Here is a 41,505-nt window from a genome sequence, read left to right as displayed (position 1 = left end):
TATCGGACTTTCTGCGTTGCGTCCGTTGTCCAGGCAATATTTGTTTACCAGCTCATCATAGATAAAGGTAAAATCAATTAATTCGTTAATTTTCCTGAGAAGATTATCTTTGGGAACAACCAAGTCATATATATCGGAATACGCACTCAATTGAATCTTTTGCTGCTGTAATAACATATCCAAGTGTTTGTTAATCAGTAAAAAAGATACGAAAAAAGGAGTGAAAACACTACGGTTTACACTCCTTTTTATCTCTTTTTACCCCAATATTTTTAAGGGGACTTTTTCAGTGGCCTCGTTTACTTGAGCGTTTTTTTGTTTTAATGATTTTCAAAGCGAAGCTTTGCTGGAAGCGCGAGGCGAATCCAATACTACTATTATTATCCTCACACTTTTAAGCTTGCTTGAATTTAAAGGTTTGGATTTTTTGTTCTCAAAGCGGAGCTTTGGGGATGCGCGGAGTGAATCCAGCACCAAGTGAAAATATGTTCGCCTAACTTGTAGTTTAATTCAGAAATTTGACCGAATGCAGAAAAATGGATTCATTGGAATTGACTATTTGAGAAATAGTCCCGTTGCTTAAATTGTATGAGAATATTCCAGTTTTAGTGCAATAAAGAATTTCACTAGAGTCATATTTCCATGACACATCATAGGAATAAATATCATTGACTATTTTACTTGAATTATTCGAAATATCATAAATGGTTAAAAAATTCTGCCAATTGTTGCCATTATCGGAAAGGTCAGAACTAAAGTAACTCATTTTACTGCCATCAGTTGAAAACTTTGGATTGGTTGCTACCACTTCTTGAGAGGTTATCCTCTTTAATTGCCGATTTTCAATATCAAACGTAAATATGGCTTGGTATTGCCCATAAGCTATCAATTTGCTATCTGGAGACCATTCGGCATTGCCCGGAGACGCAAATTGGTCAAACATTTCGATATCTTGAAAACTTTGTTGAGATAAGGAGAATACTTTAAAGTTTCCTGTGCTCGTAGGAGCTTCATCGTTGGGTCCAACAATTGGAATGCCATTTCTCACCAGAAGGGAATTCCCGTCTGGGGACCATTTTGGAATTCTAAAATTACCTTCCAGATGTTCAGTAATGTTTTTCATAGTCCCACTGTTTAATTCCACTATGAAAATATCTTCATAGTTAGAGAACGCTAAGTTGTCCATATTAGGTGACACATGAAAACTGTGAATTAGAATGTTGGGTAAATTTGCTATGATCCTCGTTTTATTAGATTTAGGATTGAATTCAATAATATCCTGTCCATCCAAAAAAACAATCTTCGAATCAATGATTTGATATTGGATTCTCTTATTTAATATTTTAATTGGTCTGGTGTTATTACCATCACTGACCAGCAATTTAGAGTTGCCAGAATAATCTTGGAATGAAGCGGTCTCAATATAAACGAACGAATTATTATTATAATTTAGGTCCCCATCATCGTTGCTGCATGAAAATGTACTAATGGCCATTATAAGAATAGCTATAAAAGTTCTGAGTGTATTCATTTTTTGTTTTTTTGTTTTTTTTTGTTTGGATGGTTGTCATAAAACTTCAGTTAAAATGACTCGTAATTTACTGAAAACCCAAAAGATGGATTTATCGCTTTTTTTGAAAGAAGTGAATTCAAGAACCATGTTTTTAGTAGCATATAGTTTGACTTTTTAATTTTATGTGAACGTTTGATGTGTCTATTCAATTTATGTTATTGTACAGGGTATTTTGATATTCCAGGTTCACTATGTTCAAAAAGTCCAGATTCATAGAAAAAATTTGCCATTGCCAATCCATCGCCTTTGGAGTTTTTTGTAGCTCTTAACTCGAACCATCTTTCCATAAATTGATTTTGTCCGACGAGTTCGGTGTTGGTTTGGGCAATCATTTGGTTTAAATCTGTCAAATCATTTTCATTCAACACTTTTACATAAAAACTGCTTCCATAACTGTCAATACATAAATCGCCTATTGGTTCCCAAATGAGATTGGTACAGTTATTCGTTTTTAGTGTGAAATGCGCATAGGAGATGATAGGGTCTTGGTTTAAGTCTGAAATTATTTTGGATATTTCTTCGCAACTTTTGGAAGCCTTTAATTTTAAAGGTATTTCCTTAAACTTATAGTTTTCAGCTTTATGGATTAGGTAGTTGTAGTTTTGATCGAAAGTGTTTAGAGTTGAAATGAAATCTTCAATGTCATGATTCGGATAAATACTGTCAACTGCAATTAAAATATAATCGTTCGACATTTCTCCCAACAAATCCTGGCTTCCGTTATAGTATTTAAAATTTATAAAACCACAAGGATCTTGGTTATGTTCAGTGCCATCATTATTTGAACAGGCTATTAGTGTCATACCCATCAATATCAATGAAATATAGTTTTTTACGTTCATGTCTTATAAGTAGATGTGTTTTGTTGAAGAATGATCAAGATTATAAACTCTAAAAATTCCACTCTCAGTCATTTATATGAGCTGTAAGGTTAGGGCAATCTTTCTACGGTGAGACGCTTCTCATTCAATGTTTTAATTTCCCAATGGTTATCCATCTGACCAGCCATTCCATTATCAATGGTAATGGTAATGATGGAGTCATTTCTTTTCCATGTTCCTTGAAAATCAGCAAATATCAACGGCGGTGTGCCACACCAACCGGAGCTTCTTTCCAAACTTATGTTTTCTGTTAAAAAAGCCACGCCATACGCATCATTTTTGAATCTTTTGGCTCTTTCAAATGTCGTTCCTGAGTCGCTATAGACAGGGTTGATCCAATACCCAATCAACATGTCCGATTCATCAATCACTATGGACTCATTATCATTATCGCATCCAATATTGACCATAATAAAAAGAAATAAAAAAGCTTTAAATAGTGTTTTCATATCTCCTGTGTTTTAATTAATGGTTAGGTTGACTGTTATGAACTCCGTTGGACTTGATTTAAAATTCAATTCGTAATTGCCTACTTTATTGGTGATAAATTCATAATTGACCGTTATGATAGGTAGGTTATCTGTACAAATACAGCCTACATATTTTGCTTCAACTTCAATAGCACTCGTGTTTCCGTTTTTCTTTTCAATAAATTTTCCAAATCCGCCACAGCCGTTATTGACCTGAAAACTTACTTCAATATTAATAATCTTATTGGTTACTCCAGTCTTAGGAGCCTCTACAGAAGTGACAAATGCAGTTTGGGTCGAAATACAATCCTCGTTTTTATCATCATCACTACAACTTATGAGCAAACCGTTAGTCATCATGAAAAGTAGTAGGATAATTTTCTTTGGTCTCATAGTTAATTTGATTCTGGATGGTTTTTTATAAGATGCATAATTTGGCAATAGGTTGCGTAAAAAGTTCTATAAATAATTAATTACGAGGCTCTCAATAAAATAGTATCTCGCTGATTTTATTCGTGATATTTAGGTTTAATTTACTAGTGATCCTTTTAAGAAGGAGCTTAGATATATATCAATAGGTATATATCAATTGGGCGTCCCATTTTTCCAAATTCAACCAGATTTCCTTTTTTTGAATTCTTAGAGGGGTAAGGTCAAATGACATTGTTTTGCCAACTATGGCGTTACAGAGTTCTGTATTGTCTATAAACAACTTTAGATCTCTTTGTGGAATTGTTGTTTCGGAAACTCTCCCGGCATCAACCAAGTCCATTTTTATTGTACTTCCTGTACAACCACCTGATAGAATACCAATGACCAAACAATCGTCCGTGATTTCTGCCGAGGTGATCTCAAAGCCATTTCTTCCAGTGCCGTCATCGTCTGGACGATTTTTAAACATATAATTATTAATAATGACGAATTCGTCACATAAGGCTGAAGTTGCAGGATCATCCTTTTTATTGCACGACAATAGAAATGACGTAAGAATCAGGATTGGGAATATGAACTTTTTCATACAATTTATTTTTAACTAGGCAATTCAATTGGAGCAAATATGCTCCTAAGTTATTGAAATTACATCTAAACCCAATTTTGTTTGAGAAGAAAGCCTTATAAACTCTTTTAATCCTGCTTGGTTTTAAATTATCGCCATAATAATACTGTCTATTCCATACGGTTTTTAAACTTATGCCCGTTTCAATTTATTTGCGAAATTCTAATTCAAATCCTTTTCAAATACTGCGGTTTCTCAAATTTATTGGCGTGTTAAGGGATTGTAAGTTTAAGTCAGATGTGGATACGGTGCAGAAACGACTTAAAATAGGGTGAAAACTTGAAGAATGAAATGAGTTGATACTGGGATGGATAAAATGTGGAAATTGAGAAAAAGAAATATTCTCATTTGATAAAGGAGGAATTCATTGAGAATTGAATTAAAAAATGGTCAAAGAACCATCAAGAATGGATTGTTTAGCTAATAACTTGAGGCCATATAGCGAGGGTAAAAAAAGAAGGAACGCAGATTTATTTAATGGAAAAACTTGAAGCTGTTTTACAATGTTGTAAACAAAACCATTTTTTAACGAAAGTCAAGTGTGATTTTTACTTTTTAGGAGTTACATCGTTTTTTATCTCACAAGCTCCGGTAGAGCAACTTGCTCCTGCGCAAGCAAGTCCGAAAAGGCCCATAGTTGCAGGCCAAGTTCCAAGTACGATTCCAATCCATTCACCTTCCCATGCGCTTAGTACAATGACCCAAATTCCTATAATTAAGTGGGCTGCCCGTATCCAGGTCCAGCCAGTGAAAATCCTGTTAAGCATAGGGTAATTATATTTTGTTATTGAGAGAGGTCCAGCCTCCGCCGTTATACACTTGGGTGAATCCCTTTGACCTGAGTATACTTCTTGCTGAAGCGCTTCGCATACCGGTGGCACAACAGGTAATTACTGGCCTATCTTTGTTTTTCAATTTGTTCAGATTCACAGTTAATGTTTGTAAAGGAATGTTTTTAGAACCTTTAATGTGACCACCTGCGAATTCTGCGCTGCTTCTTACATCTATGATAACTCCACCTTCTTTTAATAGTTGAACGTAATCTGGAGCTGGTTTTATTCCTAAAAGTTCCTTAAGTTTTGAAATCATATTATACTTTTTGTGAGGTTAAATGGTTTACTTCCAGCCATGAGCCGCCATTGAGGCATTTCACACCTTGATGGTTTAAGAAAATCTCTGCCTGTCCACTTCTCATTCCAGAGGCACAGCATAAAATCAATGGGGCCTTCATTGCTTTTAGATCTTCTATTCTCCGTGGGATTTCGTTAAGAGGAATATTTACAGATCCAGAGACACTCCCTCCCATAAATTCCTGGGGAGTGCGCACATCAACAATAGTGCATTCACTGTATTTAATAACTTCTTCACTATTCATAATTGTATTTTTTTGTGAACTTCACTTGAAATCAGCATTAAAGTTCCTACCAATTTAAGATGGCAAAATTAAAACTAAAGCACGCTATCCACAGTAACATTGGTTACATAACAAAGTTCATATTAAACCGATATGTGGTTTTATACGAAATCTGTGAAATGGATAAATAACTAAAAAAAAGCCATAACGAATGTGTAAACTCCCCGGAAATGAAATTTGTTTTTGGGGAACCCAGAAATGTATTTCATGTTTTCTAACTACTCTGAAGCATATAATCTAAGAAAGCCTATCGATTACTGCCTTCATTTTTGATTGAACTTCTTGTGCAATAGCCTCTAATTCTTTATTCTCTACAGCGGTCATTGAAGCCGCCGGATCTACTGCAGTCACTTCGGTTTTGCCATCTTCTGTTTCCTGTACAATGACGTTACAGGGTAGCATCGTTCCAATCTTGTTTTCTGCCGAGATAGCCTGGTGTGCCAATTTTGGATTACAGGCCCCTAGAATCTTATATTTCCTGAAATCCACGTTCAGTTTGTTTTTGAACGTTTCCTTTACGTCTATCTCGGTAAGAATTCCAAAACCTTCTTCTTTCAATTCTTTCGTGATTTTATCTATGGCCTCTTCAAATGAATTGTCGAGGACTTTTGAAAAATAGTAGCTCATAATTTATGTTTTATTTAATTTAATCTTTTTTTAGTTGATCCACCAAAACCTGATCTATTGGTCTTATCTAAATTCCACAAGACTTCCTCTGCTCAGTTAATGGTTGACAACAATAAAATCGGCAGCCATCGTTGTGTAGAGTTGAGTAGTGAAAATCTTAGAAAGATCAATGTCTATGCCCTTAAATAAGCATTAGCAGCTCGATACAGCGTTTTGACCCAATCTTTTGCATATCAATACCGCTGGAATTATTTATTTGTATAAAGTTAGCAAATTGTAGAGAGAATGGAAGTAACATATGTTACATAGCCTGATCTTGAGTTTTAAAAAATGTACTAAAACAGTACGAAAGAGCACAAGGGACCTGGCTTTTATTCAAAAACAAATAGAGATGCAAATCCCATTCAAGTGACCTGCCTGCTTCTCATTCCACCGCGACACGGTTTTACCATGTTCTGAATTTTTATTTTCGAAAATAATACCCTAATTTCAATTTTTGAAATCAGGTTTAAATCAGGAATCTCTCGCGAATAAAGTGAATTGGATATATAAGAAGCTATGATTGGCACCTGCTGGTAACTTTTCGTTGTATTTATTTTTCCGTAAAGTTTATTGGGTAGAAACGATAATAAACCATTAGGGTCATTGCTCTTATCATGGGGATAGAAAGTTGGGGCGTCATATGACCATTATCCACTTGAATAATATATTTCTATTTGTAGAACGAGAGATTGCAAGTCTGCTAACGGAGCATGGTGGACTGGATTTCCGAAGAGAATGAAATAATAAATCATAATAAATTAGAACAGGAACATGGAAAAATCAAAACGCTATCAACGAGGCATGGAAGTCATAAAGAAATATGAAGACCCATCGGAAAAACCGGCGTACTCTATCACTTTTGACAGTTTAATGGATCTGGATTCAGAGTTGGAAAATTATATTGTTGAGTTTGCTTTTGGAGATATTTATTCGAGAGGCGGACTGTCCGATGAAAATAAAACGCTGATTACAATTTCTTCTCTAGTTACCCAGGGATTGGAACCACAATTAAGACTGCACGTCAATATTGGTCTCACCATTGGATTGACTCCAAAGGAAATAATAGGCGCCATCATTCACTTGCTGCCATATACAGGATTTCCGCGGGTGCTGAATGCCTTAAAAGTGGCAAAAGAAGTTTTTATTGAAAGAGATATTAAATAAACAATCAAGTTAATTAACTGTGGAGCTTATCAATTGCACTCCGAAATGGGACGCAATTGGTTTTAATAATCTATTAAAATTAAATCAAAATTCCTTAGGAATTAAAAAAGTAATTCGAGTTCTTTCACTATTGAAACTCAGCAGCCAATGGATAACCTAGTAACATTTTCAATTACAGTATTTACCGGTTTTTTTGCGATCACCAATCCAATCTCAAACATGACCGTTTTTTTATCCTTGACCCAAGGTGCTGATGAAAGAACAAAACGGGATATCAACAAGAGGGCAAATATTATTGCTTTTATCATTGTCGTCGTTTTTGTCCTGTTGGGGAAATATATTTTCGAATTGTTTAATATTAGTATTCCTGCATTTAAGATTACTGGAGGAATCCTAATATTTTACATTGGTTTTGAAATGCTGCAATCAAAAAAATCGAATGTAAAGAACATTAAGGATGTCCATATTGATGAGAATATTGCGGTCTCACCATTGGCCATTCCTATTTTGGCCGGGCCAGGAACAATTGTTACCGCTATGAACTTTGTTGCCAATGTGACACCATTCCAGGTGTTTTTAGTCATTGCCATTTTTGGATCGATGAGTTTATTGACTTATATAACTTTTAGACTTAGTAAGTATATTGTTAAAGTTGTTGGATATAATGTGATTTCAGTAATTGGAAAAATAATGGGATTGATCATTGCGATTATTGGAACTGGGATGATCATAGAAGGGGTTAAACTTTCATTTAATTTATTGTCATAACTCGTGCTATCGTTTGATTCAAAGAATATTGAATAAAAAGAGCTGTCATCAACAAAATGACAGCTCTTTCTGAATAAATCAAATTAAACTAAACTATTTAATTAATGGCAGAGTTGGAGTTAATCTCTGATAATGGTATTGGCAAATAAGCGTGAGATGCCGCACTAAAATTACTTCTACCGGCTGCCTGCATGGCTTGGTCTAACATATTCCATCGTCGTAAATCAAAAAACCGTACAGATTCTAAGGTCAATTCCATGGTTCGTTCATGGATAATTTGTTTTTTGACATCAGCCTGAGAAGTTACTGTTATTGGAGGCATATGGCCATGTACTGCCCTTACGTTATTTATAAAATCAATGGCCTGAGGTGTAGCACCGGTTTCGTTCAACGCCTCAGCATACATCAGTAACACATCAGCATATCGCATCAATACCACATTAACACCAACATAGCTATTGTTCCAAACATAATTAGGTAACCATTTTCTAAAATAAACGGCATTATCATTTGTGTTTTCATAAGTTTCCATCATTAGCTCGTCCCATGTACTTCCCTGCATTTGGTTGGTGTTAGGGTCATTATAGAACGGATCTCTAAAATAGAGCGAACCGTAAAGTCTATTGTCATACAGGCCGTTGCTGGCAATCATGCCTTCACTTTTCATTTCGTTAACAATGTCCATGGTGGCAGCAATACCACCCCAGCCACCTATCGACCAATCGCCTACAAAAGCATGTAGTCTTGTTGAGTTATTCGACGTGGCATCTGCGGTTTTAAACTGCAGTTCAAAGATGGATTCTTTATTATTTTCATTTTCGCCATTAAACAAGCTTGAAAAATCGGACTCTAAGGCATAGGAACCTGCTGCGCCTTCAACAATTGGCTTAAACGCCAGTGCTGCATTTTCAAAGTCGGAGGCTTCAGATGAAGAAGGATCACCAGCTTTATACATATAGGCTTTACCCAAATAGGCTAAGGCGGCTCCTTTTGTGGCTCTTCCAGGCTCGGTATTGTCCACTGTTTGTAACATCTCAGCAGCTTGTTTGAAGTCGTTGATAATCACTTCCCATGCCTCTGGACGAGTGGATAGCGGCTTGTCTAAGGTTTCGTTGGAGATTAACTCAGTCCTTAAGATAATTTGCTCATAAAGCGTCAATAATTTAAAGTGGTAATAGCCTCTTAAAAAAGTAGCTTCTCCAATTATTTGCTTTTTCTCCGCCTCCGATATCTTGTCAGAGGTCATTTCTCCAACTTTGGTAATCACTTGATTGGCAAAATTTAATCCTTTATAGTTTGTGGTCCATATCACATCTATAAAAGTATGGCCATTGGTGTAAGTGAAATTATAAATGGACATCCAATGTGCGTAGTTGCTTGCATCCGGTCCAGGTAGGGCATAATCAGATCTGAAATATTCAACCACTGGACGTCCTTCCTGCCATCCATCCCAGAAATTGCTTCTCGATTCCAATTCTGAATAGGCCGCTACTAAACCGGACTGCGCATCTTCGGCATTTCTCCAAAAACTGGCAGAGGTTAATTGGTCTACGGATGTTTGTTCTAAGAAATCATCGTCATTACATGATGTTGTAGTTGTTATTATTAAAGCAACTAGAACTATTTTATATACGTTTTTCATTTTATTATGTTTTGTAATTTTTAAAATGCTAATTGTACTCCAAAAATTATCGATTTATATTTCGGATATAAATTAATATCAATACCTCTTGACAATACGCTTCCTCCAACTTCAGGGTCTAGGCCACTATATTTGGTGAATGTAAATAAGTCCTGTCCGGTAAGGTAAACTCTCAATTTATCCAACTCTAAAGTTTCCAGAATATTGGTCGGTAATGAATACCCAATCTGAATGGTCTTGATTCTTAAATAATCGCCTTTTTCTAAAAATCTCGTTGAGGCCCTACTGTTTCTGTTAGGGTCGCCCAATACCGCTCTTGGAATGTTGGTGTTGGTGTTGGAAGGCGTCCATGCATTCTCCGCTTCAGCTCTAAAATTCCTTCCCGTATCCAAGCTTAACAATCTAAAATCGTTGCCATTGTATATTTTGTTGCCTCCAACACCTTGGAAGAATATATTGAAGTCAAATTTTTTGTAATCGGCTGAAAGACTCAAACTGTATTCGTATTTAGGAATTGCCGTGCCTTGATAGGTTTCGTCTTTTGAATCTATTACACCATCACCATTTTGATCTACAAACCTGATGTCTCCAGGAGAGGCATTTGGTTGCGCACCGTGAGCATCAATTTCGGCCTGTGATTGGAAGATCCCATCGGCTACAGGTAAAAAATAGGCTCCAGGCTCATAACCTACTTGGGTTTGGTTCACAAAATGATCCGATCCAAACAATAAACCAATCCCATATAATTTTTGATTGGCGTTACTGAGTTTTGTTACTTCGCTGTTAATGGTGGTAAAGGTTCCAAAAGCTGAGTAACCAAATTCACCATCTTTATTGACATAGCCCAGCTCTAATTCCAATCCTTTATTTTCAAATTCTCCAACGTTTACAATCGGATTGTTGACCCCGCTTGATGGGGAAACCTCTTTTGTAATGAGTAAATCTTGAGTAGTTGTGCTATAATAGTTGATGGCCCCTTTTAACTTATTGCCCAAGGAGGCAAAGTCGATTCCGAAGTTTGATGAGGTGTTGGTTTCCCATTGTAGGTCATCATTCTGCAAATCGCGCGCGATACTTCCTAAATATGAGGTTTGTGGATTTCCAAATACATAACCTCCATTACTTCGGTCTTTTCCTTGAGAGATAAGGGCGATATAATCGTAATATCCCAAAGCACTATCATTACCTGCTTGCCCCCAGCTGAAGCGTAATTTTAGGAAGTTGAAGATATTTTGATTCTTCATAAAATCTTCATCTGTTATCTTCCACCCGGCGGCCACAGAAGGGAAAACACCATATTGATTGTTCTTCCCAAATTTTGAGCTACCATCCCTTCGGACACTCGCTTGAAATAAGTAGCGATCATTGTAGGCGTAATTAACCCTTCCAAATTGAGATACCAATGCATATTCTGCGTTTGTTCCTTCGGCCGAATAAGTGCCGTCGCCAAAGGCATTCATAGTGTTGAAACTTGGATCTAATATTGTAGCTGGGATTTTATCGCCATTCTCATCAAACTTATAACCTTCGGCTTGGACGTAGGTTTCCTTAAATGGTTCAGAGATTCGTTGATATCCCGCCAATAAATTAACCGAGTGCTTACCTAGATCAAACTGGTAATTGAGCGTGTACTCTTGATTTAACCTTCTGAATTCACTGTTGTACTCAGAAACAAAGGCGTATTCATTCTGTGGATTGTCATCAATATCCCTTACCTGAAATGGCGGATGGAAAGCATAAGTGTAATTATCTCTGTTGGCTAAGGAAAAGTTTGCGTTGGCATTAAGCCCTTCAATAATTTCATATGTAAAACCTACATTTCCTAAGAAATACTTCATCTTGGTGTAGCCATCAATAATAGCAGCTTCACCAACTGGATTTCGATGGTCAGGTAGATCGCCACTTCTATAGCCATAACCTGATGGTTTAGACGGATCTAAAACAGGAATCAAGGGTGATATGAAATAGGTTTCCCTAAGTGAGAATTTATAATCCTCTTGATTTGTTTCACTGTAATTTAAACTCGTGTTAATTTTTAATTTCCCTTTCGTGGATGAAAGGTTGGCATTGATGCCTTTTTTGGTAAATCCAGAACCGATTAAAATCCCCTTTTCATCAGCGTAACTTCCAGCTACGCTATAATTGATATTGTCAGAGGCACCACTTACGCGAACATTCAATAGGTTTAATTGACCGGTTCTGTGGGTTTCATCAATCCAATTGGTATTCACATTGGGTGGGTTTTGAACATATTGCGGTAGACTAGCACCTGCATTCTCATACATTTGTCTATGTACGGAAACGTATCCATCGGCATCAAGTAACTTCATGGCCTCTCTAGCTGTATTGGAGCTTAAAGAACTTTCTATCTCGATCTTTGTTTTGCCAGCTTTACCCTTTTTTGTGGTAATGATAATGACGCCATTAGCTGCTCGTGTTCCGTAAATAGCACCAGAAGCCGCGTCTTTTAAAACTTCAATGGACTCAATATCATTGGCATTTAAAAAATACGGGTCAGCTTGTACACCGTCAACAATATAAAGCGGTTGATTGTTCCCAAAACTTCCAATGCCTCTAATGGTGATATCTGATGTAGAACCAGGACTTCCAGAAGAAGAGGTTACCGTAACACCAGAAACCCTACCTTGGAGTGCGTCTACAGGATTTGTGGTCACCACTTTTGTGAGGTCTTCACTTTTGACAGAGCTTATGGCTCCAGTGACATCACTTTTCTTTTGGGTACCATATCCAACAATAACGATTTCATCCAAATCTTCAGCACTTTCTTGTAATGACACGTTAATGGTTGTTTGGGAGCCTACCATAATTTCTTTAGTTGCAAAACCCAAGTAACTAAAAACCAATATGGTTTGGTTGTTTGGTACTTCAAGAGAATAATTTCCGTCAAAGTCAGACTGTGTCCCAACAGATGGATCGCTTTTTACCATAACCGTTGCTCCTGGAACGGGTATTCCAGAATTATCTGTAATTGTTCCTTTCACCAAGATGCCTTGAGCATGCGTGTTGGTCATAAATCCAAAAGACACAAATACAAAAAGTAATAAAAACAGACTTTTATAAGAGTGAATTTGATTTTTTGATTGTTTTTTTTTCATGTTAGTAATTTCTTTATTAGTTAGCTGAAACTTCGATTTAACTTAAGTTTAAGAATACCAAATATGAAATTATTTTGAGACAAAACATTAGAAACCACCTTTACTTGACCTTTACAACCTATATAAATTTTAATTTTATTGAGGCTTTTGAAATCTGAATTTAATTATTTAAGTATCTGATTATGTGGGAGTAATTTGCTGATCAGTGTGTTTTGTTGGATGAGATGTGGGCAAAAGGTTGTCAGAAATAACCTTATACCTTAAATGTTTTCTAAAAAAGTTACAAGATTGTCTTTTGACTCCAAGCCGAGCTTTTTTCTTAATCGATGCCTGCCAATTTCCACCGAATTTAAAGAGATATTATTTATATTGGCAATTTCCTTGGAGCTAAGTTTGAGTTTGACCTGAACAGCAAGCTGAACATCTTTATCCGTTAAATGCGGGAATTCTTCTTTGATTTTAAATAGAAAGTCGCTTTGCAGATTTTCTATATTGGCATGGAAGCGTTGAATGTCTTCATTAAAATCAAACTTAAACGTATATTCTTTTATAAGATTATCAATGTTTTTTTTGAGCTCTTTTAAATCGGTGAATTTTAAATCTTTTAAAGACTTGGTGAAGTCCTTATATATGGAAGTACGTTGCGAGATAAACAAGGCTAGGTTTGTGAGTTCTTTTTGGCGAAACTCTAACTTGTGTTCAAGATTCTCGCGTTCTAAAGATTGTGTTTTTAACTTCTCTTTTGAGAGTTTGTGGCTCTGCAAGTAGATGGCCTTCTTCTTTTTTATATTATTCCAGAGGCTTCCAATAATCAGGACTGCAATAATGACCAATAATAGCGCACCAATGAGTAGAAAATTTCTTTTTTGTGCTTCTAAGTGTCGTTCTTGTTCTAAGAGTTTAATTTCGTTTTCACGTCGTTCGGCCTCGTACAAAACTCTCATTTCGGCGAGTCTTTCACTTTCAGTGCTTGAGAATATTTCAGAGGATTCTTCTATGTATTTCTTGTAGTAACTGTAGGCCTCCTTATAATTATTTGTTGCGACATAATAATCGGAGGTGATTTTATTATTCTCTAAAATTAATTCTTTGTTATTCTTGATCGTTTGAATAATCATTCTCGATTCTTCCAATAAAGCGTGGGCTTTTTTAAAATCCTCCTGTTTCAAATAGACAATGGACAGCTCATGCAGGATATAGACTTTTTTGTGATCGAATTTGATTTCATTGGTAATCTCCAGCGCCGATTCTAAGTATCTTATGGCTAAACCAAGGTCATCGATTTTACGATAACAGATGCCCATATTGGTCATGGCTTCGGCAATTCTGTCCTTATTGTCAAGCTCTTCGATGAGTTTTAAGGATCGCTTAAAAAAGGATAATGCTAAATTGCAATCGCCTTTCCCCTCATAAATCAGTCCTATACTATTGTAACTGTAGGCAATCCGTTGTTTTGAACCTATTTTTTCGTGTATTTTGAGTACTTCCGTATGATATTCCAAGGCTTTGTCAAAATATCCAATGTCATAATAGAGCCATCCAAGCGTGCGTAAGGTAAAAGCCAAATCGTAGTCATTTCCAATCTCTTTCCGGATTTCTAGAGATTGTAAACCATATTGTAAGGCCTTATCATAAATATCATTAAATAAATAGCCTTGGCAAAGATTGATAAGGGCCAAGCCTTCTTGCTCTTTTTGATTGAATTCCTTTGATAGTTGTAAGGCTTCTGAAGCATATTCTATGGTTTTGTCAGGGTTGATTGACCAATAGATCTCTGCAATCCTATTTAACAAGGGTGTTTTTTTTACCCGATTCACTGTAGGTAAAATGGTCAACAAACTGTCCAATTCAACTTGCGAATCAGCTGGGTTTTCATCCCATATATTCGTTTGTGCCTGTGTTGTAAAACAAATGCATATAAAGGTGAAAAGAATAAAATGCGTCAACTTTTTCATGAATTGGAATTTCTTAGTAACAGAGCTGTACTTATACTTTTTAGAATGATTTGCGTGTTATCAAATATCGACAATATTAATTTAATATTTTTAATGAAAGAGGCATTTGTAAGGTCAAGTAAAGGTGAGTTTTGTGTTATTGTCAATAAAAAAACGAAATTTGCTATGTCATAATATAAATGGATTTAAAACTTTGAAATGGTTAAAAAGATGTATCTGAAAACAATGGCCAAATATGTAATTACACTCGGATTGTTATTTAATTTGAGTTGCAATACTTCAAAAGAATCACAGAAAACTGAGAAAGCAAATAATTTTCTGGATTTCAGTGAAAACATTTTGGATTATCATATCACGCCGAAAGATGCTAAAGACAGATCAGGTCTTATGTTTTCTGATCAGGGCGCTTGGTTTGCCTATGGGATGCCTGAAGATACAACTGATGTGATTGGCTTTACAGGACCTTTTTTAATGACACAGCAAAACGGGGTTTGGTTAAGCAATTCTTTTGCAAATACTAAGATTAGGGTGGATAACAATCCTGAATCCTTAAAGACCGAATCTTCACGTAGTTATTCAAGTCACTTGGAAATGAATTATGCATGCGATAAAATAGCCGTTAGCGAAACCTTGCTTTTTAAAAACGGCCACACCGCTTTATTGCAGACCAAAATCAAGAATACTGGTAATGAAACGATCGATGTGGAAGTGCTTTGGGGAAATGCGCCAATTTTGATTGAAGGGATTTCATTATCGCAAAATGATCACACCATCACTATTAATTCCACAGAAACCGATGCTATAGGCTACCTCACTTTCCCTAAAAATACGCAGGTTGAGTTGGTTGATAGCTTAAACTATAAAGCAAAAGAGGTTCTGACTCTAAAACCCAACGAAACCAAAGAAATTGTGGTGGCACAAACTTTTATTTTTCCTGAATATTCCTGGGAAGAAGAGAAACAAAGCATAGCTAACGTGAATTTTGATTCGGTTTTTGAAGTTCGAAAAAGCGAAAAGAACAATCAGTTAAAAGCCATTATTGAAAATAGGAAACCAGAATTTAAAGATGATAAATATGCTGGGGTTCTGGCCAAGTCACAGTTGACCTTACAAAATAACTGGCGAATCCCTGCTGGGGAATTGACCAACGAAGGCTTATTTCCAAGTTATCATTATATAGGCTTCCACGGGTTTTGGGCCTGGGATTCGTGGAAACATGCTGTGGGATTAGCCTATTATGACATCGACTTGGCAAAAAATCAAATGCGGGCCATGTTCGATTTTCAAAGTGATGATGGATTTATAGTCGATTGTATCTTTCGAGATACCACAATTGAAGCGCATAACTACCGCGACACCAAACCACCACTATCGGCATGGGCGGTTGCTAAAATTTATGAAAAGGATAAGGATGCCGAATTTGTAAAAGAGTTGTATCCGAAAATCAAAAATTACCACGAGTGGTGGTACGCTAAACGCGACCACGATCAAGATGGATTATGTGAATATGGTTCTACCGATGGAACCGTAGTAGCCGCAAAATGGGAAAGTGGAATGGATAATGCCATTCGTTTTGACGATTCCAAAATTCTTAAAAACGGAGAAGGTGCGTATTCTTTAGATCAGGAAAGTGTCGATTTAAACGCTTATTTGTATGCTGAAAAACTTTATTTAAGTGAATTGGCAGAGATAATCAATAAATTAGAGGATGCAAAAACCTATAAAGACGAAGCAGCACTATTGAAAGATAAAATCCAAGAACAATTCTATGACCCAGAGGACGGTTGGTTTTATGATACAACTCTTGACGGTAAAACTTTTATTAAAGGTGAAGGAAGTGAAGGCTGGACCGCACTTTGGGCAAATGCCACAACACAAGAGCAAGCTAATGCTGTAAAATTTAAAATGATGGACCCTGAAAAGTTCTATACGAAAGTCCCTTTTCAAACCATGAGTGCGGATCATGAGAAATTCAATCCACTAAAAGGTTATTGGAGAGGCCCGAACTGGCTGGATCAGGCTTATTTTGGTGTTCAGGGATTACGCAATTACGGATTTAATACAGAGGCAGATCAAGCGACCATCCGAATTATTGAAGGTGCCAATGGCGTTTTAGGAAAAGGAAAAGCCATTCGTGAGAATTACCATCCCATCACTGGAGAAGGTTTAAACGCCCAAAATTTCAGTTGGAGTGCAGCACATCTTATCATGCTATTACAAAACGACTAAATGAACTACGACAACTTAAAAATATCAAATCAGCAGGCTGAAGACATTCTCTTCAAGCTATTCCAGATTAAAGGAAAGGCAACAGCACTTCCTGGCGAATTGGATTTTAACTTTAGAATTAAGGTTGATAATGGGCCTGGTTACATTCTAAAAATATCCCGGCCGAACGAAAATGAGAACTATCTTGATTTTCAACAACAACTATTGCAGTTTGTTGCAGATCATGGGCGAAATCTAATGGCGCCCAAAGTTATAAGTGATACGAATGGAAATGCTATTTCTAAAATCACCGATGATTTTGGAAAGGAACGCCATGTGCGGTTATTAAGTTGGGTTTCTGGCCGCGTTTGGAGTGGCATCAATCCGCAATTGGATGATTTGCGCTTTAGTTTAGGTAAACAATGCGGATTGTTGACCCTATCGCTGCAAGGGTTTGACCATGCAGAAGCACATCGCGGATTTGATTGGGATGTGGCACAATCGCTTTGGACAAAAGACCATGTTGACCTGTTTAGAGATGAAGAAAAAGCCATCGTTGAATATTTTCAAAATCTGTTTGAAGTCTCTCAAGATACCTATTCGAAATTAAGAAAAGCAGTCGTTCACAATGATGCCAACGATAATAATATCATTGTCTCCTCCGATTTACTTGAACCTAAAGTTGAAGCGGTCATAGATTATGGCGACGCTGTTCATACCCAGATTATAAATGATGTTGCCGTTGCTTGCGCGTATGCTATAATGGATCATAACGACCCGTTGGAAGCGGCTTTGCCGATTGTTCAAGGCTATCATTCGACGTTTGAATTGCAAGAGGACGAATTAGCGCATTTATACAATGCTATTGCCATGCGATTGGTGATTTCAGTGACTAAATCGGCCATCAATAAAATTGCAGAACCTGATAACACCTACTTGTTGATCAGTGAAAAACCAGCTTGGAAAGTGCTTGAGAAATGGCGCAATATAAGTCCGGATTTTGCGCATTTCAGTTTTAGAAATACCTGTGGTTACGAAGCACATCCTAAGACAAAGGCGTTTAAGGATTGGGCTGAAAAACAAAGTTTTGAACTAAACCACCTGTTTCCAACCATTGACAAGAACGACGTACATCACGTCGATTTGAGTGTGTCGAGCAAATGGATCGGTCACCAAGAGGAATTTAACGATCTGGACCTCTTTCAGTTTAAAATTGACCGGCTTCAAAAGAAAAATTCTAACAAAATTATCGCCGGTGGCTATTTAGAACCTCGTGCTTTATATACGTCGGATGCTTATGATAAAATAGGAAATTCCGGAAAGGAAAGTAGAACCATCCACTTAGGGGTTGATTTTTGGTTGCCAAGCGGCACTCCAGTTCATGCGCTATTTGATGGCGAAGTGGTTATTGCTGTCAATGACGCTGGTGATAAGGAATATGGTGGATTGGTTATTCTAAAACACCAAGCCGACGACTTTGAATTCTACACCCTATATGGGCATTTATCGGTTGAAAGCGCTACTAAAAATAAAGTTGGGGACACTATAAAGAAAGATGAAAAAATCGGAGCATTAGGAGCTTCACAAGAAAACGGCAATTGGGTGCCTCATCTTCATTTTCAGCTCATGTTGTCACTTTTAGATTATAAGAATGATTTCCCCGGCGTTGCGTATTATAATCAAATAAACGTGTGGAAGAATATCTGTCCAAATCCGAATGTGTTATTTAAAACCGAAGCGCTTCAAAAAATTGATGGCACTTCCAATGCCGAATTAATCAACTATAGAAAGCAACATTTAGGCAAAAGCTTAAGTCTTCAATATAAAGAGCCCATCAAAATGGTTCGCGGTGCGGGTCAATATTTAATGGACCAGTACGGACGTAAATATTTGGACACCGTCAATAACGTGGCGCATGTTGGTCATGAAAATTATGACGTGGTAAAGGCAGGTCAAGAACAAATGGCTCTGATCAATACCAATTCGCGCTATTTGCACGACAATATCAATGCCCTGGCCGAAGAACTTATTGAAACCTTGCCACCAGAATTAAGTGTTTTACATTTTGTCAATTCGGGCAGTGAAGCCAATGAACTGGCCATTAGAATGGTCAAAGCGGCCACTGGCGAACGGGATATAATAGCCAGTGAAGTGGGCTATCATGGCAATAGTAATATGTGCATCGACATTAGTTCTTATAAATTTGATGGAAAAGGAGGAAGTGGTGCTCCAGAACATACCCATATTTTCCCTTTGCCAGATGCGTTTAGAGGAAAATATAGAGGCGAGGACAGCGCAGAGAAATATGCAGAAGAAGTCCAAAAACAAATCGATGTTGTCCATAAAAAAAGCCGTGGCGTAGGTGCATTCATTATAGAACCTATTATCAGCTGCGGCGGACAAGTTGAGTTGCCAGAAGGGTTTTTAGCCAAAGCCTATGAAAAAGTGAGAGCAGCTGGCGGCCTTTGTATTTCTGACGAAGTCCAAACGGGTTGCGGCAGGACGGGGAAAACATTTTGGGGCTTTCAATTACATGATGTGGTTCCAGATATTGTCACTATTGGCAAGCCTTTAGGTAATGGACATCCCCTTGCTGCAGTGGCTTGTACACGTGAGGTTGCAGATAAGTTTGCGAATGGCATGGAATACTTCAATACTTTTGGTGGGAATCCAGTGTCCTGTGCTATTGGTGCTGAGGTGATACGCACTGTAAAGCGGGAGAAATTACAGGAAAACGCCTTAAAAGTCGGAACATTTTTAAAAGATGAACTCCGTAAATTGGCTCACGAGTTTCCAATTATTGGTGATGTGCGTGGACAAGGTTTATTTCTTGGAATTGAATTGGTGGATGCGGATATGAATCCATTGGCAGCCCAAACCGATTATTTAGCAGATAGAATGAAAGATCACGGTATTTTAATGAGTACTGATGGTCCAGATCATAACGTATTGAAGATTAAACCCCCAATTATTTTTACTAAAGATAACGCCGAAGAATTGCTCTTTTATTTGAGAAAAATATTAGCGGAAGATATCATGCAATTTTAGAATTATTCGAAACGGAACGTGCATACTAACAGCATAATCGCACAGCGGAATGAGTGTTTGCGGACCATTCCGACGTTCGGAAATTATTAAAAACCAAGCTTGCCATCGTGGCGGGCATTAAAAAATTACACATGAAATTAAAATTATTTAGTGCCATCGTTTTATTTATAGTTTTGGGTTGCAAAAACGCACCTCTATTGGAAGTGCCAGAACAAACGTCCCATTTTAACCACGAGGTATTTGAAGACCATAAATTGCCGCCAAGAGCGACCTATTTCGCATTTGAATCGGCTGACCTTAAAGAAAAGGAAAATTCAAAACGCTTCTTAAGTTTAAACGGACCGTGGAAATTCAATTGGGTTAAGGATCCAAAAACCAGACCTACAACATTTCAAAATGTGAATTTTGACGACTCTGATTGGACAACAATTCCAGTTCCTGCAAATTGGGAAGTGGAGGGCTACGATCATCCAATTTATTTGGACGAGCGTTATCCGTTTACCACGACCTGGCCAGATGCACCCACCGATTATAATCCCGTTGGTACCTATAGAAAAGAAATTACTTTAGATAAAGAGTTTTTATCTGAAGACGTCATCTTACATTTCGCAGGTGCCAAATCGGCAATGTATCTTTATATCAACGGCGACTATGTAGGCTATTCCCAAGGCAGTAAGTTGCCAGCGGAATTTAATATTACCAAGTATTTAAAAGAAGGTAAGAATTTATTGGCTTTGCAGATGTTCCGTTGGAGCGATGCCAGTTATTTGGAAAGTCAGGACTTTTTGCGCATGAGTGGTATTGAGCGCGACGTTTATTTATATACGCAACCAAAAGTTTCCATTTCAGATTATTACGCCTATACCAATTTAGATGAAAACTACACCAACGGCATTTTTAAAAACACCGTTTCAATAGCCAATCATTCTAATGAGCCTGTCAAAAGAAAAGTGTCCGTAGAAGTTTTTGATGGGGAAACATCAAAATTTACTGATTCTAAAGTTTTAGAGATTCCAGCGAATGATAGTATTCAATTTTCTTCAGAAAGCATTTTTGAAAACGTAAAACAGTGGTCGGCCGAACAGCCAAATCTATATACTTTGAAAATAGTTTTAAAAGATGATACGAACGCAAAAAACGATCAATTCATCACCAGAAATGTTGGGTTTAAAAGTGTAGAGATCAAAAACTCTCAAGTGTTGATAAACGGAAAGGCTATTTACATTCGTGGCGTTAACAGACACGAAACGGATCCTCTTACTGGGCATATCGTATCACGGGAATCAATGGAAAAGGACATTCAGCTAATGAAACTAAATAATATTAATGCGGTGCGGACGTCACATTATCCCAACGATCCGTATTGGTTGGAATTGTGCGATAGATATGGTTTGTACGTGGTAGATGAAGCTAATATCGAGAGTCACCCGTTAGCCATAGACAAAAACACGCAAATAGGAAATGAAATGAGCTGGTTGCCAGCACATGAAGCGCGTACGCAACGCATGTACTATCGCGATCGGAATCATGTTTCAATTTACTCATGGTCTTTAGGGAACGAAGCGGGAACGGGGGAGATTTTTAGAACTACTTATAAGTGGTTGAAATCACATGATGATAATCGGATTGTGCAATATGAACCTGCGAGAAAAGAAGATTATACTGACTTGTATTGCCCAATGTATCCAAAGCCAGAATTTCTGATCGAACACGGAAAATCCAATTCGGATAAACCATCCATCATGATCGAATATGCGCATGCCATGGGAAATTCGGTGGGCAACTTGCAGGATTATTGGGATATAATTGAAACCTACCCTAATCTTCAAGGCGGTTATATTTGGGATTGGGTAGACCAGGCTTTAGAATATAAAGATGAAAATGGGAATCCGTATTTTGCCTATGGACATGATTACCATCCCGACTTGCCAACCGACGGGAACTTTTTAAATAATGGTTTGGTCGATCCACATCGTGTGCCACACCCACATTTGACCGAAGTCAAAAAGGTTTACGAACCCGTCCAATTCAATTATTTGGGGAATGGCGTGATAGAAGTTGAAAACAAGAATTTCTTTGTGGATTTCTCTGATAAAACCATTGCTTGGAAAATATTGGAAAACGGCAAAGAAGTTTTTCAAGATGAGAATATTAATATTGATGTGAAGCCTCAAGAGACTGGGAAAATAAAACTTGAGAAATTTCCAACTTCCTTATCTTTAGGAAACGAGTTTATACTCCAAGTCAGTTTAATTCAAAAAGATGCCAAAGATTTAATTCCGAAAGGCTATGAAGTGGGCTGGGATGAGTTTGTACTTCAAAAAGGCCAATTTAATATGCCAATTTCGTCTGAAGGGAAATCTCTTGAAATCGTTCAAAACAACGATACATTCACAATTAAAAATGACCTTGTTGATTTGAAGGTCAATGCAGAAACAGGAGAAATCCAATCGTGGACTTACGACGGAAAGCTCATCACCAATAAAGCGATCCGCCCAAGTTTCTGGCGTGCACCAACAGATAATGATTTAGGAAACAATATGCAAGAATGGGCTAAAATCTGGCAGGACGCCACTTATAAATACAGCTCTAACTTATCTTTAAAGCCTACTAAATCCAATGATGGCGTAACCTATAAAGTCAATTATCTATTGCCAAATAATGAGGCGAAAGTAGAAGTTAAATACACCTTGAAAACCGATGGAAGTCTAAATGCCCATTTTAGCTTTACGCCCAATCAAAAGGATCTGCCTAACATCCCTCGTTTAGGGATGTACATGACCTTATCCAATGATTTTACTGATGTGTCTTGGTATGGAAAAGGAGAGACGGAAAGTTATTGGGACAGGAAAACAGGCTTAAAAACAGGGGTTTATGCTGGGAAAATCGTAGATCAGTTTGAAAGATATCTCCGTCCGCAGGAAACAGGAAATAAAACGGATGTCCGTTGGGTTGAAGTTACATCGCCTAATGTGAAATTAACCGCGTCAAGTACTATCTTACTTAACACAAGTGTTTGGCCATTTGATATGACTGAAATCGATTTTAATAGTGATGATGCCAGCGAATCGGCTTCTGGTTTGGTGCCTGTCACCAAAAAGCACGGCGCCGATATTAAAATTGGCAATACGGTGCAATGGAACATTGACTATATGCAAATGGGAGTTGGCGGCGATACGTCGTGGGGACGATTGGTCCATCCGGAATACACAATTCCTGCCAATAAGGGGTATGAGTACTCGTTTACTATACAGCCTAATTAATAATCATCTTAAAATAGATAAATATGTCGGGGTAGCTCTAATCAGCTACCCTTTCTATTTTCAATTTCTGATAGAATGAGAAGAGTAGTGGGGCTGCCATATTGAATGAGTTTATCTATAAATTGTTGTAGGTGTAGTTGATCGCGGAGCACAACCCGAACGTGGATATTATAAGGCCCAGTTATTCTGTATACTTCCTGGACTTCGGGGAAGGTATTGATTTCCGATAAAATATATTTCAACTTTCCGTCAAAGATTTTCAGTAGAATAAATACTTCCAGCCCATTTCCTAAAAGAGCTTGATTTAATTTAACACCATAAGATTTTATAACTCCCAGATCTTCTAATTTCTGAACGCGTTCTCGAACCGCGGAGGGAGAAAGCGCTATTTTTCTTCCTATTTCTGCAAAAGAGGCTCGAGCATTTATTTTTAATAAACCGATTATTTCTCTATCTATATCACTGACCATCGATTCGATTGTTTTAAGATAAAAATACACGTTTTATTTGGAATTATGTGGAGATTGCCACTTAATCTATTTACATATTGATTGCGTATCTCGTAATTTTATACTGTTTAATAAGATGATTTTATGATGTCCTTAGAAGTTTTTTTTATTCTCGCAATTGGAATATTCGTGGGTTTTTATGTGCAGACTGTTGTCGGGTTTGCTGGGTCTTTGATGGCGCTTCCTATTTTGCTTTTTAAAATGCAACTCCCTGATGCAATCGCTTTTATTTCCATTTTTTATCTGTTTTCGAGTGTTTTTCTAATCATGAAGGAATGGCGGAATATTGATAGGAAAATCATTCTCCAGTTGGCATTGACCTCGGTGATAGGCGTCATTTTAGGGATTGTAGTGCTTAGCTATGCAAAACCCATCATTTTAAAAAGAGGGTTGGGAGTCTTTATCTTACTGTATGTAGCCTATGTCTCTTTTGGAAAAACGAAAATAAAACTTAATAAGAATGGAGTTATTGGATTTGGAGTTATGGGTGGTTTTTTTTCAGGTGTATTCTCAACTGGTGGACCTTTGTATGTGATTTGCGTTGAAAACACCGCTCATAGTATAAAAGTGTTTCGAGCCACAATGATAGGAGTTTTAGGACTGGTTACCATCACTCGTGTCCCAGCTTTAGCAGTAAGTAGGATATTAAATGTCAATCACTTAAAAATGGCATTATTTGTCTTTCCCATATTTCTACTTGCTCAGTTTTTAGGGAAACGGACGTTTTCGAAGATTGATGAAAAATTATTTAAAAGATCATTGATGCTGCTCTTGTGTGTTTCGGGAGCGATTATGATATTTTAACTTCATTGAGTTTCAATATTTGTCGGTAAGGTTCTACACCGATGGAATATACTAATCGAATTTATAGGTCACCCCAAAGAGAAGATTCCCTTTAGGCATCGGCACTAAATTCGTTTCAGTGTATTCAGCATTGAAAATATTATTAGCCGACATTGAAATGTCAAAATTATGATTTTGATAGTTTAATGAGATGTCCATCACACCATAGTCATCTCCTGCGTTACGAACGGCGTATTTATAGAGAATCGTTTGTGAGAAATTCTTGATCAATTGAGATCTGAAATTCGCGATAAATTGATGTTTCAACGAATTGATGGCATATCTGGAGTACGGAAGGTCTAATTCCTTTATTTTATCCTCAATAAAGGTATATCCAAAATTGATTTTCTGATCAAAGGTCAACATCGAAAACCCATAATCGACGGAGGTCTCAAAGCCTTTGGTATTAAGACTTCTGATATTGGTGGCCTGAAAAGGTTCATCCTCGGTGGTTTTGATGAAGTCTATTAAATTTTTTGAATCCCTATTGAATAAACTTAATGTCAAATTAAACGTCGACTTCTTAAACTTAATTCCGAATTCCTCAGCAATGGCTTCTTCGGGTTTTAACTGATCGTTGCCCAAAGTGGTGGGGTCGCTGTAGAACAAATCAGTATAGGTGGGGATTCTATACGTATAGCCTACGTTTGCATAAGCACGAAGGTTTTTGGTAATATCCACGCCAGCATCAATTCCAGGAAAGGCGTGAAACTTAAAATCTGAGTAATAAGACATGGCAACTCCTGGGGTTAAATCGACACGATCATTCAAAAGTTTAAACCGTTGTTCCAAAAACAAGGTCGTTATGGTTCGCGAGTGGTTGCCTAAGTTATTACTCGATATGAAGACTTTTTCAAAATTGACGCCGAAGCCTGTAATTCCAATATTTGAATGATAAGATCCATTTATTTGAGCGCCAATTTTATTGGAAATATGCAGATTTCTATAGCCGGTTGGATTCTGTCTATTGTACAAGTAGAGGTCTTGATTGCGCCTCCAATAAACTTGTGGCGTGATGGTCAAGTTATTCTTTTTATATCGTGTGGTGACCCCTACAAGACTCGTTTGGGTTTCTTCGTATTGATCAGTTGCCGATGGCGTGGCGTAAAATCCGTTCGCTCCAAATTTTCTTTCAGTTAAGGTGGCCAAAACTTCAATTGGGGTGTTTTGAGTATTGAAGGCGCTCTTAAGAAAATAGTTTTCCGTGTCATAATCGGTGTTATAACGATAGCCTTCAGAGACGTTTTTCGAATAATGCATTAAGTGATTTGAGTTTTCAAAATTGTTGCTGGCGGTAACTGCAGCACCCAACTGGTCATACGAACCACCACTCAATGCGATGGACAGTTGATCAGGACTTTTTTTCTTGGTAATGATATTCACCGCACCCGTAAATGCATTTTGTCCATAAACTCGTGCAGCTGGCCCTTTAATAATTTCTACACGTTCAATGATTTCTAAAGGTAAAGCTGCATTTAAAATATGATGTCCCGTTTGCGCATCGTCCATTTTGATGCCGTCAATCAGGAGAAGTGTTTGATCGAATCCACCTCCTCTAATATATAAGTCGGCCTGCATACCATTCGTGCCGCGTTGTCTTATATCCAAGCCTGCTACTTCCTGTAAAAGTTTCGCCAAAGAAGTGGCTGGACTCAACTTGATGTCCTCTGCGGTGATAATCATTATAGAGCGTGATTCTTTTGAAAAAGGTATTTCAATGCGTTGCGCCGAGATGATGATTTCGTCGAGATCCTGGGGTGTGTTTTGGTTTTCTTGGGCTATTAAACAGGAAGGAATGAGAAATACTAAGGGTAGAATTCTAAAATTCATTGTGGTTTTTGGTTGGTTTTAATATGGTGTCAAAGTTAATTAAACCACTTGTGGAAATCCTAATAAAAAAGTTTATACTATTTAAAATACTACATATGGGACTATTCCCAGTTAAATTGTTTCCCTCATGTGGCTTTTAATAGCCCGACGCCTACTTCTATTAAACACACAGTTTCTAATTCAATACCTCGTCTTTAAACATTATAGTAGATTTTTATGCAAATTCTCTTAAAATCTGTTAAATAAACTTAAGTTTTGGTACTTCTAAATTTAAAAAATTAGATTTGTGTAACCATGAACTATCCTGAATTTATATAACCATCTTTTAATGAAAAAAAGATACATTATTATCGCCATTATTATCTGCGGAATAATTGCGCTCATCGCTAATAGAATTAGTGTGAATTCCAAAGCCAGCAGTCCGAAAGGTGCTCAACGAACAGCCACTGTGATGAGTGTTGAAGGGAAAGTCCTCCAAGCCGAGAAATTTGCAGAAAACCTTACCCTTTCCGGCACCTTGGAGGCCAATGAGGAAATTGAGATACGAAGTGAAATCTCCGGAATTGTAGAAAGTATCAATTTTGAAGAAGGTAAAAAGGTTTCAAAAGGACAAGTTCTGTTTAAAGTCAATGACATTGAACTTCGCGCCCAACTGTCGCAAGTAAAAACGGCGCAACAGTTGGCTTCTGAAAATCAGAGAAGAGCTAAGCTGTTATTGGATAAACAGGCGATAAGTCAGGAGGAATTTGATGTGTCCAACGCCGATTTTGAATCTGCACGGGCCCAAGCCGATCTGATTGCGGCCCAATTATCAAAAACAACCGTTCGTGCTCCTTTTTCGGGAACCATCGGTTTGCGCGCTATTTCTAAAGGTACTTATGTTACGCCGTCAACACCAATTGCCAAACTGGTCAATACAAGTCAGCTAAAATTAACATTTGCCGTTCCGGAAAAATATGTTTCCCGTATGAAAGTGGGCACGATATTGACATTTACAACCTCCAATTCCAAAGAAGAACACACGGCGAAAATCTATGCGATAGAGCCACAGGTGGATATTGCCACAAGAACTTTGAGAATGAGAGCTATTGCCGAAAACAAGGAAGATAAATTGTACCCAGGCACTTTTGCCTATGTGACCTTACCACTTGAAACTGTCAATAACGCATTATTGGTACCAACAGAAGCCTTGATCCCTATCCAAAACGGCAAGAAAATATTCGTCATGGAAAATGGAAAAGCCAAAGAGGTGGAAGTTGAAACTGGAGCCAGAACGGACAGTGAAGTACGTGTGCTGTCTGGAATTAAAGTAGGTGATACCATATTAACATCTGGAGTCATGTCACTCAGAAATGGTACCCCGGTAAAAGTGAATTTAAAGAATCAATCCTAACTGATGAGTTTATCTACTTTAAGCATTAAACGTCCCGTACTGGCCATTGTCATGAACTTGACCATTATGTTGTTCGGGATTATTGGTTTTACCTATCTTGGGGTACGGGAGTTTCCTTCTATTGATCCGGCACAAATATCTGTGAGGACTAGTTATTCAGGTGCGAATGCCGATATTATTGAATCCCAAATCACGGAACCACTTGAAAAAGCGATCAATGGTATTGATGGAATCAGGAATATAACGTCCTCAAGCAACCAGGGCTCCAGTCGAATCAGTATTGAATTCAACCTTGATAAAGATCTTGAAGAAGCCGCCAATGACGTGCGTGATAAAGTGTCACAAGCCATTCGGAGCTTGCCTCAGGATATTGATGCTGCACCGGTAGTGTCAAAGGCTGACGCCGATTCGCGTGCCATTATTTCCATGACGGTTCAGAGCGATAACAGGAACATTCTGGAACTTACAGACTATGCGGATAATGTTTTAGCTCAGCGTTTGCAAACCATTCCGGGAGTAAGTAGTGTTCAAATTTGGGGACAGCGAAAATATGCCATGCGTTTATGGATTGATCCATTAAAATTGGCGTCGTACGGTGTAACCGTTGCAGAAGTGAGAAGCGCATTGTTGTCGCAAAACGTCGAGTTGCCTTCTGGTAAATTAACGGGCGCCAATACCGAATTGACCATAAAAACTATTGGTAATCTCTCTACCGAAGAAGAATTTAATGATATCATCATTTCCGCTGAAAATGGGAAAGTAGTACGTTTTAGTGATATTGGAAAGGCTACCCTAGAAGCTGAAAACATGGAAACCAAGCTGAGCGACTCTGGGCAACCTATGGTGGCTTTGGCAATTGTACCACAACCGGGAACCAACTATGTAGCTATCGCCGACGCGTTCTATGAGGAATTTGACAAGCTTAAAAAAGATTTGCCTGCCGATTTCAAATTGAACGTCGTGATTGATGATACCTTATTCGTCAAACGCGCCATTACCGAGGTTGTGGAAACCTTGGGGATTTCCATTGTTTTAGTCATCTTGGTCATCTTTTTCTTCTTTAGAAACTGGTCCATTGCCATGCGACCACTAATCGATATTCCTGTATCCTTGATTGCGACCTTCTTTATAATGTGGATGTTTGGGTTTTCTATCAATGTATTGACCCTGCTTGCTATTGTCCTCGCCACGGGATTGGTGGTAGATGACGGGATTGTGGTCACTGAAAATATCTATAAAAAAGTAGAAGAAGGCATGTCGCCCATTGAGGCTGCAATCAAGGGTTCCAATGAGATTTTCTTTGCGGTGATTTCCATCTCGGTGACGCTGGCAGCAGTTTTTCTTCCTGTAATTTTCTTGGAGGGCTTTGTTGGCCGATTGTTTCGAGAATTTGGTGTGGTTATTGGTGCGGCCGTTTTGATTTCGGCCTTCGTCTCTTTGTCATTGACGCCTATGCTGAATGCCTATTTGATGAAACCTGGAAAGCAGAACCAAACACGGTTTTATCTTTATACAGAACCTTTTTTCGTGAAGATGAATAATGCCTATGCCAGTTCATTAGGCAAGTTCCTGAAGAATAAATGGTGGAGCTTCCCTGTATTGGCCATCTGTATTGTGATGATTGGGGTGTTCTATAGTTTGCTTCAAAAAGAAACAGCACCTTACGATGATAGAAGTTATATCGGACTTAACGTAACGGCTCCAGAAGGTGCTTCATATGAGTATATGGATCGGTTTATGACCGAGATCACCGATTTAATCAATGATTCCATTCCAGAAAAAAAAGTGAGTTTAATTATCACTTCTCCAGGCTGGGGATCGTCTTCAGTGAATAGCGGTCGTGCGACCATTTCATTGGTGGATCCAGGTGATCGCGATCGCTCTCAGAAAGAAATTGCCGAAGATCTTTCCCGATGGACCAGAAATTATGAAAATGCCCGTGTGAGTGTCTCAGAAACCCCAACCATCGCTGTAAATAGAAGGGGAGGGATGCCAATTCAATATATAATTCAGGCTCAGAATTTTGAAAAGTTACGCGAAGTAATTCCTGAGTTTATGGAAGAAGCCGAGGATCATCCGGTCTTTTCCAATACGGATGTGAATTTGAAATTCAACAAACCTGAAATCTATGTCACTATTGATCGTGAAAAGGCAAAGAGCTTGGGCGTTTCGGTTTTGGATGTTGCACAAACCTTACAATTATCGTTAAGTGGCCAGCGTTTCGGTTATTTTATGATGAATGGAAAGCAGTATCAGGTGATCGGACAGTTTGATAAGAAAGATCGTAGTAAACCGATGGATCTTACGTCAATGTACGTCAAAAATGATAAGGGCGAATTGATACAGATGGATAATTTAGTGACCACTGAAGAACATAGTAGTCCGCCACAACTATATCACAACAACCGTTATATGTCGGCCACGGTTTCTGCAAGTTTGGCACCAGGGATGAGCATAAGTGATGGTATTGATGCCATGGAGAGCATTCGGGCGAAGGTTTTGGACGAAACTTTTACCACTGATTTGGGGGGTGAGTCGAGAGATTTTGTGGAAAGTAGTTCCAATACCCTTTTTGCGTTTGGATTGGCTTTATTGCTCATATTTTTAATTTTGGCGGCTCAGTTTGAAAGTTTTATAGATCCATTTATTATTATCCTTACCGTGCCTATGGCAGTTGCGGGCGCTTTATTTTCATTGTGGTTATTTGGGCAGACTTGGAATATTTTTAGCCAGATTGGTACCATCATGTTAATTGGGTTGGTGACGAAAAACGGGATTTTGATAGTAGAATTTGCCAACCAACTTCGTGAAGAGGGCATCCCGAAGGACGAAGCTATTCGAAAGGCTTCAGTCTCCCGATTGCGTCCAATTTTGATGACGAGTTTAACTATAGCGTTGGGAGCATTGCCAATTGCATTGTCCATCGGAGCGGCTTCAACAAGTCGTATCGGAATGGGGGTGGTCATTATTGGCGGCACCATGTTTTCGCTTGTTCTGACCCTATTCGTCATTCCGTCTATTTATATGATGTGGTCAAGAAAAAGAAAACATCATCCAGAATTTGATAAAATTGATACTTATGGAACCGTATAAGCTCTGGCCGCTATATCTGAGTATGTGTTTGGGATTGTTTTCATTGAATACGCATTCGCAAGATCTATTGACACTTGAAAAAGCGGTGGAAATTGCCTTGGAAAATAATTACGATATTCGTTTGGCAAGAAACAATTTGAAAACAGATTCTCTTGGTGTCAGTCCTGGATTTGCTGGCATGCTCCCGCGGGTTTTTGCCCAGGCCAACACCAATAACAGCACTCAAAATATATCGCAAACCCGTTCCAACGGTGACATAATCGAATTGGATAACGCAAAAAACAACAGTCTCAATTATGGCGTTGGACTGGATTGGACGATTTTTGATGGTTTTGGCATGTTCGCACGTTATGACCGATTGAAAGAACTTGAAAAATTGGGAAAAGCAGAGTTGCAAAGTGCCTTATTGAATCGGGTGAGCGATGTGATGATCACTTATTACGATTTGGTCCAGCACCAGCAGCAATTGACCGCTTTAGACAGTACTCTGGTAATTTCCCAGCAACGGGTAGAACTTGCTGAGAACCGGTTCAATATTGGCAAGGCTTCCAAGTTGGAAGTGCTGAATGCACAAGTAGATCTCAATACGGATAAGACGCTTCACATTAGAGAACTTGAAGTGTATGCCAATACAAAAATCAGACTTAATGAAATTATGGGTCGAGACCCAGAAACCAAATTTAAGGTTAGGGATGAGGTGTTGATAGCGAGTGATTTGCAGCTGTCTGAACTTGAGGATTTGGCAACGACTCAAAATCCGGAATTGCAGGCACAATTGATCAGTAAACGGATTTCTGAATTGGAACTAAAGCAGGTTAAGGGGAATCGTTACCCTAAAATTTCAGCCAATACGGGTTATAATTTCAGCGATTCAGAATCAAGTTTGGGTTTCACTACAAAAAATAATGCGCATGGATGGAATTACGGATTTTCTGCCAGTATAGATATTTTTAACGGCTCCAATCAAAATAGAAATGAAAAAATAGCTAAGCTTCAAATTGAAAATTCAACAATTGCCATAGCCCAGCTGACACAGACTATAAAATCACAATTACATACCGCATTCCAAACCTATCAAACCAATCTGAGCTTGATTGAACTCGAGACCAAGAATGAAAATATTGCGAAAGAAAATCTTGATATCACTTTAGCGAAATATAAAATAGGAACGATCCCAACTATAGAATTCAGAACAGCACAACTCAATTATATACAAGCCTCCTTGCGTTTAAGCAACGCTATTTACCAGGCTAAATTGTCTGAAATCACCTTGAAGCAACTTGCGGGTAGTTTGTCTTTGAACTAGTTAGTGAAAGTCTTCGTCTTTTTAGTGAAAGTCTTCGTCTTTTTTGGGTTATTTACTTCGGTGTTGATTATTTTTTATACTTTTAAGCCCTATCCTTTGTTCAAACATGTTTACGTCCTATACTAATCATGCGCTGTTGAAACGAATAGCTGTTGATGATATAAAAGCTTTTGAAGAGCTTTATCAGAGATACGCAGGCAAGATGCTTGTGTATGCCTTGAATATATTGAAAAAGAGAGATGTTTGTGAAGACTTGGTCCAGAATGTTTTTATCGATTTCTGGTCGAAAAGAAAGACCAATTCTATTGAAAATGTAGAGGCTTATCTCTTCCGGGCCGTTAAATTTCAAGTGTTTAATTATTTCAGAGATTATAAGTTTTCAAATGAGGATTTAACTCGTCTGAATATTGTTGACGTCTCCATGAATGCTGCAAAAAAAATGGAATATGACGAATTAGAGTCTACCATTCAAGATGTTGTCAATCAATTACCGCCACGTTGTAAGGAAATATTTGAATTAAGCCGGTATGATCACAAATCTAATAAGGAGATAGCTGAAACCTTGAATGTGTCCATTCAGGCCGTAAAAAATCAAATTTCCAAAGCCTTGATCACGATTAGGGCGAATCTTCACAGAGAAGAACTACTCTTCTTTTTCATAGTATTCTTTGAGAACCATTTCTAAAATTAAATTTTGATTTCGGTTTAAGGTTCTTGTAGTCAAGTGTTTGAGGTTGGTTTTATGCTTTTTATAAAAAAAATCTCAAATCTGACGTGTACCAATGTGTTCTTTTCGGTACATATAATAAATCAATCGATTTTAATTTTTATTTCAATGAATTTAAAACAAGCGAAAGAGCTTTTTGATAAATATATAAATAATCAGTGTTCTCCTGAAGAATTAGAATTATTAGAAACTTTTCTTGATTCCTATCAAGATGGGAATGCTGTTCTATTTGACAACAATCTACAGGATGTTAAAGAGAGTCAAGACAAAATTTGGCAAGATATCCTCACTCAAATAGAGGACAAGACTTCACGCAGAAAAACCTATCCGTTCAAATCTTATTTGGCTTATGCTATTGCGGCATCTGTGGTTGTCTTTTTGGCTATTGGAGTTTTTAACCAATTTGATAAAGTTGAAACTGAAACACAATCCAAAATTGTTTCCGAGGAGTCTATAAAGATAGGTACCGATAAGGCCATATTGACACTGGAAGATGGTACCAGTATTGCTTTGGAGAAGGGTAAGAACTATGATGATGATAATATACGTAGCGACGGTGAACGTGTGATATATCAAGGTGATGAGCAAGAAAATGTTGAAAGCAAAATAACATACAATTATTTGACAATTCCTAGAGGTGGTCAGTTTTTCGTAAAACTATCTGATGGCACTCAAGTTTGGTTAAATTCAGAAACACAGTTAAAATACCCTGTTAGCTTTATTAAAGGACAGCCTCGCAATGTTGAGTTAGTTTATGGCGAGGCTTACTTTGATGTATCACCAAGTAAACTTCATAATGGTGCAACATTTAGTGTCACTTCCAAGGGACAGCATGTTGAAGTACTCGGGACTGAGTTTAATGTAAAAGCCTATCAGGATGAAGACTTGACTTATACGACATTAGTAGAAGGTATGGTTATGGTAGCTACTGAGAATCAAGAGGGATTGAAGCTTAAACCAGGACAGCAAGTTGTTTTAAATGAAATGGAGAACACATTGGTGGTTTCATCAGTTGATGTTTACGGTGAAACTTCATGGAGAAATGGAATGTTCAGTTTTAAGAATTTAGCCTTAAAAGACATCATGACAGTGTTATCAAGGTGGTATGATGTTGACGTTGCATTCAAGGATAAAGAGGCAGAAAATATAAAATTCAACGGTGTCTTGAGTAAACATCAGGATCTTGAAAAGATTCTTACAACCATTCAAAATACTGGATTTATAAATCAATTCGAAATAGAAAATAAGAAAGTAACTATAGAGTAAAAAAATAAAGGGACAAGTCACGACCTCTCACAGTAATGAACTTAATCCCTTTTGAGTATTTAATTAATTAAAAATTTAACTAACTAAAACACAAATTTATGGAAATTAAGTTTACCAACACGCTATTCTATCCTCGGAAAGCAATTGTAAAATGTATCATGAGAACATTTATCCTTTTATTTTGTACTTCAGTATTTAGTTTGACATCAACGACAATTTTATCGCAGAATGCTAAAATTAGTATTGACGAGAATAAAGTGTTGTCCATTGACCAAGTTTTTGACCTGATAAGGACGCAAACCCAATATACATTTATTTATCAGGAGGATATGTTTAAAAATGCGCCTAAGGTTACTTTGGAAAAAGGAGTAATTACAGCAAATAAACTTCTGGAACTTAGTTTAGGGAACAACAATTATGATGTTATCCTAACTGGTACCAATGAGATTATTATCAAGAAGAAACAACAACAGTCAGTTGTAACTGGTCAGGTCAAGGATGAAAACGGTATGCCACTGGGTGGGGTTACGGTATTGGTTAAGGGGTCTGCCAATGGTGTCGCCACTGACATAGATGGGAGGTACTCAATAAAGGCCTCAAAAGGAGAGGTTTTAAAGTTTAGCTATGTTGGCATGATGCCAATGGAAGTTCCAGTTGGGGAAGATTTATTAATAAATATAGTTCTTACGGTAGATTCTGAGTCTTTGGAAGAAGTTGTTTTAGTAGGTTATGGGTCTCAAAAACGGAGTGATATTACGGGTTCAGTTTCTAAAGTTAATGTTGTTGAAATGAATAAAACTAATCCAATAAGTGTTGATAACGCACTGGTTGGAAGAGCTTCTGGTGTTCATGTAGTGACTGCTTCAGGTGCTCCAGGAGCTAATGCTTCTATAAGAATACGTGGTATAACTTCAGTATTTGGTAACAACGAACCTTTATATGTTATTGACGGTTTACCAATGGAAATAGGTCAAGGGCAAGGCAACGATTTTTATGCTCAAAATTTCTCAAGTACTTTGTCGCCACTTTCATCGATCAATCCAATGGATGTTGAGAGTATAGACATTTTAAAAGATGCATCCGCAACCGCTATATATGGATCAAGAGGTGCCAATGGAGTAGTTATCATAACTACTAAAAAGGGAAGTTATTCTTCGGTCCCAAGCATTAGCTTAAGTTCTACCACGACCATATCAAGCTTTACGAATGATTATTCCATGCTTGATGCAAACCAATATCATAGCGTTGTTGAAAAAGCATATGGAAATGCGGGAGCGACAATTCCTAATGACGATGAGCTTTATCCGTTCGGTAGAGAGGTAAATACCAACTGGCAAAAGCAAACAGATCAAACAGCAATTAATACTAACTATTATTTAAATGCCAACGGAGGCTCACTTAATGGGTCTTCACTTTATTCCCTTTCTGCGGGCGTTACAGACCAAAAAGGTGTTATTTACGGCACCAATTACAAACGAAACAATTTAAGAGCAAAACTGGAAACGAGTTTATCTGATAAGTTAAGAGTAGGTGTCAATTTTAATTATAGTGACTCCAACAACAAAGGAAGTAATTCAACTTTCTATTACCAAACTATAAAATACAGACCAGATATTCCAGTTTTTAAGGAGAATGGTGAGTATGCCAATGATCCTTCGAACTTTCTGGCAAACCCTTATGCCAAAGTAAGATACCCTTCTTACGTGGATAGTCAAAACTTGATGCTTTCCTTGTTTGCTGAATATGAGATTACTAAAGGACTTCAGTTTAAATCAACTTATTCCTATACTAAAGGTGACAATGAAAGCTTCAGGTATACTCCAAGTTATGATCCATTTGAGTTAAGAAATAACAGAAAAGGGACTTTAAATCAATCAAATTCTGATTACTCTTCAAGAATCTGGGATAATACGCTGACTTTTAGCAAGTCTATAAAAAAACATGAGTTTAATGCTGTAGGTGGAGTTTCTTTCACAGAAAATAAAAGTGATTTTACTAGTATTAGAGCCACCGATTTCCCTGATGATGATGTGATGGTTACTCCTGGAGCAGCGTCTAGTTTGAACTTAACTAGTGGTGGGACCATTAGCGGACTGGCTTCATATTTTTTAAGAGCTAATTATAATTTTGATAATAAATATTACCTAACATTCACTGGAAGAGCGGATAATTCAACAAAATTTGGACCTAAAAACCAGTGGGGCTATTTCCCATCGGGGGCTATAGCATGGCGAATTTCTAAGGAGGAATTTTTTAATGTCGATTTTATAGATGATTTAAAATTGAGAACGTCCTATGGGAAAACGGGATCTGCCAATTTTTCAGATTTCCAGTATGCAACATTCTTTGAAGCTGGAAGTTATTACAATAATAACAATGGGGTTGTATCCAATACTATTCCTAATCCAGACATTAAGTGGGAAACCACCGATCAATTGGATATCGCTTTGGATTTCTCAATTTGGGATAGAAGAATCAATGGTAGCGTGGGCTACTTTAATAAAAACACTTCCGATCAGATTTTACTGCGTGATGTCATTCTTGAAACAGGAGGAACAAGCCAATATTCAAATATTGGGGATTTCTTGAATAAAGGTTTTGAATTTCAGGTTGGTGTGGATATCATTGCTACTGAGAGATTTCAATGGACTTCTGAGTTTAATTTGACCACCATTAAGAGTAAAGTGTTAAAATTGAATGGAGGTTATTACAGGAATTTGATTGAAGGAGAATCTATTAGTTATTTCGAAGGGTATAGAGTAGCTAAGATTTTTCAGAACCAAGAGGAAATAGACGCTCTAAATGCGGCATCTCCAAATGGTGTTTATCAATCAAATAATACAGCTCCTGGAGATTTTATGTATGTTGATGTCAATAATGACGGTTATATTGGTGGAGATGATAGAGATATCATTGGAAACGCAGAACCCGACTTTTTTGGTGGATTCAATAACATCTTCAGATTTGGCAATTTTGAAGTCTCGGCCTTATTTAATTATAGTGTTGGTAATTATTTGTATAACAGCAATAAGAAGGATCTGTTGATCTTTAGTAATTACAACAACAATTATTCTAAGGAAATTCTTGGGGCATGGACATCACAAAATCCGAATGTGGATATCCCTCGATTAGTTTCTGGCGATCCAAACAACAATAGAAGAGATTCTGATTTTTTCATTGAGGATGCCTCCTTTATTAAATTGAAAAACTTAAATGTCACTTATAAATTTAATCCAGACATATTAAAGAAGTTGTTTATACAACGCGCAAGTATCTCATTGTCGGCAAGCAATGTGTTTGTAATTACAAAATACAGCGGCCTAGACCCAGAGGTAAACTATAACGCTGCCAGTAATTTCAGCCAAGGGTATGATAGTGCAAGCTATCCATCCGTTAGAACTTTTACATTAGGATTAAACTTAAACTTATAATATTATGAAACTATTTAAAATATATACATTCGCTATTCTCGTCTTAGCGCTTTTAGTTAACACCTCCTGTAACTTAACAGATGTTACAGATGTAGAACCAGTATACCAGGTTTCTGAAGACAAGGTGATTACCAATTTAGATCAAGCTCAAACCGTTTTATATGGTACGTATGGAATTCTAAAGAATCTGGAGTTTACAGGATATGCTCCTGGATTGACATCGTTGATGGGTGTTACCATGAAACCCGGATCGTTTGCTGGAAGCTCTGAGAATGCGTTTTTTAATAACGATGTGTCTCCTGATAATTTTTATGCAGAAATAATTTATGCTAAAATGTATTTCTTGATCAATAATGCTAATCATGTAATCACTAAAACGGCATTACTAGAGGCTGATGAAACAAGAAAAAAGGAAATCATCGGAGAAGCAAGAGCGTTGAGAGCCTTGTCTCATTTTTATTTGTTGCGTCTTTGGGGGCAATTTTATGATATCAATTCCGAATATGGTATCGTCTTGAAAGAACAGCCAATTAAAGATGCTACAGTGCAACCACGAGCTACAGTATCAGAAGTCTATGAGTTGATTTTGGCCGATTTGGATTATGCCATTCAAAATGCGCCTGACTTTTCAGATACATTTTACACCTCAAAAATATTCGCAAAAGGATTAAAGAGTAAAGTGTTATTGTATAAAAAAGATTATTCACAAGCCGCACAAGCAGCTTTAGAAGTTATAGAATTAGAGAACAGAACACTCGAAGATACTTTTGCCGATATTTTTATAAAAAAAATCATTGATACTAAAGAAGTACTCTTTCAAACGCCTTTTGATAATCTAAATGACCGTAATAATAAGGCATTTATATTTCGAGCTTATTATTTGCCTTCAGAATATTATGTTGATTTCATGGAAGGTGATGCAAGAAAGGATGCAGCAATTGCTTACACCACATCAGGAGCTGCACGAAATGCAAAGTTTAATAATTCTACCTATAACGGAGTTCCATTAACTGCCGATACAGAGTATTTCCTTCGTTTGGACGAAGTCTATTTGATTTTTGCTGAAGCTGTTTTAAGAGGTGATGACGATTCAGGTGCTGCACTCGATGCTCTCAATAAGATTAGGGAACGTAGTGAAAACCCACTGATTACAACGACCAATAAGGCCGAACTTCTGGAAATCATCCGCAATGAAAAAATATTTGAATTGGGTGCTGAAAGTGGTGAAGATTGGTTTGATTTGGTGAGGTTTCATAAAGAGGGAGATCTTGATATTAATAGTTTTAAAACAATTTCATCCGATTCAAAACTTATTTTACCAATCCCTATGCAATCTGTCGACTTATCCGATGGTTTAATTATTCAAAACCCTGATTACTAATGAAAAATACTATGATCATAGTAATGCTGAGTTTGGTGTTCTACACATGTAAGGATAAACCGACTGAAGTGGCGGAAAAAATTGAGAATCATAAAGAAATTGATTTTCAAGAAACAAATTTTGACGGTCTTTTAGCTAAGGCAGCTAAAGAAAATAAATTAATCTTCATTGATTGTTACACTTCGTGGTGTGCCCCTTGTAAGTGGATGGATAAAAATGTCTTTGTAAAACAGGAAGTCTATGAGTTTTATAATAAATCCTTCATCAATGCGAAAATAGATATGGAAAAAGGAGAAGGCCCAGAACTTGGTAAAAGATTTGGTGTCCAATCCTATCCAACCTATCTCTTTATCAATTCAAAAGGAGAATTGGTACATAAGGCTACATCAAAAATGGAGGCTGAAGAATTTATAACAGAAGGTAAGAAGGCCATAGATCCTTCGAAAGCTTTGGGCTCACTCTCTCAAAAATATGATGAGGGTATTATGACTAATGAAGAAATGTTGGATTATTTGATGGCGTTGAACCAAATCAGGGACTCGAAAACGAATCAAGTTTATGACAAGTTGCTTTCCAACGTTGATGATAGCTGGCTGAAGTCGGTTTCAGGTTGGCGACTTATTGAAGCGTTTGTTTATGATGATACACATAAGCTTTTCAAGTTTTTAGATGCCAATAAACAGCATTATATAGATTTGATTGGAATTAATGCGGTTAATAAGGTATACAAACGGGCACTGACCAGAAATATATACCGTACCTCTAAAAATACAGATGCAAAGCTGTTTTTTGAACAATTGGATTCCTTGAAAAAACTGTCTGATACGCCTCGTGATGTTGCCATCATACATTCTGCTTTCTATGCAAACACCGACAATGCTGATGAGTTTATTAAAACTACGAATGATTATGTAAATAATTACTTGCAGGATGACCCAGAAACGATAGCATTTATCGCACGCTCTGCGGCTCGTGAAGAGCAGAAAAACATGGCCATTTTAAAACAAGCTGCTCATATCATTGATAAGGCCTATAAAATGGATCCTGATAATTATGGCACCGTGGGAACCTATGCACAAATATTGAGTGCCATTGGTGAGAAGAAAAAAGCAATTGAGTTGGGGGAAATCGCTGTTAAAATGGCAGATACTATTAGTAGTAAGGTTAAGAACCGTGCTATGGAAAATTTAGAAGCCATAAAAAAGGCGAATTAAGGAATCAAAAAACAAGAATTAAATGAAAAAACTATTAATTGTTTTAACAATAGCGACTATAACTCTGTCTTGTAAAAATGAAGTGCCTAACGACCTTACTGTGTTTTCAGGTGAGATTACAAATATCATAGATGATAAAATCATATTGGCAAATCATGATAACAGTCAGAGAGATACTATTGCGGTATCTGAAGCAGGTAAGTTTTTAGATACTCTAAAGATTAGTACAGGATCATATTTAGTTACATATGGTAAAATTTTTATGAGGGTCCATCTCGAACCAGCTTCACATTTAAACATCACTTTTGACACAAAAGATTTTAAAAACTCTCTAAACTTTTCTGGAGAAGGAGCTGCTGTCAATACGTATTTGCAAGATAAAATTAAGAGAGAAAGAGAAATGATGGGAAGTTTTGAGGAATTCTACAGCCTGGATGAAGTTGAGTTTAAGAAGAAGGCTAACGATATCAAAACGAGTATGGAACAATTCATTGATGACCAAATGAATATTTCCGATGATTTCAAAAAGAAAGAAAATCGAAACATTGGACATGAGTTTATTGCAAAGCTATTGGGGTATGAAAAGTCCCATAGCTATGTTATAAAAGTGCCTGAATTTAAGGTCTCTACTGATTTTCTGCCAGAAATGACAGGGTTTGATTACAATAATTCTGAAGATTTTAATTTCTCTGGATCATACAGGCGCCTTGTATCAAGCCATTTTAGAGAGACTGCCAAAAATATTTCAGACTCAGAGAATCTTGAAGAAGATGTGGCGTATTTAAAGGTTGTTTCCGAATCTCCAAATCAGGAGATAAAAAATAAGCTGTTGTTTGATGAAGCAAAAAGTGGAATCTCATACACAGCTAATTTGGAAGATTATTATGATGTCTATATAAAGGCTTCTACTGATAAAAAAAATAATGAAATTATTACAGAGAGTTATCATAAACTTAGAACCGTAGCCAAAGGAATGCCATCTCCAAAGTTTTTTGATTATGAAAACAATGACGGTAGTAAAACCTCTTTAGATGATTTAAAAGGGAAATATATTTATGTAGATGTTTGGGCAACTTGGTGTGGGCCATGTATAAAAGAAATTCCATCATTAAAGAGAGTTGAAAAGGAGTATCATGGCAAGAACATTGAGTTCTTAAGCGTGTCGATTGACAAACAATCTGATCATGGAAAATGGAAAAAAATGATTGTGGATGAGAATCTGGGTGGCATTCAAGTATTAGCGGATAATGCTTGGGAATCACAGTTTGTGCAAGATTATTTGAT

General features: G+C 37.3%; 30 protein-coding genes (1 of these 30 cut by a window edge). 15 read left to right on the top strand and 15 right to left on the bottom strand.

Going from position 1 to position 41,505, the window contains the following annotated elements; all coding sequences use genetic code 11:
- From G6N06_RS04020 to G6N06_RS03975, 10 genes are all read right to left on the bottom strand, one after another.
- The coding region (locus G6N06_RS04020; RefSeq protein WP_503826522.1) for a transposase at window positions 1–177 on the bottom strand (177 nt) is incomplete at its 3' end.
- Between the two features lie 328 nt (window positions 178–505).
- Entirely contained in the window at window positions 506–1,531 is a 1,026-nt protein-coding gene (locus tag G6N06_RS04015) for a hypothetical protein (RefSeq protein ID WP_163514765.1), read from the bottom strand.
- A 197-nt stretch (window positions 1,532–1,728) separates the two neighbouring features.
- Window positions 1,729–2,415 carry a hypothetical protein gene (locus tag G6N06_RS04010; protein WP_163514764.1) on the bottom strand — a complete coding sequence of 229 codons (687 nt, stop codon included), beginning with the start codon at window positions 2,413–2,415 and terminating at the stop codon, window positions 1,729–1,731.
- An 89-nt stretch (window positions 2,416–2,504) separates the two neighbouring features.
- Window positions 2,505–2,903 (bottom strand): hypothetical protein, encoded by a 399-nt coding sequence (locus G6N06_RS04005; protein ID WP_163514763.1) that lies wholly within the window; start codon window positions 2,901–2,903, stop codon window positions 2,505–2,507.
- A 12-nt stretch (window positions 2,904–2,915) separates the two neighbouring features.
- The gene (locus tag G6N06_RS04000) at window positions 2,916–3,317 is read right to left on the bottom strand and encodes a hypothetical protein (protein ID WP_163514762.1); all 402 of its coding nucleotides are present in this window, start codon (window positions 3,315–3,317) and stop codon (window positions 2,916–2,918) included.
- 178 nt (window positions 3,318–3,495) lie between these two features.
- Window positions 3,496–3,942 (bottom strand): iron-sulfur cluster assembly accessory protein, encoded by a 447-nt coding sequence (locus G6N06_RS03995; RefSeq protein WP_163514761.1) that lies wholly within the window; start codon window positions 3,940–3,942, stop codon window positions 3,496–3,498.
- Between the two features lie 587 nt (window positions 3,943–4,529).
- Window positions 4,530–4,748 (bottom strand): hypothetical protein, encoded by a 219-nt coding sequence (locus G6N06_RS03990; protein ID WP_163514760.1) that lies wholly within the window; start codon window positions 4,746–4,748, stop codon window positions 4,530–4,532.
- A gap of 7 nt (window positions 4,749–4,755) precedes the next feature.
- Window positions 4,756–5,070, bottom strand: a complete 315-nt coding sequence (locus G6N06_RS03985) for a rhodanese-like domain-containing protein (RefSeq protein ID WP_163514759.1) — start codon at window positions 5,068–5,070, stop codon at window positions 4,756–4,758.
- Window position 5,071: 1 nt separating this feature from the next.
- On the bottom strand, window positions 5,072–5,356 hold the full coding sequence (locus tag G6N06_RS03980) for a rhodanese-like domain-containing protein (protein ID WP_163514758.1): 285 nt from the start codon (window positions 5,354–5,356) through the stop codon (window positions 5,072–5,074).
- 276 nt (window positions 5,357–5,632) lie between these two features.
- Window positions 5,633–6,022 carry a DUF302 domain-containing protein gene (locus G6N06_RS03975; protein ID WP_163514757.1) on the bottom strand — a complete coding sequence of 130 codons (390 nt, stop codon included), beginning with the start codon at window positions 6,020–6,022 and terminating at the stop codon, window positions 5,633–5,635.
- Window positions 6,023–6,835: 813 nt separating this feature from the next.
- Between G6N06_RS03975 and G6N06_RS03970 the strand changes: the two genes are divergently transcribed.
- Window positions 6,836–7,228, top strand: coding sequence for a carboxymuconolactone decarboxylase family protein (locus G6N06_RS03970; RefSeq protein WP_163514756.1), 393 nt, complete (start codon window positions 6,836–6,838; stop codon window positions 7,226–7,228).
- A gap of 147 nt (window positions 7,229–7,375) precedes the next feature.
- On the top strand, window positions 7,376–7,996 hold the full coding sequence (locus tag G6N06_RS03965; RefSeq protein WP_163514755.1) for a MarC family protein: 621 nt from the start codon (window positions 7,376–7,378) through the stop codon (window positions 7,994–7,996).
- Between the two features lie 97 nt (window positions 7,997–8,093).
- On the opposite strand, the gene G6N06_RS03960 is transcribed toward G6N06_RS03965, so the two are convergent.
- The 3 genes from G6N06_RS03960 to G6N06_RS03950 form a co-directional block, all read right to left on the bottom strand.
- Window positions 8,094–9,638 (bottom strand): RagB/SusD family nutrient uptake outer membrane protein, encoded by a 1,545-nt coding sequence (locus tag G6N06_RS03960; RefSeq protein WP_163514754.1) that lies wholly within the window; start codon window positions 9,636–9,638, stop codon window positions 8,094–8,096.
- Between the two features lie 20 nt (window positions 9,639–9,658).
- The gene (locus G6N06_RS03955; protein ID WP_163514753.1) at window positions 9,659–12,754 is read right to left on the bottom strand and encodes a SusC/RagA family TonB-linked outer membrane protein; all 3,096 of its coding nucleotides are present in this window, start codon (window positions 12,752–12,754) and stop codon (window positions 9,659–9,661) included.
- A 260-nt stretch (window positions 12,755–13,014) separates the two neighbouring features.
- Complete coding sequence (locus G6N06_RS03950; protein ID WP_163514752.1) at window positions 13,015–14,709, bottom strand: tetratricopeptide repeat protein; 1,695 nt, start codon at window positions 14,707–14,709, stop codon at window positions 13,015–13,017.
- Between the two features lie 198 nt (window positions 14,710–14,907).
- Here G6N06_RS03950 and G6N06_RS03945 point away from each other — a divergent pair, with 198 nt between their 5' ends.
- The 3 genes from G6N06_RS03945 (at window position 14,908) to lacZ (ending at window position 23,228) form a co-directional block, all read left to right on the top strand.
- Window positions 14,908–16,938: an MGH1-like glycoside hydrolase domain-containing protein gene (locus G6N06_RS03945; protein WP_205334715.1), complete on the top strand. Its 2,031-nt coding sequence runs from the start codon at window positions 14,908–14,910 to the stop codon at window positions 16,936–16,938.
- A complete protein-coding gene (locus G6N06_RS03940; protein WP_163514750.1) occupies window positions 16,939–19,965 on the top strand; it encodes an aminotransferase class III-fold pyridoxal phosphate-dependent enzyme in 3,027 nt (1,008 codons plus the stop codon). It abuts the gene before it with no gap.
- A gap of 131 nt (window positions 19,966–20,096) precedes the next feature.
- Window positions 20,097–23,228, top strand: coding sequence for a beta-galactosidase, LacZ type (gene lacZ / locus G6N06_RS03935; protein WP_163514749.1), 3,132 nt, complete (start codon window positions 20,097–20,099; stop codon window positions 23,226–23,228).
- Between the two features lie 41 nt (window positions 23,229–23,269).
- Here the strand turns inward: lacZ and G6N06_RS03930 are convergent, their stop codons facing one another.
- Window positions 23,270–23,698, bottom strand: coding sequence for an Lrp/AsnC family transcriptional regulator (locus tag G6N06_RS03930; protein ID WP_163514748.1), 429 nt, complete (start codon window positions 23,696–23,698; stop codon window positions 23,270–23,272).
- Between the two features lie 123 nt (window positions 23,699–23,821).
- Between G6N06_RS03930 and G6N06_RS03925 the strand changes: the two genes are divergently transcribed.
- Complete coding sequence (locus G6N06_RS03925) at window positions 23,822–24,541, top strand: sulfite exporter TauE/SafE family protein (protein ID WP_308469742.1); 720 nt, start codon at window positions 23,822–23,824, stop codon at window positions 24,539–24,541.
- 51 nt (window positions 24,542–24,592) lie between these two features.
- On the opposite strand, the gene G6N06_RS03920 is transcribed toward G6N06_RS03925, so the two are convergent.
- Window positions 24,593–26,410: a TonB-dependent receptor plug domain-containing protein gene (locus G6N06_RS03920; protein ID WP_163514747.1), complete on the bottom strand. Its 1,818-nt coding sequence runs from the start codon at window positions 26,408–26,410 to the stop codon at window positions 24,593–24,595.
- A 328-nt stretch (window positions 26,411–26,738) separates the two neighbouring features.
- Here G6N06_RS03920 and G6N06_RS03915 point away from each other — a divergent pair, with 328 nt between their 5' ends.
- The 9 genes from G6N06_RS03915 to G6N06_RS03875 form a co-directional block, all read left to right on the top strand.
- Window positions 26,739–27,803 (top strand): efflux RND transporter periplasmic adaptor subunit, encoded by a 1,065-nt coding sequence (locus tag G6N06_RS03915; RefSeq protein WP_163514746.1) that lies wholly within the window; start codon window positions 26,739–26,741, stop codon window positions 27,801–27,803.
- Window positions 27,804–27,806: 3 nt separating this feature from the next.
- Window positions 27,807–30,896, top strand: a complete 3,090-nt coding sequence (locus tag G6N06_RS03910; RefSeq protein ID WP_163514745.1) for an efflux RND transporter permease subunit — start codon at window positions 27,807–27,809, stop codon at window positions 30,894–30,896.
- Window positions 30,883–32,202 carry a TolC family protein gene (locus tag G6N06_RS03905; RefSeq protein WP_163514744.1) on the top strand — a complete coding sequence of 440 codons (1,320 nt, stop codon included), beginning with the start codon at window positions 30,883–30,885 and terminating at the stop codon, window positions 32,200–32,202. Before G6N06_RS03910 ends, G6N06_RS03905 begins: the two co-directional genes overlap by 14 nt.
- 106 nt (window positions 32,203–32,308) lie before the next feature.
- The gene (locus G6N06_RS03900; protein WP_163514743.1) at window positions 32,309–32,887 is read left to right on the top strand and encodes an RNA polymerase sigma-70 factor; all 579 of its coding nucleotides are present in this window, start codon (window positions 32,309–32,311) and stop codon (window positions 32,885–32,887) included.
- A 150-nt stretch (window positions 32,888–33,037) separates the two neighbouring features.
- Window positions 33,038–34,195 carry a FecR family protein gene (locus G6N06_RS03895; protein WP_163514742.1) on the top strand — a complete coding sequence of 386 codons (1,158 nt, stop codon included), beginning with the start codon at window positions 33,038–33,040 and terminating at the stop codon, window positions 34,193–34,195.
- A gap of 98 nt (window positions 34,196–34,293) precedes the next feature.
- Window positions 34,294–37,626 carry a SusC/RagA family TonB-linked outer membrane protein gene (locus G6N06_RS03890; RefSeq protein ID WP_163514741.1) on the top strand — a complete coding sequence of 1,111 codons (3,333 nt, stop codon included), beginning with the start codon at window positions 34,294–34,296 and terminating at the stop codon, window positions 37,624–37,626.
- Between the two features lie 4 nt (window positions 37,627–37,630).
- Window positions 37,631–39,007 carry a RagB/SusD family nutrient uptake outer membrane protein gene (locus G6N06_RS03885; RefSeq protein WP_163514740.1) on the top strand — a complete coding sequence of 459 codons (1,377 nt, stop codon included), beginning with the start codon at window positions 37,631–37,633 and terminating at the stop codon, window positions 39,005–39,007.
- Window positions 39,007–40,221: a thioredoxin domain-containing protein gene (locus G6N06_RS03880; protein ID WP_163514739.1), complete on the top strand. Its 1,215-nt coding sequence runs from the start codon at window positions 39,007–39,009 to the stop codon at window positions 40,219–40,221. The genes G6N06_RS03885 and G6N06_RS03880 overlap by 1 nt, the downstream gene beginning before the upstream one ends.
- A 22-nt stretch (window positions 40,222–40,243) precedes the next feature.
- Window positions 40,244–41,505 carry the 5' portion of a TlpA family protein disulfide reductase gene (locus G6N06_RS03875; protein WP_163514738.1) on the top strand. It continues 115 nt past the right edge of the window, so 1,262 of the gene's 1,377 nt are visible here — the first part of the coding sequence; its start codon is at window positions 40,244–40,246; the stop codon falls past the right edge of the window.

Origin of the sequence: Gelidibacter japonicus, from assembly GCF_010725055.1 — a bacterium.
In the GTDB taxonomy this organism is placed as follows: domain Bacteria; phylum Bacteroidota; class Bacteroidia; order Flavobacteriales; family Flavobacteriaceae; genus Gelidibacter; species Gelidibacter japonicus.
Note: the sequence above shows the minus strand (reverse complement) of the source record. Positions and strands in the feature narration are given on the sequence as shown.

Bases quoted from the DNA above. Each gene is read 5' to 3' on its own strand.
- G6N06_RS04015 (WP_163514765.1), bottom strand. From the start codon at position 1,531: ATGAATACACTCAGAACTTTTATAGCTATTCTTATAATGGCCATTAGT.
- G6N06_RS04010 (WP_163514764.1), bottom strand. From the start codon at position 2,415: ATGAACGTAAAAAACTATATTTCATTGATATTGATGGGTATGACACTA.
- G6N06_RS04005 (WP_163514763.1), bottom strand. From the start codon at position 2,903: ATGAAAACACTATTTAAAGCTTTTTTATTTCTTTTTATTATGGTCAAT.
- G6N06_RS04000 (WP_163514762.1), bottom strand. From the start codon at position 3,317: ATGAGACCAAAGAAAATTATCCTACTACTTTTCATGATGACTAACGGT.
- G6N06_RS03995 (WP_163514761.1), bottom strand. From the start codon at position 3,942: ATGAAAAAGTTCATATTCCCAATCCTGATTCTTACGTCATTTCTATTG.
- G6N06_RS03990 (WP_163514760.1), bottom strand. From the start codon at position 4,748: ATGCTTAACAGGATTTTCACTGGCTGGACCTGGATACGGGCAGCCCAC.
- G6N06_RS03985 (WP_163514759.1), bottom strand. From the start codon at position 5,070: ATGATTTCAAAACTTAAGGAACTTTTAGGAATAAAACCAGCTCCAGAT.
- G6N06_RS03980 (WP_163514758.1), bottom strand. From the start codon at position 5,356: ATGAATAGTGAAGAAGTTATTAAATACAGTGAATGCACTATTGTTGAT.
- G6N06_RS03975 (WP_163514757.1), bottom strand. From the start codon at position 6,022: ATGAGCTACTATTTTTCAAAAGTCCTCGACAATTCATTTGAAGAGGCC.
- G6N06_RS03970 (WP_163514756.1), top strand. From the start codon at position 6,836: ATGGAAAAATCAAAACGCTATCAACGAGGCATGGAAGTCATAAAGAAA.
- G6N06_RS03965 (WP_163514755.1), top strand. From the start codon at position 7,376: ATGGATAACCTAGTAACATTTTCAATTACAGTATTTACCGGTTTTTTT.
- G6N06_RS03960 (WP_163514754.1), bottom strand. From the start codon at position 9,638: ATGAAAAACGTATATAAAATAGTTCTAGTTGCTTTAATAATAACAACT.
- G6N06_RS03955 (WP_163514753.1), bottom strand. From the start codon at position 12,754: ATGAAAAAAAAACAATCAAAAAATCAAATTCACTCTTATAAAAGTCTG.
- G6N06_RS03950 (WP_163514752.1), bottom strand. From the start codon at position 14,709: ATGAAAAAGTTGACGCATTTTATTCTTTTCACCTTTATATGCATTTGT.
- G6N06_RS03945 (WP_205334715.1), top strand. From the start codon at position 14,908: ATGGTTAAAAAGATGTATCTGAAAACAATGGCCAAATATGTAATTACA.
- G6N06_RS03940 (WP_163514750.1), top strand. From the start codon at position 16,939: ATGAACTACGACAACTTAAAAATATCAAATCAGCAGGCTGAAGACATT.
- lacZ (WP_163514749.1), top strand. From the start codon at position 20,097: ATGAAATTAAAATTATTTAGTGCCATCGTTTTATTTATAGTTTTGGGT.
- G6N06_RS03930 (WP_163514748.1), bottom strand. From the start codon at position 23,698: ATGGTCAGTGATATAGATAGAGAAATAATCGGTTTATTAAAAATAAAT.
- G6N06_RS03925 (WP_308469742.1), top strand. From the start codon at position 23,822: ATGATGTCCTTAGAAGTTTTTTTTATTCTCGCAATTGGAATATTCGTG.
- G6N06_RS03920 (WP_163514747.1), bottom strand. From the start codon at position 26,410: ATGAATTTTAGAATTCTACCCTTAGTATTTCTCATTCCTTCCTGTTTA.
- G6N06_RS03915 (WP_163514746.1), top strand. From the start codon at position 26,739: ATGAAAAAAAGATACATTATTATCGCCATTATTATCTGCGGAATAATT.
- G6N06_RS03910 (WP_163514745.1), top strand. From the start codon at position 27,807: ATGAGTTTATCTACTTTAAGCATTAAACGTCCCGTACTGGCCATTGTC.
- G6N06_RS03905 (WP_163514744.1), top strand. From the start codon at position 30,883: ATGGAACCGTATAAGCTCTGGCCGCTATATCTGAGTATGTGTTTGGGA.
- G6N06_RS03900 (WP_163514743.1), top strand. From the start codon at position 32,309: ATGTTTACGTCCTATACTAATCATGCGCTGTTGAAACGAATAGCTGTT.
- G6N06_RS03895 (WP_163514742.1), top strand. From the start codon at position 33,038: ATGAATTTAAAACAAGCGAAAGAGCTTTTTGATAAATATATAAATAAT.
- G6N06_RS03890 (WP_163514741.1), top strand. From the start codon at position 34,294: ATGGAAATTAAGTTTACCAACACGCTATTCTATCCTCGGAAAGCAATT.
- G6N06_RS03885 (WP_163514740.1), top strand. From the start codon at position 37,631: ATGAAACTATTTAAAATATATACATTCGCTATTCTCGTCTTAGCGCTT.
- G6N06_RS03880 (WP_163514739.1), top strand. From the start codon at position 39,007: ATGAAAAATACTATGATCATAGTAATGCTGAGTTTGGTGTTCTACACA.